The sequence below is a fragment of the Streptomyces sp. NPDC104761 genome (genome assembly GCF_055583445.1).
In genome coordinates, this window is record NZ_JBVJNZ010000013.1 from 93,423 (window position 1) to 146,108 (window position 52,686).

Sequence of the window (52,686 nt, forward strand, 5' to 3'; positions counted from 1 at the left end):
CTGCTGGCCTCCGCCCCCCCCACACCCACCCCCCCCCCCACCCCCCCCCGCCCCCCCCCCCCCCCCCCCCTCCCCCCCCCCCCCCCCCCGGGACCGGTGACCGGAGGTGACGTCACCTCAGTTCACCCCCTGCCGCCGGGCGATCTGCTTGGCCTGGCTGACCGCGTCGTTCCAGGCGTCGTCGGGCTTCTTGCCCTTCGCCTCGATGTTGGTCAGCTCCGTCATGTACGGGGCCATGACGGCCGCGTCGGCCGGCGCCTCGTAGCTGTCCGGTATGGCCTTGGCGGCCGGGCCGAAGACGTCGATGATCTTCTGCCCGCCGAAGAAGGCGTCCGGGCCCGTCATGGCCGGCATGGCGTACGCGGCCGGGGCGGCCGGGAAGATGGCGGCGTCGGTGAAGCCGCGGGCGTCGTTGGCGGGGCTGAGGATCCAGCTGATGATCTTGAAGGCTTCCTCGGGGTTGCGGCACTGCCTGGGCAGCGCCAGGTAGGAGCCGCCCTGGTTGGACGGTCCGACGGGGTTGGCGCAGACCCGCCACTTGCCCTTGGTCTGCGGCGCGGCCTGCTCGATGTCCAGGGCGTGCCAGGCGGCGCCGAGCTCGGTGAGCAGGTTCTTGCCGATGGCGGCGTTCCAGCTGTTGTCGTTGATCTTGGCGTCGATGCCCAGGGTGTAGGGGCGGACGGCCGTGGTCCACGCCGCGCGGATGTGGTCCTGGTCGCCGATGAAGTGGTTGTTCTTGTCGATGAACCGCTGGGTGCCCTGGCCGACCACGACCGTGAAGACGGCGCCGATGTTGTTGACCAGGTAGCTGCCGGGGTTCTTCTTCTGCAGCTCGGTGCCGAGCGCGAAGTAGTCGTCCCAGGTCCTGACCAGGCCGGCGACCTTGTCGGGGTCGGTGGCCACGCCGGCCTTGGCGAACAGGTCCTCGCGGTAGAAGAGCGCGGTGGGGCCGATGTCGATCGGGAAGCCGATCTGCTTGCCGTCCTCGGTCTGGGCGAGCTTCGTCTTCCAGCCCAGGTACTGGGAGGAGAGCTTCTTGAAGCCGAGGTCGTTCAGGTCGAGGAAGCGCGAGGCGTTGGGCAGGAAGGACGCCATGTCCTCACCCTTGATGCCGGTGATGTCGGGCACCGAGGAGCCGCCCGCGGCGAGGGTGGTGGTGAGCTTCTGCTTGAAGTCGCCGCCGATGGACGAGGCGGTCAGTTTGACCGTGCTGCCGAAGTGGGTCTTCGCCTCCGCGACCACCTTGTCGCTGAGCGCACCGCCCCAGTACCACAGGGTGAGGTTCTTGCCGTTCTTGGTACCGCCCGATCCGGAGCCGCCGCATGCGACGGTCAGACCGGACGCGGCCGCGGTGAGTGCGGCGGCCTGGAGGAAGCCTCTACGTGAAAGGTCCACGGGTCACTCCTGTTGTTCCTGTTCGTGGTACTGAGGGGCGTTGGTGCTGTGGAGCGTGGGGCTGGGGGCTGGGGGGCGTCGGGCTGCGGGGTGCCGGGCGATGGAACGGGTGCGGGTGCGGGTCAGAGGTGCCGGGCGGGCGGGGTGACCGGGGCGTGCTGCACCGGGGGTCCCGCGTCCGCCGGCAGCCGGTCGGCGAGGAAGCCGTAGGTCTTCTTCAGGTCGCGGTCGGTCAGCGAGCGCCACCAGCGGTCGACGCCGTACCAGCCGGGGGCCGCGAGGGCGCCGCCGTGGTGCTGTACGGAGAGACCGGCCGCGAGGACGGCGAACCGCAGCCGCTCGGCCAGCGGCCAGCCGCCGAGGGAGGCCGCGACGAAGCTCGCCCCGAACACGTCCCCGGCGCCCGTGGCGTCCAGGACGTCGACGGCGAGGGCCGGGACCTCGGCGTACTCGCCGGTGGTCTGGTCGACGGCGACCGCACCGTCCCCGCCCCGGGTGACGACCGCCACCGGAACCAGCTCCGCGAGCGTGCCGAGGGCCGCGACCGCGCTGTCGGTGCGGGTGTAGGCCATCGCCTCGGTCTCGTTGGGGAGGAAGGCGTGGCACAGGGCTAGCTGGTCGAGGAGGTCGCGGGACCACTCCTGGGTGGGGTCCCAGCCGACGTCGGCGTAGACGTGGGTGCCGTTCGCCGCCGCCTTGGCGATCCACGCGCGCGGCTCGGCCTCGATGTGCACGAGCGCGGTGCGCGCCTCGGGCGGGTCGCCCATCAGGGCGTCCTGCGAGTACGGGGGTTCCTGGCCGTGGGTGACGAGGGCCCGGTCGTGTCCGGCGGCGAGCGAGACGGTGACGGGGGTGGGCCAGCCGTCCGCGGTGCGGGAGAGCGAGAGGTCGATGTCCTCCTGGTCGCACAGGACGTCCCGGCAGTACTCGCCGTAGAAGTCGTCACCGAAGACCGTGGCCAGCGAGGTGCGCAGGCCGAAGCGGGACGCGGCCACCGCCAGGTTCGCGATGCCGCCGGGCCCGCAGCCCATGCCTGCCGTCCAGATCTCCTCGCCCGGTGTCGGCGGCTTTCCCAGCCCCGTGAGGACGAGGTCGTAGAAGAGCAGTCCGGTCAGCAGCACATCGGGCCTGTCGTCGTCCACGTGCGTGCCTCTCGTCAAAACTCGTCATTTTCGATGACGGGAATCGTGCGCCGCTCGGAGAGATTGGTCAATACCCGAGCAGAACTGAGCATGGATTTGATTGAAGATGACGAGTAGTGTTCGCCGCGTGCTGGCAGAACGACGACACCAACTCATCCTGCGGGCCCTGCGCGCCGGCGGCCCCGCCTCTGTGACCGACCTCTCCGAGCAGCTGAGCGTGAGTCCGGCCACCATCCGGCGCGACCTGGTCAAGCTGGAGGAGGACGGGCTGCTCACGCGTGTCCACGGGGGCGCCGTCGTCGACGAGGGCGACCAGCCCTTCGCCGAGGTCGCCGAGGTGCGGGTGGCCGAGAAGGACGCGATAGCCGCACGCGCGGCGGCACTGGTCGAGGACGGCCAGTCGGTGCTGCTGGACATCGGCACCACCGCCTTCCGGCTCGCCCGCCAACTGCACGGCCGCCGCCTCACCGTCATCACCAGCAACCTGGTGGTCTACGAGGAGCTCGCCGACGACGAGGGCATCGAGCTGGTGCTGCTCGGCGGCATGCTGCGCCGTGAGTACCGCTCCCTGGTCGGGTTCCTCACCGAGGACAACCTGCGCCAGCTGCACGCCGACTGGCTGTTCCTCGGCACCAGCGGGGTGCGGCCGGGCGGGCAGGTGATGGACACGACGGTCGTGGAGGTGCCGGTCAAGCGCGCCATGATCGGGGCGAGCGACAAGGTCGTGCTGCTCGCCGACGCCGCCAAGTTCCCGGGCACGGGCATGGCGAAGGTCTGCGGTCCCGGGGACCTGGACATGGTGGTGACCAACGCGCCGGTGGACCCGGCGACCCGAGCCGCCCTGGAGGAGGCCGGTGTCGAGGTGGTCCTGGCAGGAAAGGCTGAAGCGTGAAACTGACGATTCTGGGCGGCGGCGGGTTCCGCGTGCCGCTCGTGTACGGCGCACTGCTCACGGACCGGGCCGAGGGGCGGGTCACCGAGGTCGTGCTGCACGATCTCGACGCCGGCCGGCTCTCCGCGGTCGCCCGGGTCCTGGCCGAACAGGCGGCGGGCGTCCCCGAAGCCCCCGCCGTGACCGCCACGACCGACCTGGACGAGGCCCTCACCGGCGCCGACTTCGTCTTCTCGGCGATCCGGGTCGGCGGCCTGGAGGGCAGGGCGAACGACGAGCGGGTGGCCCTCGCCGAGGGCGTCCTCGGCCAGGAGACGGTCGGCGCCGGCGGCATCGCCTACGGCCTGCGGACCGTGCCCGTCGCCGTCGACATCGCCCGGCGGGTCGCCCGGCTCGCCCCCGAGGCCTGGGTCATCAACTTCACCAACCCCGCGGGCCTGGTCACCGAGGCCATGTCCCGGCACCTCGGAGACCGCGTCATCGGCATCTGCGACTCCCCGGTGGGGCTCGGACGCCGGATCGCCCGCGTGCTCGGCGGGAATCCGAAGGAGGCCTGGATCGACTACGTGGGCCTCAACCACCTCGGCTGGGTGCGCGGCCTGCACATCGCCGGACGCGACGAGCTCCCGCGCCTGCTCGCCGACCCCGACCTGCTCGGCTCCTTCGAGGAGGGCAAGCTCTTCGGCGTCGACTGGCTGCAGTCCCTCGGCGCCATCCCCAACGAGTACCTGCACTACTACTACTTCAACCGCGAGGCCGTCCGCGCCTACCAGCAGGCCGAGAGGACCCGCGGCGCCTTCCTGCGCGACCAGCAGGCGCACTTCTACGAGGCGGTCGCCGAGCCGGGCGCGAAGGCCCTGGACGTCTGGGACCGCACCCGCGCCGAGCGCGAGGCCACCTACATGGCGGAGAACCGGGAGACGGCCGGCGCCGGCGAGCGCGACGCCGACGACCTCTCCGGCGGCTACGAGAAGGTCGCCCTCGCCCTGATGCGGGCCATCGCCCGCGACGAGCGCACCACCCTGATCCTCAACGTCCGCAACCGCTCCACCCTCTCGGTCCTCGACGGCGAGGCCGTCATCGAGGTGCCCTGCCTGGTCGACGCCAACGGCGCCCACCCGGTCGCCGTCGCCCCGCTCCCCGACCACGCCACCGGCCTCGTCTGCGCGGTCAAGGCCGTCGAGCGCGAGGTGCTCGCCGCCGCCGAGTCCGGCTCCCGTACGACGGCCGTGAAGGCGTTCGCGCTGCACCCGCTGGTCGACTCGGTGAACGTCGCCCGACGGCTGGTGGAGGGGTACACCGCGGTCCACCCGGGCCTCGCGTATCTTAAGTGACCAGCCGCTCGGAAAGCGCTTTCCAAACCTCTTCTGGAGACTTCCCATGCACGACGAACGCCGCCGGATCGAGGAGCGCGTAGAGCGCCTCCACAACCAGCGCATCAAGCCCGCGGTCTACGCGGCCACCGTCCCCTTCGAGGTGTCCGCCTGGCAGGCCCCCGGGGAGCCGGTGCCCTTCGAGGAGGCCGCGGCCGCCGCGTACGAACCGTTCGCCATGGGCACCCCGTGGGGGCCGCCCTGGGGCACCACCTGGTTCCGGATGCACGGGCAGGTGCCCGCCGCGTTCGCGGGCCGCCGCGTCGAGGCCGTCATCGACCTCGGCTTCGTCGGCGACTGGCCGGGCAACCAGGCCGAGGCCCTGGTCCACCTCGCCGACGGGACCCCGCTGAAGGCGGTCAACCCGCTCAACCAGTACGTGCGGATCGCGAACCCGGCGACCGGCGGCGAGGTGATCGACTACCTGGTCGAGGCCGCCTCCAACCCCGACATCCTCGCCAACGACTTCGCCGGGCCCACGCCTCTGGGCGACGTCCTGACGGCCGGCGACAAGCCGCTCTACACCTTCAGGCGCGCCGACATCGCCGTCCTCGACGAGGAGGTCTGGCACCTCGACCTCGACGTCCAGGTGCTGAAGGAGCTGATGCTGGAGCTCGGCGAGCACGACCCGCGCCGGCACGAGATCGCGCACGCCCTCGACCACGCGATGGACCTGCTCGACCTGGACGACGTCTCCGGCTCGGCCGCCGCCGTCCGCGAGGCCCTGAAGCCCGCCCTGTCCAAGCCCGCGCACGCCAGCGCCCACCGCATCTCCGGCGTCGGCCACGCCCACATCGACTCGGCGTGGCTGTGGCCGATCCGCGAGACCAAGCGCAAGACCTCCCGCACCTTCTCCAACGTCACCTCCCTCGCCGAGGAGTACGACGAGTTCGTCTTCGCCTGCTCGCAGGCCCAGCAGTACGAATGGGTGCGCGACAACTACCCGCAGGTCTGGGCCCGGATCCAGGAGTCGGTCAAGAAGGGCCAGTGGGCGCCGGTCGGAGGCATGTGGGTCGAGTCCGACGGCAACCTGCCGGGCGGCGAGGCGGTCGCCCGCCAGTTCGTCCACGGCAAGCGGTTCTTCATGGAGCACTTCGGGGTCGAGACCAAGGGGGTCTGGCTGCCGGACTCCTTCGGCTACAACGCGGCCTACCCGCAGATCGCCAAGCTCGCCGGCAACGAGTGGTTCCTCACCCAGAAGATCTCCTGGAACCAGACCAACAAGTTCCCCCACCACACCTTCTGGTGGGAGGGCATCGACGGCACCCGCATCTTCACCCACTTCCCGCCCGTCGACACCTACAACGCCCGCTTCAGCGGCGAGGAGATGTCCCGCGCGGTCCGCAACTACGCCGAGAAGGGCGGCGCCACGCGCTCGCTGGCCCCGTTCGGCTGGGGCGACGGCGGTGGCGGCCCCACCCGCGAGATCATGGAGCGGGCCCGCCGCCTGAAGGACCTGGAGGGCTCCCCGCGCGTCGAGGTCGAGCATCCCGACGCCTTCTTCGCCAAGGCCCGCGCCGAGTACGAGGACGCCCCGGTCTGGGTCGGCGAGCTCTACCTGGAGCTGCACCGCGCCACCTACACCTCGCAGGCCCGCACCAAGCAGGGCAACCGGCGCAGCGAGCACAAGCTCCGCGAGGCCGAGCTGTGGGCGACCACGGCCGCGCTGCACGCGCCCGGCTACCGCTACCCGCACGAGAAGCTCGACCGGCTCTGGAAGACGGTCCTGCTCCACCAGTTCCACGACATCCTGCCCGGCTCCTCGATCGCCTGGGTGCACCGCGAGGCCGAGGCCGAGTACGCCCGCGTCGCCGAAGAGCTGGAGGCGCTCACCGCCGAGGCGGTCACCGCCCTGGGCAGCGGCACCGCCCGCGTCTTCAACACCAGCCCCTACGCCCGCGCCGAGGTCGTCCGGGACGCCACGGGCACCCCCGTGTACGTCGAGGTCCCCGCGGGCGGCAGCGCGCCGCTCACGGCCGCCGCCGAGGCCCCGCAGCCGGTGACGGTCGAGGGCCGGGTCCTCGACAACGGACTCGTCCGGGTGGAGATCGCCGAGGACGGCACCCTGTCGTCCGTGTACGACCACCGGGCGCACCGCGAGGTCCTCGCCGGCCAGGGCAACCTCCTGCGCCTGCACACCGACCTCCCCAACTACTGGGACGCCTGGGACGTCGACAAGCACTACAAGAACCGCTACACGGACCTCCTGGACCCCTCGGAGATCACGGTCGTCGCCGCGGACCCGCTGCTCGGCTCGGTCCGGGTCACGCGCCCCTTCGGCAACGGCTCGACGATCACCCAGACGGTCACCGTCCGGGCCGGCAGCCCCCGGATCGACTTCGAGACGGACATCGACTGGCACGAGGCCGAGAAGTTCCTCAAGGCCGGCTTCCCGGTGGACATCCGTGCCGCGCACTCCTCCGCCGAGATCCAGTTCGGCCACGTCCAGCGGCCCACGCACACCAACACCAGCTGGGAGGCGGCCCGCTTCGAGGTCTCCGGCCACCGCTGGGTGCACGTCGCGGAGCCCGGCTACGGCGTCGCCGTCCTCAACGACTCGACGTACGGCCACGACGTCTCCCGCACGGTCCGCGAGGACGGCGGGACGACCACCACGGTCCGCCTCTCCCTGGTGCGCGCCCCGCGCGTCCCGGACCCGGGCGCCGACCAGGGCCGCCACCGCATCACCTATTCCCTGCTGCCCGGCGCCACCATCGGGGACGCCGTCGCCGAGGGCTACGCCCTCAACCTCCCGCTGCGGGTGGCCGACGCGGCGGGCGAGCCGCGGCCGGTCGTCTCGGTGGACGGCGAGGGCGTCACCGTCGAGGCGGTCAAGCTCGCCGACGACGCCTCCGGCGATGTCGTGGTCCGCCTCTACGAGTCCCGCGGCGGCCGGGCCGCGGGCGTCCTGCGCACCGGCTTCCCGCTGGCCGGCGCCCAGGTGACCGACCTCCTCGAGCGCCCTCTGGAGGACGCCGACGTGGACGGCGACACCGTCTCCGTCGCGCTGCGCCCCTTCCAGATCCTCACCCTCCGCCTCCGCAGGAGCTGACCGGATGGCCATCCAACCCTGGTTCACCGACGCCAAGTTGGGCATCTTCGTGCACTGGGGCATCTACGCCGTCGACGGGGTCCAGGAGTCCTGGTCCTTCTACGACGACATCGTGCCGCACGAGCAGTACATGTCCCAGCTGGGCCGCTTCACCGGCGCCAGGTACGACCCGAAGGCGTGGGCGGACCTGTTCGCCCGCGCCGGCGCCAGGTACGCCGTACTCACCAGCCGTCACCACGACGGCGTGGCCCTCTGGGACACCGCCTACGGCGACCTCAACCTCGGCCGGGACTACGTCGGCCCCTACGCCGAGGCCCTGCGCGAGCACGGCCTCAAGGTCGGTCTCTACTACTCGCACTCCGACTGGAACCACCCCGACTACGCCTCCACCCGCAAGCCGGGCCGCCCGCCGGAGCTGGAGGACAACCGGTACTCGGAGGTGGCGGCCGAGGACGAGGACCTGGCGGCCTGGGAACGCTTCATCGCCTACCGCGACGGCCAGATACGGGAGCTGGCCTCCCGGTTCCGGCCGGACCTGATGTGGTTCGACGGGGAGTGGGACCGCAGCGAGGAGCAGTGGCGGATCCCCGAACTCGCCGCGCTGATCCGGTCGTACGTCCCGCACGTCGTCTTCAACGCGCGGATGCTCGGCGAGGGCGACTACGCGACCCCCGAGCAGGGCGCCCCCGTCGTGCCGCCGGACGGGCCGTGGGAGCTGTGCCTGACGATCAACGACTCGTGGGGGTACCAGCACCACGACCACAACCACAAGTCCCTCGCCCAGCTGATCCGCTACTTCACCGAGACCATCGGGGGCGGCGGCAACCTGCTGCTCGACGTCGGCCCGATGGAGGACGGCACCATCCCGCAGCCGCAGGCCGAGCGTCTGGAGGGGCTGGGGGAGTGGATCCGCAGGCACGCGGAGGCGGTGTACGGGACCGGGCGCGGCCTGCCGGCCGGCCACCACTACGGCCCGAGCACCCTCTCCGCCGACCGGCGCACCCTCTACCTCACCCTGTTCGACGTCCCGCGCGCCGAGATCGGCGTCCGGGGCCTTGCGACCGAGGTGCACAGGGTCACCGTCCTCGGTACCGGCACCGAACTCGGCCACCGGGTGACCGGCGGCCTGCACGAGGCGGTCGGCGTGCTGTGGATCGACCCGCCGGCCGCGGCCGACCTCGACCCGTACGCCACCGTGCTCGCCGTCGAACTGGACGGGGAACTGGAGCTGTACCGCGGGTCCGGACGGTTCTGACCCGATTCGGGCCCTACGCCGGTATTTCTTATATGAAGAATTAAGAGAACGGTAAGTGGGCCGGTCAGGGCGGCTTTTCGGGTCGCCCTGACCCTGTCGGTTCTCCTCGTGGACACCTTGAGTTCGCCTGACACCCCTGGGATGCGGGACGGCAGGGACGACAGAAAGGCATCACCGTGCGAGACCCGCGAATGTCAGCGATCGCCAAGGGGCTGAAGCGCCGGGGCCGGCTCATGGCGCAGGCGGTGAGCCCGCCGCGCAGGACCCTGGACGCCATCCCCACCCAGCCCCTGGTCAAGCCGGACACCGAGGCCGCCTACGTGGCCCCCCGTGCGCCGCGCCTGGTGGAGAAGCCGGTCTTCGTGCTGTCCTCGGTGCGCTCCGGCTCCACGCTGCTGCGGGTCCTGCTCAACAGCCACAGCCGTATCCGCGCCCCGCACGAGATGCACCTGCGCACGGTCCACGTCCGCATGTCGCGGGACTTCACGGCCGACGCCATGGCGGAACTCGCCCTGGACAAGGACGAGCTCGAGCACGTCCTGTGGGACCGGGTGCTGCACCTCGAACTCAGCCGGAGCGGCAAGGACGTCATCGTCGACAAGACCCCGCCGAACACCCTCATCTGGCCCCGGCTGCACCGATGTTGGCCCGACGCCCGGTTCGTCCTGCTGCTGCGCCACCCCGGCGCGGTCGTCCAGTCCCTGATCAGCCGCCGCGCCGAACCCGATCTCGACCAGATCCACGGCGAGGTCCTCGCCTACGCCGAGAAGCTGGAGGAGGCCCGGCAGCAGCTCCCCGACGCCCATGTGATCACGTACGAGGACCTGACCGCCGAGCCGGAACGGGTCACCCGCGGCCTGTGCGAGTACCTCGGCGTCCCTTGGGAGAGCGCCATGCTCGACTACGGCGCCCAGGACCACGGCGCCTTCCGGCCCAAGCTCGGCGACTGGAGCAACGAGATCAGGTCCGGCCGGATCCAGGCCGCCCGCCAGGCCGACCCAGCCGCCGAGCTCCCGCCCAGGCTCGCGGAGATGGCGAGGGCGTGGGGATACCCGGTCTAGGGCATCCCCACGCCACCGCCTGCGGTGCTCAGCCGGTGAAGCCGGCCGTGATCGAGGTGAACTGCCAGTCGCTCTGGCTGATCCCGGAGCAGTTGCTCACCACGCCGCCGCCGGCGCAGCCGCGGTCCCGGTTCGCCGCCCAGAAGGCGAGCCGGGCGATGTGGTGCGAGTTCCCCCAGTCGCGGATCTGCGTCCAGATCGCCGGGGTGGTGTTCTCCTGCTGGTCGGACAGCCCGTTCATGCCGGAGATCCCGATGTGCGCGTAGGCCGTCGCGTCGTCCCAGCCGAACGTGGACTTCAGCTTGGTCTTCAGTCCCTCGGCCGCGGCCACCGTGTTGCCGTACATGTCGGAGCCGCCGCCGAAGTCGAACGGCATGATCGTGAAGACGTCGATGTCGGCGCCGATCGACTGGGCCTGCTCGATGAGCCGGTTGCCGTAGTACGTCGGACCGGTGGTGGACGTCCCGAAGGTGACGATCGTCTTCAGGCCGGCGTTGTTCGCCTTCACCGTCTTCAGGGCGGTCAGGATCTTCGCCTGCACGGCCTCGTTCTCGAACTCGTCCGTGTTCTCGATGTCCATGTCGACGGACTTGAGACCGTAGGCGTCGATCACCTTCTGGATCGCCCCGGCCAGCGCGCTCGCGGACGAGCAGTTGGCGCCGAGCTTGCTGCCCTGCCAGCCGCCGAACGACGGGGTGACGTCACCACCGGCCGCGCGGATCTGGTTGATCGCGGTCTGGTCGGCGCCGCCGGTGAGTGCCCGGCTGCCGTCCCAGGCCGGGGTGCAGCCGCCCGAGTCGAGCACGAAGGCCATGGTGAAGTTCTTGATGCCGGTCGCGTTCATCACGGTCGTCGGGTTCGGCGGATCGCCCCAGCCCTCGTAGAGGTAGGGCGCGGCCTGCTTGAAGCCGGTCCCGCCGCCGCTGCCCGCGCTCGTCGTCACCGACACCGAGTTGGAGGCCGCCGACACGTTCCCGGCCGCGTCCCGCGCCTTGACGGTGAACGTGTACGCCGTACTGGCGGACAGGCCGCTCACCGTGGCGGAGGTTCCGGAGACGCTCGTCGCCAGGGTCGACCCGCGGTAGACGTCGTACGCCGCCACCCCGACGTTGTCCGTCGCGGCCGACCACGACAGGGACACGCTCGACGAGGTCTTCCCGGTGGAGGTGAGGTTCGTGGGCGCGGTGGGCGCCTGGGTGTCCGAGCTGCCGCCGGGCCCGTCGAGGCTGATGTCGTCGGCGTAGTACGTCCCCTGGGCGTACCACCCGTGGACGTAGATCTGGGCGCTGGTCTGCGAGGCCCCGGTGGTGAAGGAGACCGTCAGCTGGCTGTACTGGGACGCCGAGGTGGTCCAGGTCGACGCCCCGCCGGTCACGCCGAGGTAGACGTACGAGCCGCGGACCCAGCCGCTGAGCGAGTACGTCGTGTTGGGCTGCACGGCGACGGTCTGCGTGCACTGGGCGTTGTCACTGGCGCTCGCGGCGCCCGCGAGCGCCTTCGAGCCGCCGTGCACGGGCGAGGACACGACGGAGCCGAGGTTCCCGGAGCAGGACCACGGCGACAGACTCCCCGACTCGAAGCCGGGGTTGGACAGGACGTTGGCCGCCTGCGCGGTACCGGGCAGCGCGATGGCCCCGGCGAGCGCGAGAGCGGCCGACCCGAGCAGGGCGAGTATCCGACGTCTGTGACGTCTGAGCGAGTTGCGCACGCGATCTCCCTGAGGGAATGGGGGTGTTCGGGAGTTGCACGAAAGTGCAAGGAGGTGCGCAACAAATTTGGTCTGGACCAATCCCCCTGTCAAGGAGACGGACGGGAATTGGTCCATACCGGTGAGGTGAGCGCCCCCTTGGGGGCGCGGGGAACTGCGCGAGCAACCACGACGAGCCCGCAGTCGGCCGACAACCTAAAGCGGCAACACCGCAGCCGCAGCGTCGACCGACTCCACTTCCACGGGCAACGCCGGCGCCAACACCACGTCGGCCTCTTCCCGCTGCACGGGAACCGACGGGAGGACAGGCTTCGGCCCGGACACCATCGCGTAGTCCTGCCCCAGGAACGGCGGCTCGATCACCCCGGGGTCCTCGCCCAGCGCCAACTGCACGGCAGCCCAGGGCGCGTTGACCCCGCAGAGCGACAGCTGGTGCAGCCCGCCCGCCGGCCGCGTGTTGACGTCGAGCAGCACCGGCTGGTCGCCGTACATCCGGAACTGGATGTTGGACAGGTAGTGCAGCCCGAAGCCCTCGGCGATGATCCGCGCCGGCTTCAGCCACTGCTCGTCGAGGGTGAATCCGCGCCGGCGCCCCTTCTTGGTGCGGCCCACGGCCAGCCGGACCCGGTTGTCGGGCCCGGTGAGGCAGTCGACGGACACCTCCGGCTCCTCCAGGCGCGGCATCACCAGCCAGTCCACCGGTTCGTCCGCACGCCGCAGCGCGTCCACGACCAGGTCGAGCTGGACGTACGGGCCGGGAAACCCGTTGAGGTGAAAGAGCGAGAAGGGGGCGCGCGTGATCACCCGGAAACCCACGCCACCCGCACCGGCGGCCGGCTTGAAGCACGCCTTGTGCCCGCCGGCCTCCAACTCCTCGACCGCGGCGACCAGTTCGTCCGCCGTGCGGACCCGTGACCAGGGCGGCACCGGGACGCCCACCGAGCTCACCGCCTCGTACGCGGTCGCCTTGTCCTCGAAGACGGCGGTCGCCTGCGGCGTCGGCGCCAGCAGGGCCGTGCCGATCGCCTCGAAGTCGGCCCGGTGGGCGACGATCGCCGACTGGTGCAGCCGGGGCACGAAGACATCGATGCCACGGCGCTGGCACTGGTCGAGGGCGTACTCGACGTAGCCGGCCGGGGAGAGGCCCTCCGGCTCCAGGTCGGCGGTGTCGGCGGCGGCCAGCACGGGGGAGTCGGCGTCACCGTGCGTCGCATGGATGTCGACCGCCCGGTCGCTGGGATTTCTCCGCAGCTGATCCATGAAGAACACGTTCTCCGCGTACGTGCGGTTGAGCCAGACGCGTACGCGAGAGCGCATTAAAGCCGCCTTTCGGGGTTTTCGGGCAGGGCTCAGCGAGCCCGTGCCCGGGCAGGGTGGTTGGAGGGACACCAAACCGCCCTGGGCGAAGGGAAGTTCGTGGCGGTGGTGTTGGGGGGATCATACGGCTTTCGAGGGGCCCCGCGTGCAACGCGAGTGTTACGGATTTCCCCGTACTGTCCACGCGCGTTTTCCTGCACCGTCCGCGCCGGTTTCCTTGACGGCCCCGACCGCCGCCTCGATCCCCGCCCCGCCCTCGGCGGGGTGCCCTTGTTCCCGGCCCCGGAAGTGTGTTGTGGTGGGTGCCGACGACATGATCGGAAGGGGTACGGGGTGGAGTCCACGGCCGGTGCCGGGCAGCTGCTGGCCATCAGTGACCTGCACATCTCCTACCCGGAGAACCGCGAGCTCGTCGAGAAGATGCGGCCGGAGTCGGACGAGGACTGGCTGATCGTGGCCGGTGACGTCGCGGAGACCGTCGCGGACATCCGCTGGGTCCTCGAGACCTTCGCCGGCCGCTTCCGCAAGGTGCTGTGGGCGCCCGGCAACCACGACCTGTGGACCCATCCGAAGGACCCGGTCACGCTGCGCGGAGTCGCCCGCTACGAGCACCTCGTCGGCCTCTGCCGGGAGCTGGGCGTGGTCACCCCCGAGGACCCGTACCCGGTCTGGGAGGGCCCCGGCGGCCCGGCCGTCGTGGCACCGCTGTTCCTGCTGTACGACTACTCCTTCCTGCCGGCCGGCTGCACCACCAAGGAGGAGGGCCTCGCCTACGCGCACGGCACCGGCATCGTCTGCAACGACGAGTACCTGCTGCACCCCGACCCCTATCCGTCCCGCGAGGACTGGTGCCGGGCCCGGGTCGAGGAGACCGAACGCCGGCTCGCCGAACTGCCGGAGGACCTGCCGACCGTGCTGGCCGGGCACTATCCGCTGGACCGGCACCCCACCGACGTGCTCTGGTACCCGGAGTTCGCCATGTGGTGCGGCACCACCCGCACCGCCGACTGGCACCGCCGGTTCCGTGTCACCACCATGGTCTACGGTCATCTGCACATCCCCCGGACCACCTGGCTCGACGGGGTCCGCTTCGAAGAGGTCTCCGTGGGATACCCCCGTGAGTGGCGCAAGCGTTCCGGAGACCCGGGCCGGCTGCGCCGCATTCTGCCGATGGAGGTCGGAACCGGTGATCGAGGAGCTGCTCCCGGAGTCGGTGGTGGCCGTGGAGATGCTCGGTGACGAGGCGATCCGCGAGGCCCCGCTCTACCCCGAGGAGGCGGCGCTGGTCGCCCGGGCCGTGCCCAAGCGCCGCCGCGAGTTCGCCGCGGTGCGCGCCTGCGCCCGCGACGCCATGGAGAAGCTGGGAGTCCCGCCGCAGCCCGTCGTGAGCGGCGAGCGGGGCGCCCCGCGCTGGCCGGACGGGCTGGTCGGGAGCATGACCCACTGCGAGGGGTACTGCGCCGCCGCGCTGGTCCGCGCCACCGACCTCGCCTCCCTCGGCATCGACGCCGAACCGCACGCGGCGCTCCCCGAGGGCGTCGCCGAGGCCGTGCTGCTGCCCGCCGAGCGGCAGCGGCTCGCCGTACTCGCGGCCGAGCGGCCCGGCGTGCACTGGGACCGGCTGCTGTTCAGCGCCAAGGAATCCGTCTACAAGGCGTGGTTCCCCCTCACCGGGAAGTGGCTGGACTTCACGGAGGCCGACATAGCGCTCGTCCCCGAGCCCGGTGAAAGGCCGCACGGCGTCCTGCGCGCCCGCCTCCTGGTCCCCGGTCCGGAGGTCGGCGGGCGGCGGCTGGAGGTCTTCGAGGGCCGCTGGAGCGTGGGGCACGGCATGCTGACCTCGGCCGTGGTCGTGCCGTACCCCTGACGCGCCGTCGGCTCAGGTGGGTGGGCACCAGTCGTGCAGCAGCCGAAAGAACGCCTCCTCGTTTCCGGCCAGTCCGGCACCGGCCAGTGCCTGTTCGGCCTCGGCGAGCACGGCGGGCGGCACCACGAAGGGGCGCGGGGCGTCGGGCGGTCCGTCGAAGGCCGCGCGCACGGTGTGCAGCAGCCTCAGATAGGCCTGCACGGCGGCGCGTTCACGGTCGGTCAGTACGGCGGTGTGCATCGGTCGGCTCTCCCCGTCGGTCGTCGCGGTCACGCGCCCGGACGGCGCGGGCACACCGGGTGTGCGGTGCGCACCCCCCAGCTTGCCGGTCGCCACTGACAACGCCCCCGCACCCGGCCCCGGTTCGCCCGCTTAGCGGAGGCGAAACCTCACCGAAACCCCATGGGGAAATGCCTTTCTACCCTGGAAGGAGAAGGATCCGGCCGGGCCGCAGTGCCCGGGACAGCGGGGGAGGCCGAGCCGTGTCGGAAGTGATGCCCAGCCGTCCGCAGCGCACCGCGCACCTGCGCCCGGTGGGCGACGCGGAACTCGTGGCGCACCACCGGGTCGTGCACGGATACCGGCGCGCCTACCGCATCGCCGGCGACGGTCCCGCCCTGGTCCTCATCCACGGCATCGGGGACTCCTCGGCGACCTGGGCCCGGCTCATCCCCGACCTCGCCCGCACCCACACCGTGATCGCCCCCGACCTGCTCGGCCACGGCGAGTCGGACAAGCCCCGGGCCGACTACTCGGTCGCCGCCTACGCCAACGGGGTGCGGGACCTGCTGACCACCCTGGGCATCGAGTCCGCGACCCTCGTCGGGCACTCGCTCGGTGGGGGAGTCGCGATGCAGTTCGCCTACCAGTTCCCCGAGCGCACCGAGCGGCTCATCCTGGTCAGCGCGGGCGGGGTGGGCCGCGAGGTCAACCCGGTGCTCCGCCTCGTCTCACTGCCCGGTGCCCATCTGGCCCTGTCCGCGCTGCGGCTGCCCGGTATGCGCCTCCAAGTGGGCCTGGCCGTGCGCCTGCTGAAGCTCCTGGACACCGGCCTCGGCCAGGACGCCCCGGAACTGCTCACCCTGGTCGACGCGCTCCCCGACGAGACCTCCCGTAACGCCTTCATCCGCACCCTGCGCGCGGTCGTCGACTGGCGCGGCCAGGTCGTCACCATGCTGGACCGCTGCTATCTCACCGAGGGCATGCCGACCATGCTGCTGTGGGGCGACCGCGACAGCGTGGTACCGGTACGGCACGCCCACCGCGCCCGCGAGGCGATGCCCGGCGCCCGGCTGGAGATCTTCGAGGGCGCCGGGCACTTCCCGTTCCACGCCGACCCGGCCCGGTTCGTCGCCCTGGTCCAGGAGTTCACGGCCGCCACCGCCCCGGCGGACTGGAGCCGTGACCACTGGCGCACCCTGCTCCTCGACGGCCGCCCCGGCACCGGCCACGGCCCGGCCGCCCGGCGAGACCTGCGCGAGGCGAGCGAACGCAGCGCCACCTGAGCGCGCGCCGCGGGTCACTTCCCCAGGTACCCCAGCGACGCCTCGATGCGGCCCGCCACGTCGTGACGCCGTACCGGCCCGCGCAGCGCCGAACCCGCGAGCCGGCTGCGGCACTTGCTGGCCAGCAGCAGCCCGAAGGTCTCCGCGTCCCGTTCCTCGGCGCGGTCGAAGCGGGTGCGGGCGGCCACCCGCTGGACGGCGGCCTGGAGCGCGGCCTGTTCCGTCTCGGTGCCCGCGTCGGAGCCGGTGCCGAGAAGCCGCGCGGCCACCCCGGCCCCCGCCACGTCATGGCCGCAGTGCTCGGCGTGCATGTGCCACAGCTCATGGCCGAGGATCACCAACTGGTGGTCGGGAACGGTGCGTTCCTCGACCACGACCAGGTCGCGGTCGGCCAGGTCCAGCCACAGCCCGCTGGCCGTGCCGGGCGGGAAGACGGCCGTACGGAACTGGACGGGGCGGCCGCGGCGGCGGCCCAGCGCGTCGCACAGCGCCCGGTACAGCTCCTGCGGGGGCGCGGGCGTGGGCAGGGTGAGTCCCCCGACCAGCTCACCGCTCAGCCGGCGCATGTCCCTGCCGATGCCCACGTTCCTCCCTCGGGTCACGACTCTCGGCTCACGACGTACGGCTCACGACTGTCGGCTCACGACTCGGGCCGCTTGACGCTCTCCAGGAGCATGTCCAGCCACTCCGCGACCTTGTCCCGGTGCTGGTCGGTGGGGAGCTGGGCGGCCCGCCAGGCGATGCCGCGCACTCCGTGGTCCTGCAGCAGCCGCTCCAGCGGATCCTCGGCCGTCTCGGCCGCGGCCCGCTCACGGTCGGCCAGCTTCTGCAACAGCTCCTGCTCGACCCGCTGCAGGGCGCCGGCGAGGGCCTCGGGATCCTCGGCCGTGAGGAACCCCGCGTGCACGCGGAAGTAGCGCTGCAGGGCGTCGCAGTGCTCCATGGTCGGCCGCCGGTCACCGTTGATGAGGGCGCCCGCCTGCTGCCGGGACATGCCCGCGCCGTCGGCGATCTCCTGCTGGGTGTGCTTGCGGCCGTTCGGCTTGAGCCGGGTGCGGCGCAGCAGGTCCAGGCGTTGCAGGAAGCGGGCCTGGACGTCGGGCTCGCCCGCCGGGCGGCCGGCCAGCAGGGCCCGGACCACGGACTCGGGGACACCGCAGGCGTGCGAGAGCCGTCCGACATGGAAGACCTCGGCGTGCGCGACGCCGAGCCGGTCGGCGAGCGCGGAGACGCGGGAGACGACGGCCGGCAGCTGGGCGGTCGCCGTGGCGCCCGGATCCTCGTAGCCATCCGTCACCGACTGAACTCCTACGTCTCTCAGGGGAATCAGGGGCTTCTCACAAGCTGCACCGTTGATGACCCGGCGCCCGCACGATCCCCCGGAGATTAGCGGGTCGTTCGAACTCACATCCAGGTCTCGCCACAACTGTGGCCAATTTCGGACGTCAACCGACATGAAATGCCACGATAGTTGACATGACTCTGGGTGGGGCAGCAGGATCACATCGCCGCGAGAAGGCCGCATAGGCAAGAGGGGTGACCTCCCGATGGCATATCAGGCAGGTGGGCGGCGGCCGGCGCCGCGGCCCGTCCCCGAAAGCCCTGAGGCCCAGGCGTACCTCCAGGACTACGCGCTACTGCTGGACGCCGTCCCCTTCCCGTCCCTCGTGGTGGACCACCGCTGGGACGTGGTGCTGGCCAACGGCGCGTTCGAGACACTTTTCCGGGCGGTCGCCCCGCATCCCACCGCGATGCCCGGCGACAACTTCCTGCGTTTCGTCCTGTTCCACCCGGATGCCGGAACGATTCTCGGCGCCCACGAGGCGGGCTGGTGCCTGCCGCTGCTTGCGCAGTTCAAGTCCGCCCTGGAGCGGTACGGCCACGACCACGAACTCCAGGCGATCCGCCGGGAGATCGCCCAGGACCCCATCATGGAGGCCGCCTTCCGGCAGGGCCTGCCGCACTGGCTGCGCGCGGTCGGCGAGGACGGCGCGCAGCTCGACGGAGCCGTCCGGCAGCTCCTGCACCCGGACCCGCTGCTGGGCGCAACCGAGTGCCGCGTCGTCGGCGAAATCCCCAAGACCCTCCAGGACATGGGCTACGCGCGTTACACCCTGGTACTGCGCGCCGTCCCCCGCCCCGCCGCCCCGCGCCGCTCCCGGCGGCCCGGCGGGCTCGGTGCCCATCTCACCGTCGTCCCGGCCCCCGAAGGCTGACCCGGCACCGTCGGCGTTCAGGTCGCCGACGGCGCCGGGCCGGACGATGCCGCCGGGCCGGACGATGCCGCCGGGCCGGAGGACGCCGCCGGGCCGGAGGACGCCGCCGGGCCCCCGCCTCGACTCCGTCTCATCCGCCCGCCACCACCAGGACCAGCGGCACGCCCCGGCACGGCACCAGCCGCAGCCCGCCGAACGTGCCCGGCCGGCCGCTCTCCAGGACCGCCGCGAAGTCCGGCCCCCTGTCCAGTGAACCGGCCAGCTGGGCCGGGTCCGCCGAAGCCGCCACCCGGCCGCGGGCGTTGACCAGCCGCGCGGGTCCGGGCAGCTCGCGCAGCAGCGGCAGCGCGGCCGCCTCGAAGTGCCGCAGGTACACGTCGGCCGCGGCCACGCCCAGGAACCGGCCGCCCACCTCCACCGGCGCCGACAGCGTGAGGCTGTACTCGTCCGAACAGAGGTAGTCGACGTACGGCCCGGCCACCGCCCGCCGCCCGGTCTCCCGGGGCAGCGCGAACCAGTCCCAGTGCGTGTAGTCGGAGTAGGCCGAGGTGCGCGGGTCCAGGTCGAGGAGGAGCGGCCGTACGTCCCCTGAGGCGTCGCTCTGCCACCACTCCAGCCACGCCGGGACGTCGGCCAGCACCCCGGGCGCGGCCACGAACCCGACACCGGAGACCAGCTCCTGGCGGGCGAGGCGCAGATGGAGCCCGGGGCGGAGCGCGGCCAGGTCCGCGGTGACCGGCCGGCGGCCCTCGGCGACCACCCGGGCCAGCAGCGCGGCCGTGTCGGCGCGGGTGGCCGCGACGGCGTCGAACACCGTCTCCAGGGCGTGGCCGACCCGCGCGGCCACGTACTCCTCGGCGGCGTCGAGCGTGGCCGCCGCCGGACCGGAGGGGACGGTGGAGCGGCTCATGGTGCCCTCCGGCGGACGGGGGAGCGGGCGCGGCGCGGCTACAGGGCCAGCCGCAGGGCGATCAGCCGTGCCGTCGAGTCCCGTACGCACCGCTCGGCCAGCTCCCTGGCCGATGTGTGCGCCCCATCCTGCACGGCCGAGATTACGGACCGGTGACGGTCCGCCACCTCTTCACGATATTCGTCGTCCCCGAGCACAAGGCAGAACAGTGCCCCGATCTCCGTCTGCAGCGCCACCTGTTCGCGGGTGAGCCGGGCCGACTGGGCGGCGGCGGCCAGCTCCACGTGGAAGCGGCCGTACACCCGGCTGCGCGCTGCCGCGTCCGGCGCCCCGCGCAGCTCCTCGGTGGTCCGGCGGAGCTGGTCGAGGTCGTGGTCCTCGGTGCGCTGCGCGGCGAGCTCGGCGGCGGTGCCGGACAGGGCCGCCCAGTGGTCGCCGAGGTCGCGCAGCTCCTCGGGGCTCCAGCCGCGCAGCCGCGCCGTGAGCCGCTCCCGGTCGGGCACCTCGGGGGAGGACACGAAGCTGCCGCCGCCCCGCCCCCGGCGGGTGACCACCAGACCCTGCTGGCGCAGCGCCATGAGCGCCTCCCGCAGGGTCACCGTGGACACCCCGAGCTGTCCGGCCAGTTCGGTCTCGCCGGGCAGCTGCTCCCCGTCGCAGAGCAGGCCGAGCTCGATGGCGTCGCCGATCCGGCGGACCACGGCGTCCACCCGGGCCCCGCCGTCCACGGGGGCGAAAACGGCCTTTCGGGCGCCGCCCGCCGTCTGCTGCTGTCTCACGGCCCACCACCCTATGCGTTGACCCAACCTTTACCTTGAAAGGGTCTTGAGATATGAACTATGACTTCATATCTTTCCGATCACCAGGTGCAACGCACGAGAACGGCAGAGAGGTTCCCGCCCATGGAGGCCAGCGCGATCCGGTTGCGGGATCTGCGGAAGTCGTTCGGCGAGACCAGCGCCGTCGCCGGGGTCGACCTGGAGATCCGGGACGGCGAGTTCTTCTCCATGCTCGGCCCCTCCGGCTCCGGCAAGACCACCGTGCTGCGCCTGATCGCCGGCTTCGAGACCCCCACCTCGGGCACGATCGAACTCGCCGGGCAGGACGTCACCCGCCGCGCCCCCTTCGAGCGCGACGTGCACACCGTCTTCCAGGACTACGCCCTGTTCCCGCACATGAGCGTCGAGCAGAACGTCGCCTACTCCCTCAGGATCCGGGGGGTTCCCAGGGCCGAACGCCTGGTCCGCGCCCGCAAGGCACTCGCCGAGGTCCGCCTCGACGGCTACGGCACCCGCCGCCCCTCCCAGCTCTCCGGCGGCCAGCGCCAGCGCGTCGCCCTCGCCCGCGCCCTGGTGGGACGGCCCCGCGTCCTGCTCCTGGACGAACCCCTCGGCGCCCTCGACCTCAAGCTGCGCGAGCAGATGCAGATCGAACTCAAGGCCCTGCAACGCGAGGTCGGCATCACCTTCGTCTTCGTCACCCACGACCAGGAGGAGGCCCTGACGATGAGCGACCGCGTCGCCGTCTTCCACCAGGGCCGCATCGAACAGGTCGGCACCCCAGCCGAGATCTACGAACGCCCCGAGACCCCCTTCGTCGCCTCCTTCGTCGGCACCTCCAACCTGCTCACCGGGGAGACGGCGCTGCGCGTGCTCGGCGAGCAGGGCACCCACAGCGTCCGCCCGGAGAAGATCCGGGTCCTCGACGAAAACGCCGCCGAACCGGGCACGGAAGGGCACGTCACCGCCCTCGGCACCGTCGCCGAAGTCGTCTACCTCGGCGACGCCACCCGCTTCCTGGTCGACCTGGACGGCGGCGGCCGGCTCACCGCGCTCCAGCAGAACCTCGACACCTCCGCCGAGGACGTCACCGCCTACCGCGGCACCCGCGTCCGGCTCCGCTGGCAGCGCCGGCACACCGTCCACGTCCCCGACTGACCCGCCGTCCTCACGTCCGGATCCGCCGACCCTCACCTCTGGAGTACGCCGTGCGCCTCCCCCGTCCCCTCACCGCGGCCGTCCTCGCCGCGCTGCTGCTGGCCGCCACCGCCTGCGGCTCCTCCGGCTCCGGCTCCTCGACCGGACTCAACCCGCCCGACCTCAAACCCCTCGCGAAACTCGGCAAGTCCGAGGGCGAGGTCAACCTGATCGCCTGGGCCGGCTACGTCGAGGACGGCTCCGACGACCCCAAGGTGGACTGGGTCACCGACTTCGAGAAGCAGACCGGCTGCCAGGTCAACTCCAAGGTCGCCGCCAGCTCCGACGAGATGGTCAAGCTGATGAAGACCGGCCAGTACGACGCCGTCTCCGCCTCCGGCGACGCCTCCCTGCGCCTGATCGCCTCCGGCGACGCGGCCCCCGTCAACACCAAGCTCGTACCGAACTACAAGGACGTCTTCAGCGGCCTGAAGAACGGCGCCTGGAACTCCGTCAAGGGCCAGATGTACGGCATCCCGCACGGCCGCGGCGCCAACCTGCTGATGTACAACACCCAGAAGGTCAGCCCCGCGCCCACGTCCTGGTCCGCCGTCTTCGACGACGCCGGGAAGTACAAGGGCCACGTCACCGCCTACGACTCGCCGATCTACATCGCCGACGCGGCCCTGTACCTCAAGGCCACCAAGCCGGAGCTGAAGATCAAGGACCCCTACGCGCTCGACCAGAAGCAGTTCGACGCGGCCGTCGCCCTGCTCAAGCAGCAGAACGCGGACATCGGGGAGTACTGGAGCGACTACCTCAAGGAGATCTCCGCCTTCAAGAGCGGCGACTCCGTCATCGGCACCAGCTGGCAGGTCATCGCCAACCTGGCCGCCGGCGAGGGCGCCAAGGTCAAGGCCTTCGTGCCCAAGGAGGGCTCCACCGGCTGGTCCGACACCTGGATGGTCTCCGCCAAGGCCAAACACCCCAACTGCGCCTACCAGTGGCTGAACTGGATCGTCTCCCCGAAGGTCAACGCCGAGGTCGCCGAGTACTTCGGCGAGGCCCCCGCCAACGCCAAGGCCTGCGCCCTGACCAGCGACAAGAACTTCTGCACGACCTACCACGCGGCCGACGAGAGCTACTGGAAGAACATCGCCTTCTGGAACACGCCCATCGAGCAGTGCCTGGACGGCCGCACCGACGTCACGTGCGTGCCGTACGCCAAGTGGGTGCAGGCCTGGACCGAGATCAAGGGCTGACCCATGGCCCTGCTCACCCGGACCGCGGGGGCGCTGCACCGGCGCCCCCGGCTCCGCCTCGCCCTGCTGCTGACCGCCCCGCTGCTGTGGCTGGCCGTGCTCTACCTCGGCTCACTGGCCGTGCTGTTCGTCTCCGCGTTCTGGACGACGGACTCCTTCACCTCCGAGGTGGTGAAGGTCTGGTCGACCGACAACTTCCACGAGCTGTTCACCACGCCGGTCTACCGGCAGGTGATCCTGCGCAGCGTCGGCGTCGCCCTCGCGGTGACCGCCCTGTGCGCGGTGCTCGCCTTCCCGGTCGCCTTCTACACCGCCCGGGTCGCCAGGCCGAGCCGGCGCCCGCTGCTCGTGGTCGCCATCCTCACGCCGCTGTGGGCGAGTTACCTGGTCAAGGTGTACGCCTGGCGGCTGATCCTCTCCGAGGGGGGCCTCGCCGACTGGCTGCTCAAGCCCCTCGGACTGAGCGGGCCGGGCTTCGGACTGCCGGCCACCGTGCTGACCCTGACCTACCTGTGGCTGCCGTACATGATCCTGCCGATCCACACGGCGCTGGAGCAACTGCCCGACAACCTCCTCGACGCGTCGGCCGACCTGGGCGCCCGCGCCGGGCGGACCTTCCGTTCGGTGGTGCTGCCGATGGTGCTGCCGTCCGTCGCCGCCGGATCCGTCTTCACCTTCTCGCTCAGCCTCGGCGACTACATCACCGTGCAGATCGTCGGCGGCAAGACCCAGCTCATCGGCAACCTCGTCTACGCCAACATCGAACTCAACCTGCCCATGGCCGCCGCCCTCGCCACCGTACCCGTCGCCGTCATCGTGCTCTATCTGCTCGCGATGCGTCGTACGGGCGCGCTGAGCAGCCTGTAGAGGAGCCCGCCGTGCAACTCTCCCGTTCCGCGCGCATCGCGCTGCGCCTCGCCGCCGGGTTCGGCTTCGCCGTGATCTACGTCCCGCTGCTCCTCGTCCTCGTCAACTCCCTGAACCCCGACCGCAGCGCCGGCTGGCCCCCGCCCGGCCTGACCACCCACTGGTGGTCGGCCGCCTGGCGCAGCTCGGGCGCCCGCGAGGCGTTGTGGACCTCGGTGAAGGCCGGGCTCGGCGCCACCGCGATCGCCCTGGTGCTCGGCACGCTGATCGCCTTCGCCGTCGCCCGGTACCGCTTCTTCGGCCGCAACGCGCTGTCCTTCGTGGTCGTGCTGCCGATCGCGCTGCCCGGCATCGTCACCGGCATCGCCCTCAACTCGGCGTTCAGCACGGTCCTGGAGCCGCTCGGCGTCGGACTCGGCCTGTTCACCGTGGTGGTCGGACACGCCACCTTCTGCGTGGTGATCGTCTTCAACAACGTCGTCGCCCGGCTGCGCCGTACCTCCGGCAGCTACGAGGAGGCGGCGGCCGACCTGGGCGCCGACACCTTCCGGGCCTTCGTGGACGTCACCTTCCCGCTGGTGCGTTCGGCGCTGCTCGCGGGCGGGCTGCTCGCCTTCGCGCTCTCCTTCGACGAGATCGTGGTCACCACCTTCACCGCAGGACCTGGCGTCCAGACCCTGCCCCTGTGGATCTTCGACAACATGACCCGCCCGCAGCAGGCTCCGGTGGTGAACGTGGTGGCGGCGGTCCTCGTCCTCCTGTCCGTCGTCCCGATCTACGTCGCGCAACGCCTTTCGGCGGACACGGCGACCGGCAGCCGGGTCTGAGGTGGGCGACGGTCGAGCCCGTCACCCCCTCTACGCCGAGCACACCACTTCCGCGTGACCTGCGAAGGCGCCGAGATCTCCCTGCACGCTCGCAAGGACCAGCACCCGGCGACCCGCCGGAAAGCCGAGACCCACACGCCGAAACTCCGAGCGCACCCAGACTGCCTGTTCCCCGTTGACCGCAATGACCGCCACGTCGAGGCCGAGTCTGCCCATCCTCTGCGCGGGAGCGTCCGGCGTTCAGGCCGTGGCACGGAAGACGTACGCCGTCATCGGGGCGGTGACCGGACCCGGGCCCAGACGGGTCGTCATCTCCTCGATGACGGTGGCCCGGACGGCCGGTCCGTCGCCGCGCTCCTCAATGGCCGCGCGCACCGGTGTCCCGGTGAGGTACCCGGTGGCAAGGTCGGCGGTCGACGCGGCCCGGCCCTGAAGCGTCAGCTCCTGCTCGTCCTCGACAGCGAACCCGGCGGCCGCCAGATCAGCGGCCACGACAGCGGGGTCGGCGTAGCCGTGCGGAACCATCCGGAAGAACCGTGGCGGGTCGACCGGAAAGGCCCGCTCCAGCCCGGCCTGCAGCGCGACTTCGAAGGCGTGCGTCCCGAGCGGGCCCCAGGTGTTGAAGAGGAACCGGCCGCCCGGGGCCAGCACCCGGCGGACCTCGGTGAAGGCCTCGATGCGGTCGGGAAGGAACATCACGCCGAACTGGCAGACCACCAGGTCGAAGCCTCCGTCCGGGAACGGCAGCCGCTGCGCGTCGGCCTGCCGCCACACCGCGCCAGGGGCCCGGGTCGCCCCGAGAGCGACCATGGCCTCGTTCAGATCGGTGGCCGTCACCTCGGCCGAGGGTGCCGCCGCGAGCAGTTCTGCTGTCAACACGCCAGTTCCCGCGGCCAGTTCGAGGATTCGCCGCGGGTGGAGTGCCGCCGCCCGGGCGGTCAGGTCCTTGGCGAAGGGCCGGAAGACCACCGGCACCAGGTACTGCTCATAGGCCGCCGGCATGGATGCGGACCATCGCCGGTCGGCACTGCTTCCTGTCACCGTCATGACGGTAGCGCCGCGTCAGGAAACGGCTTCCTTGCCGCGCCGCCCGGCGGCTGCTCGAGACCGAGGCCGGCGGCCGTCGCGCGGACGGTCTTGGCTGTGGTGAGTTGCCGGACGACGGCGTGGTCGTCACACCTTCCTCTAGAGTTGCGAAGCCCCTCCGTCGACGGGGAACTCCGTTCCCGTCGAGAAGGTCGCGCCGAACGCCAAGTAGGCCACCGCGGCGGCCACCTCCTCGGGCATCCCGAGCCGCTGCATGGGGTTGGTGCTCCGGTAGGTGTCCTTCATCGTCTCGGCGACGTCGGCGGGCAGGGAGCGGTCCAGGATGCCGGTGTCGACCGGGCCGGGGCTCACGGCGTTGACGCGCACCTTGCGCGGCAGCAGCTCGCGGGCCAGGGTGCGCGTCATCGACCGCAGGGCCGCCTTGCTCGCCGAGTAGACACTGAGCGCGTCGAGGCCCAGGACGTTCACCACCGACGTGGTGAGGACCACGCCGCTTCCCTCGTGCAAAAGCGGCGCCAACGCCTGCACGGTGAAGTACGGGCCCTTGGTGTTGATGTCGAACAACGCGTCGTACATCTCCTCCGTCGTGGATTCGAACGGCGCGGACGCGGTGACACCGGCGTTGACGAACAGCGCGTCCACCTCGCCGAAGTGCTCTGCGACGGTGTCCGCCAGCGCCTCGATGTCCTTCAGGTTCGCGGCGTCGCTGCGGACGGCGACCGCCTTGTCCCCCAACTGCTCCAGCGCGGCGTCCAGGGTGGACGGGGTGCGGCCGGTGATCAGTACGCGCGCCCCACCGTCCGCGAACAACCGGGCCGTGGTCAGGCCGATACCGCTGCTTCCACCCGTGATCACGATCTTCTTGCCGTCATAAGTGCTCATGCCCTCAACCCAAATGTCCACCCGTACTCCCTGTCCAAGACCTGTTCCGTATGCCGTCATGTCCCGGGCGTATGACGACGTGCGACGTACCCTGGGCGAATGGACCTCGATCTGCGGCTCGTGCGCTATTTCACGGTCGTGGCGGAGTACGGAAACTTCGGCCGGGCCGCCACGAAGCTGCACTTGGCGCAGCCGTCGCTGAGCCGCCAGATCCAGCGACTGGAGGCTCAGCTCGGGGTCCGGCTCTTCGACCGTTCGCCGCAGGGCAGCAGCCTCTCCGACGCCGGCCGGGCATTCCTGCCCAGGGCACGGACACTGCTCCAGGAGGCCGAGCAAGCCGCTCGCACGGCCAGAGCGGCCGCCCGGCCCCCGACCGTCACCATCGGCTACGCCGAAGGGCTGGTCATCACCGCCTGTGTGCAGGAACTGCGCCGGCGGCACCCTGACGGCCAGGTCCGCACCCGGCACCTCGACTGGCGGGACACGCGTGCCCTTGCCGAGGGGCGCGTCGACGCACTCGTCGCCTACAGGCCGCTGCCCTTCCCCACGGACGGCTTCCGGGTGGCCGAGCTCCGTGAGGAGCCGCGGGTTCTCGTCGCGGCGGCCGGACATCGGCTGGCGAACGAGGAAACGGTCAGCCTGCGGACTCTGGCGGGCGAGGGACTGGTGCCCTGCGTCAGCACTCCGGTCGTCTGGAGCACGCCCAAGCCGGTCGGCGACCGCCCGGCACCACCCCCGCCCGCGATCGACGACAGCTACGAGGACAAGCTGGAACTCGTCGCCACCGGCCACTGCGTCGCGATCTTCCCTGCCGGCGACCGACGCGCCACCGCGCGCGAGGACGTCGCCCTGGTGCCGGTCACCGGCATCGATCCCTGCGAGGTCGTCCTCGTCACGCGCGCCGGCGACCCCAACCCGCTGCTCGGACCGCTGGAGGACGTTGCACGTGCACTGCTCGGCACCACCTCCCGGCGGGAGGACCGGGTGCGCGGGTGAAGCGCCGTCGTCACGCCGCGCCGCGTCCGCTCCCACCGTGCTCGGCCGATGCCGAGACGCTGCCGCCACCTTACGCAAACAGCTTGCGTAACTTGCGCTACCCTTGCGTGCATGACGCGACGACTTGCGGAAGTAGCCAAGAAGGTCGGGGTCAGCGAGGCCACGGTCAGCCGGGTGCTCAACGGCAAGCCGGGGGTCTCCGAGGCGACCCGGCAGGCGGTGCTCTCGGCCCTCGACGTGCTCGGGTACGAGCGCCCCACCCAACTGCGCGGTGAACGCGCCCGGCTCGTCGGTCTGGTCCTGCCCGAGCTGCAGAACCCCATCTTCCCGGCGTTCGCCGAAGTGATCGGAGGCGCTTTGGCCCAGCTGGGCCTCACGCCCGTGCTCTGCACCCAGACCAAGGGCGGGGTCTCCGAGGCGGACTACGTGGAGCTGCTGCTGCAACAGCAGGTCTCCGGCGTGGTGTTCGCCGGCGGGCTCTACGCCCAGGCGGAGGCGCCGCACGACCACTACCGGCTGCTCGCCGACCGCAACATCCCGGTGGTGCTGGTCAACGCGGCCATCGAGCACCTCGGCTTCCCGAGCGTGTCCTGCGACGACGCGGTGGCGGTGGAGCAGGCCTGGCGGCACCTCGCCTCCCTGGGACACGAGCGCATCGGCCTGGTCCTCGGTCCCGGCGACCACGTCCCCTCGGCCCGCAAACTGACCGCCGCGCGGGCGATCGGCGACGTGCCGGACGAGTTCGTGGCCCGCGCGATCTTCTCCATCGAGGGCGGCCACGCGGCCGCGTCCCGGCTCATCGACCGGGGCGTCACCGGCATCATCTGCGCCAGCGACCCGCTCGCCCTGGGTGCGGTGCGCGCGGCCCGCCGCAAGGGGCACGAGGTGCCCTCCCGGGTCTCGGTGGTCGGCTACGACGACTCGGCGTTCATGAACTGCACCGAGCCCCCGCTCACCACCGTCCGGCAGCCCATCGAGGCCATGGGCAGGGCCGCCGTCGAACTCCTGAACGCGCAGATCGGCGGGACGGTGGTGCCGGCGGAGGAACTGCTGTTCGAGCCCGAGCTGGTCGTCAGGGGTTCGACCGCGCAAGCGCCGAAAGCCTGAGGCTCAACAGATCCCATCCTCTGTCGAATAATTACAGATTCTGCGTGACATCTTGCGCGGCGGTGCTGCCGGTGCTTGAGTGTGCGGCGCCCACCGATCCCGGTGCGGCGCCCAACTGCTCCTGTTCTGGGGGGTCCACCGATGTCCAGCACCGGGTTCCGCCGTGCTCTCGTCGCGTTCGGCGTCTGTTCCTCACTCGCGCTCTCCGCCACGGCCTGCGGGTCGAGCGGCGACGACGCGGGCAGCGGCAAGACGCGCATCACCGTCAACTGCGAGCCGCCGAAGAGCGCCAAGGTCGACCGTTCGTTCTTCGATCAGGACACGGCCGACTTCGAGAAGAAGAACCCGGACATCGACGTCGTCATGCACGACGCGTTCCCCTGCCAGGACCCGAAGACCTTCGACGCCAAGCTGGCCGGCGGCCAGATGGAGGACGTGTTCTACACGTACTTCACCGACGCCAAGCACGTGGTGGACATCAACCAGGCGGCCGACCTCACGCCGTACCTCAAGGACCTGAAGAGCTACGACACCATCCAGAAGCAGCTGCGGGACATCTACACCGTCGACGGCAAGGTCTACGGCATCCCGCGCACCGGCTACTCGATGGGCCTGATCTACAACCGCAAGCTCTTCCAGCAGGCCGGTCTCGACCCCGACAAGCCGCCGACGACCTGGGAAGAGGTCCGCGCGGACGCCAAGAAGATCGCCGCGCTCGGCAACGGCGTGGTCGGGTACGCCGACTACAGTGCGCAGAACCAGGGCGGCTGGCACTTCACGGCGGAGATGTACTCGCAGGGCGGTGACGTGGTCTCGGCCGACGGCAAGTCGGCGACCGTCGACACCCCCCAGGGGCACGCGGTGCTGCAGAACCTGCACGACATGCGCTGGACCGACAACTCGATGGGCAGCAAGCAGCTCCTCATCATCAACGACGTCCAGCAGATGATGGGTTCGGGCAAGCTCGGCATGTACCTCTCGGCGCCGGACAACATCCCGATCCTGGTGAAGGAGAAGGGCGGCAACTACAAGGACCTCGCCCTCGGCCCGATGCCCGGCGGCCAGGGCACCCTCATCGGCGGCGACGGCTACATGTTCAACAAGAAGGACACCCCCGCCCAGATCCGCGCCGGCCTCAAGTGGCTCGACTCCATGTTCCTCACCCCCGGTGACGGCTTCCTCGGCGACTACGCCCGCGCCAAGAAGAACAACGCACCCGTCGGCCTGCCCGAGCCGCGCCTGTTCACCGGCGCCGCCGACGCCAAGGACCAGGCGGTCAAGAAGGCCAACGCCAACGTGCCGGTGGAGAACTACCAGGCGTTCCTGGACGGCAACCAGTCCCTGCAGATGAAGATCGAGCCGCCGGACGCCCAGCAGATCTACTCCGTCCTCGACGGCACCGTCTCCGCCGTCCTCACCAAGAAGGACGCCGACATCGACCAGCTCCTCAAGGACGCCAACGACAAGATCAACGGCATCCTGGCCCGAGGCTGACCGCGATGACCAAGACGGCCGAGCACCGACCCGCCCCGGCGGCGGTCGGCGCCCGACAGACTCCGGCGCCGCCCCCGGCAGGGGACCGGAGGCGGCGCCGGATCACCGACCAGGTCCGCGCCTACGGCTTCCTGCTCGGCGGACTGATCTGCTTCGCGCTGTTCTCCTGGTACCCGGCGATCCGCGCCGTGGTGATCTCCTTCCAGAAGTACACGCCGGGCTCGTCCGCCGAGTGGGTAGGCACCGCCAACTTCACCCGGGTCCTGCACGACCCCGAGTTCTCGGCGGCCTGGCGCAACACCCTCACCTTCACGCTGCTGGCCCTGCTCATCGGCTTCGCGATCCCCTTCGTCCTCGCCCTGGTCCTCAACGAACTGCGGCACGCGAAGGCGTTCTTCCGGGTCGTGGTCTACCTCCCGGTGATGATCCCGCCGGTGGTCAGCGCCCTGCTGTGGAAGTGGTTCTACGACCCCGGGGCGGGCCTCGCCAACGAGACGCTGCGCTTCCTGCACCTGCCCACCTCGAACTGGACCAACGGCACCGGCACCGCGCTCGTCTCCCTGGTGATCGTGGCCACCTGGGCCAACATGGGCGGCACCGTCCTGATCTACCTGGCCGCCCTCCAGTCCATCCCCGGTGAGCTGTACGAGGCCGCGGAACTGGACGGCGCGAACCTCCTGCAGCGCGTCCGGCACGTGACGATCCCGCAGACCCGGTTCGTCATCCTCATGCTGATGCTGCTCCAGATCATCGCCACCATGCAGGTGTTCACCGAGCCGTTCGTCATCACGGGCGGCGGTCCGGAGAACGCCACGGTCACCGTGCTCTACCTGATCTACAAGTACGCCTTTCTCTACAACGACTTCGGCGGCGCCTGCGCGCTCAGCGTGATGCTCCTGGTGCTGCTCGGCATCTTCTCGGCCGTGTACCTGCGGCTGACCCGGTCCGGGGAGGACGGATGAGCAGCGCGACCCGCACCCTGATCTCCCCGGCGACCCTGGCCCGCCCGCGCGGGAGAGCGGCCTACTGGACGGTCTTCACGGGGATCGTCGTCCTGTTCGCGCTCGCCTTCCTGTTCCCCGTGTACTGGATGGTGACCGGCGCGATGAAGTCGCCGGACGAGATCGCCCGGACCCCGCCCACCGTCATCCCCACGCACTGGCACCTGTCCGGCTACACCGACGCCTGGGACCTGATGCAGCTCCCGGAGCACCTGTGGAACACGGTGGTGCAGGCGGCCGGTGCCTGGGCCTTCCAGCTGGTGTTCTGCACGGCCGCCGCCTACGCCCTGTCGAAGCTGAAGCCGGCCTTCGGCAACGTGATCCTCGGCGGCATCCTGGCCACCCTGATGGTGCCGGCCCAGGCCCTGGTCGTACCCAAGTACCTGACCGTCGCCGACCTGCCGTTCCTTCACACCAGCCTGCTGAACGACCCGCTCGGCATCTGGCTGCCGGCCGTCGCCAACGCATTCAACCTCTACCTCCTCAAGCGGTTCTTCGACCAGCTGCCCCGCGACGTGCTGGAGGCCGCCGAGATCGACGGCGCCGGAAAGCTGCGCATCCTCTGGTCCGTGGTCCTGCCCATGTCCCGTCCGGTCCTCGGGGTCGTCTCGATCTTCGCCCTGGTGGCGGTCTGGCAGGACTTCCTGTGGCCGCTGATGGTCTTCTCCGACACGGACAAGCAGCCCATCAGCGTGGCCCTGGTCCAGCTGTCGCAGAACATCCAGCTCACCGTGCTCATTGCCGCGATGGTGATCGCCAGCATCCCGATGGTCGCGCTGTTCCTCGTCTTCCAGCGGCACATCATCGCCGGGATCAGCGCGGGCAGCACCAAGGGCTGACGGCCCTTCCTCCGACAGAAAGGTTCGCCCAGTGGGACAGCCCAGCCATGCCCCGAAGGACCAGGACTGGTGGCGTTCGGCCGTCATCTACCAGGTGTACGTGCGCAGCTTCGCCGACAGCGACGGCGACGGCACCGGCGACCTCGCGGGCGTCCGCGCGAAGCTGCCGTACCTCGCCGAACTCGGCGTGGACGCGCTGTGGTTCAGCCCCTGGTACCCGTCCCCCATGAAGGACGGCGGCTACGACGTCGCCGACTACCGGGCCATCGATCCGGCGTTCGGCACCCTCGCCGAGGCCGAGAAGCTCATTTCGGAAGCGCGGGAGCTGGGCATCCGGACGATCGTCGACATCGTCCCCAACCACGTCTCCGACCGGCACCCGTGGTTCCAGGCGGCGCTGGCCGCCGGGCCGGGCAGCCCGGAGCGCGAGCTGTTCCACTTCCGCCCCGGCCGCGGCCCGAACGGCGACCTGCCGCCCAACGACTGGCCGTCGCAGTTCGTCGGCTCCACCGAACCGGTGTGGACCCGGCTGCCCGACGGCGAGTGGTACCTGCACCTGTTCACCCCGGAGCAGCCCGACCTCAACTGGGCGCACCCGGCCGTCCACCAGGAGCACGAGGACATCCTGCGCTTCTGGTTCGAGCGGGGCGTCGCGGGCGTCCGCATCGACTCGGCCGCGTTGCTCGCCAAGGACCCGGACCTGCCCGACCTGGCCTCGCACCCGCACCCGCACCCCTTCGTCGACCGCGACGAACTCCACGACATCTACCGTGCCTGGCGCGCGGTCGCGGACGCCTACGACGGGGTCTTCGTCGGCGAGGTCTGGCTCCCCGACGCCGAACGCTTCGCCCGCTACCTGCGTCCCGACGAACTCCACACCGCCTTCAACTTCTCCTTCCTGTCCTGCCCCTGGGACGCGGCCCGGCTGCGGACGTCGATCAACACCACCCTCGCCGAGCACGCCCCGGTCGGCGCCCCCGCCACCTGGGTGCTGTGCAACCACGACGTGACCCGTACGGCCACCCGCTACGGCCGCGAGGACACCGCCTTCGACTTCGCGGCGAAGGCCTTCGGCGTCCCGACCGACCTGGAGCTGGGGACGCGCAGGGCCCGTGCGGCCGCGCTGCTCTCCCTGGCCCTGCCCGGCGCGGTCTACATCTATCAGGGCGAGGAGCTGGGGCTGCCGGAGGCCGACATCCCGGTCGACCGCATCCAGGACCCGATGTACTTCCGGTCCGGCGGCACCGACCCGGGCCGGGACGGCTGCCGGGTGCCGCTGCCCTGGGCGGCCGGGGCGCCGCACGCGGGCTTCGGCTCGGGTCAGGAGCCGTGGCTGCCGCAGCCGGCCGGCTGGGCGTCGTACGCGGTCGACCGGCAGCAGGACGACCCCGGCTCCATGCTCGCCCTGTACCGGCGCGCCGTCGCCCTGCGCCCGCGCTTCGGTGCGGGCCCGCTGACCTGGCTGCCGGCCCCCGAGGGCGTCCTCGCCTTCAGCCGCGCCGACGGTGTGACGTGCGTGGTCAACCTGGGCGCCACCCCCGCCGAACTCCCCGCCCACTCCGAACTCCTGCTCAGCAGCGGCCCGTTGGACGACGCCGGCCGGCTGCCGCAGGACACGGCGGCCTGGCTGACGAACTGAGCCGCCGGTAACGCTCGCGCTATCCCCGTCCCCCCACCCCCGAAGGGATCAGCACATGCAGCGCAGCACAGCCATCTCTGTCAGGAGCATGCCAGCTGTGGCGGCGGTCGTGGCGCTCGCCGCGGGCATGCTCGTCGCCCTCGCACCCGCCGCCCACGCCGCCGCGGGCGCGAGCCTCCCCTTCACCTCGGTGGAGGCGGAGGCGGCGACCACCACGGGTACGAAGATCGGCCCCGACTACACCCAGGGCACCCTCGCCTCCGAGGCCTCGGGCCGTCAGGCCGTGCGTCTCACCTCCGGACAGCGGGTCGAGTTCACCGCCCCCCAGGCGTCCAACGCCGTGAACCTCTCCTACAGCGTCCCCGACGGCCAGACCGGCAGCCTGAACGTGTACGTCAACGGGGTCAGGATCGCCAGGACCCTGGCCGTCACCTCCAAGTACTCCTACGTCGACACCAGCTGGATCGCAGGAGCCAAGCAGCACCACTTCTTCGACAACGCCCGGCTGTTGCTCGGCCAGAACATCCAGGCCGGCGACAAGGTGGCCTTCGAGTCCACCGGCACCCAGGTCACCGTCGACGTGGCCGACTTCGAGCAGGTCGCGGCGGCCGCCTCGCAGCCCGCCGGGTCGGTCTCCGTCGTCTCCAAGGGCGCCGACCCGAGCGGCAACGGCGACTCCACCCAGGCCTTCCGGGACGCCGTCTCCGCCGCCCAGGGCGGCACGGTGTGGATCCCGCCGGGCGACTACAGGCTGACGTCCTCGCTGAGCGGCGTGCAGAACGTGACCCTCCTCGGCGCCGGCAGCTGGTACTCGGTCGTGCACACCTCCCGGTTCATCGACCAGTCCAGCTCCTCAGGGAACGTCCACATCACCAATTTCGCGGTCATCGGAGAGGTGACCGAACGCGTCGACTCCAACCCGGACAACTTCGTCAACGGCTCCCTCGGACCCGGCAGTTCGGTCTCCGGGATGTGGATCCAGCACCTCAAGTGCGGGTTCTGGCTGACCGGCAACAACGACAACCTCGTCGTCGAGAACAACCGCATCCTCGACACCACCGCCGACGGCCTCAACCTCAACGGCAACGCCCACGGCGTCCAGGTCCGCAACAACTTCCTGCGCAACCAGGGCGACGACTCCCTCGCCATGTGGTCCCTGAACTCGCCCGACTCCAACTCCAGCTTCACCAACAACACCGTCTCCCAGCCGAACCTGGCCAACGGCATCGCGATCTACGGCGGCACCGACCTCTCGGTGAAGAACAACCTGATCTCCGACACCAACGCCCTGGGCAGCGGTATCGCCATCTCCAACCAGAAGTTCCTCGACCCGTTCTCACCGCTGTCCGGCACCATCACGGTCGACGGCAACACGCTGGTGCGCACCGGCGCGATCAACCCCAACTGGAACCACCCGATGGGCGCGCTGCGCGTCGACTCCTACGACAGCGCCATCAACGCCACGGTGAACATCACCAACACCACGATCACCAACAGCCCGTACAGCGCCTTCGAGTTCGTCTCAGGCGGCGGGCAGGGGTACCCGGTCCGCAACGTCAACGTGACCGGCGCGACCGTGCAGAACACCGGCACGGTCGTGGTCCAGGCCGAGGCGCAGGGCGCCGCCACCTTCCGCAACGTCACCGCCACCGGCGTCGGCGCGGCCGGCATCTACAACTGCCCCTACCCGGCCGGCTCCGGCTCCTTCACGCTCACCGACGGCGGCGGCAACTCCGGCTGGGCCGGCACCTGGTCGGACTGCTCCACCTGGCCGGCCCCCGGGCAGGGCAACCCCGACCCGGACCCGAACCGCAACCTCGCCAAGGGCCGCCCGGCGACCGCCACCGGCTCGCAGGACGTCTACACCCCGGGCAAGGCGGTCGACGGCGACGCGAACAGCTACTGGGAGTCGACCAACAACGCCTTCCCGCAGTCGCTGACCGTCGACCTCGGCTCCTCCTACGCCGCCCGCCGCCTGGTGCTGAAGCTCCCCCCGTCCTCGGCCTGGAGCGCCCGGACCGAGACCGTCACCGTCCTCGGCAGCACCGACGGGTCGAACTTCTCGACCGTGGTGGGCTCCACGGGCTACCGCTTCGACCCGGCCACCGGCAACACCGTCACCGTGCCCCTGCCCGGCTCCACCAACCTGCGCTACCTGCGGCTCACCGTCACCGCCAACAGCGGCTGGCCGGCGAGCCAGTTCAGTGAGGTGGAGGCGTATCTGACCTCCTGACCGGGTCACCCCCCGGGAACCCCGCGCTTCGGCGGGCGGCCGTGGCGGCGAGCGAGGCGGACCTGCGGATCACAGATCCAGCACCAGGCGCGCCCCTCGGCACCGCGAGACACAGATGAGCATGGTCTCCCCGGCCGCCCGTTCCTCCTCGGTGAGCACCGAGTCCCGGTGGTCCGGTTCGCCTTCGAGGACGTCCGTCTCACACGTCCCGCAGGTGCCCTCGGTGCACGAGTAGAGCACCTCGACCCCGGCGGCCCGGACCGTGTCGAGCACCGAGACACCGGGCGCGACGGTGAGGGTACGGCCGCTCTGCGCGAGGACGACCTCGAACTCCCGGTCCCCGTCCGCCTCCTGGGCCTTCGGCTGGAACCGTTCGACCCGCAGGGCGCCGGCCGGACAGCGCGCCTCCACCGCGTCCAGCAACGGCCCCGGACCGCAGCAGTACACGAGGGTGCCGTCCGGGACGTCGTCGAGTACCGCGGCCAGGTCCAGCAGCCCGGCCTCGTCCTGCGGTACGACGGTGACCCGCTGGTCCCCGTACCGCGCCAACTCACCGGTGAACGCCATGGACCGCCGGGTCCGGCCGCCGTACAGCAGCGTCCACTCGGCGCCCGCGGCCTCGGCGGCGGCGAGCATGGGCAGGATCGGGGTGATGCCGATGCCGCCCGCGACGAACCGGTAGCGCGGCGCGGGTTCGAGCCGGAAACGGTTCCGCGGCCCGCGTACCCGCACCTTGTCACCGACGCCCAACTGCTCGTGGACGTGCGCGGATCCGCCCCGCCCGGCCGGCTCCCTGAGCACCGCGATCCGCCAGCCGGAGCGGTCCGCGGGATCCCCGCAGAGCGAGAACTGCCGCTCGAGGCCGGGACCGAGCACGACATCGACGTGCGCCCCCGGCTCCCAGCCCGGGAGTTCCTCGCCGAGGGGGTGCCCAAGCGTGAGGGCGACCACGCCGTCGGCCGCCGACTCCCATTCCTGCACGACGAGTTCGGCTTCGTAGAGGCTCATGCGGTGCGCTCCGGGAGCTGGTGGCCTTCGGGGTGGCCGAGCATCCACTCCCACATCTCGACCGGGTCCTGGGCGCTGTGCTCGGCGCCGCAGTGGCAGGTGCCGTGCAGGACGTCGGTGCCCGGCAGCCAGTCGATGCGGTAGATCTCCCCGGTCGGTGTGCTCACAGGACCTTCTCCACGGGCTTGTCGCCCTCCTCGACCAGCCGGGCGAGGATACGGCGGGCGGCCAGGCCGCCGGTGTCGATGTTGATGCTCAGCTCCTGGTAGCCGGCCCGCTCCGAACCCAGTGTCCGTTGCAGGAGGTTGAGGGCGTCCACGTCCTGCATGACCACCGTGTGGTTGTTGCTCCGCAGGAACTCGGTGACCTCGGCGTCGTCGGTCGCCCAGTCCCGGGAGACCATCCAGAAGTCGTACACCTTGCCGTCCGAGGACGGGGTGATCGCATAGGTGATCTCGGTGTGGAAGCCGTTCGGGTCGCTGCCGTCCGCCTCCGGCACCACCCCGGCCGGCGCGATCCGGCTGTGCAGCAGATACAGGCACGGCGCGTGGTACTCGATGTCCTGCCAGCGCGTGATCCGGCCCTCGATGCCGGTGGAACGGGCGTAGAACGGGGGGCACTCGGCGTCGTCCATGTGCCGGCTGACCCGTACGATCCCGGCGCCCTCGTCGACCTCGGTGGTGATGGGCGTCTCGGCGACCTCGGGGGTGCCTATGTAACCGCCGTGCAGATACGTCTCGTGGGAGAGGTCGAGGAGGTTGTCGACGAGGAGACCGTAGTCGGCGTCGATGGGCTCCATGCCGCGCACGGTCAGCCAGCCGGGGGAGTCGAGGTGCCGGGCGCGCGGGACGGCGCCCGCGTCGGCGAGCGCGGGGTCGCCGATCCAGACCCACACCAGCGAGTCCTGCTCGACCACCGGGTAGGAGGCGACCCGTGCGGTGCGCGGGACGCGCTTCTGCCCCGGCACGTACACGCACGCGCCGGTCCGGTCGTAGGTGAACCCGTGGTACCCGCACACGATCCGGTCGCCGTCGAGCCCGCTCTCCGACAGCGGGTAACGGCGGTGCACACAGCGGTCGGCGAGGGCGACGGGCGTGCCGTCCTCCTCGGCCCGGTAGAACACGAGGGGCTCCCCGAGGATCGTCCGTCCGAGCAGCTCACGCCCGACCTCGTGACTGTAGGCGGCGACGTACCACTGGTTCCTGGCGAACGCGGTCATGTGCGGCATGGCAGTTCCCGTCCCTGTCGGCGGGGCTCCGTCGCCCCGCGTGCCGTGGTTGGAATCAGGGTCGTGAGGCTTGCGTCGGCTTGGCAAGGCAGCTTCCTCCAGGCGGAAGGACTTCTGCAAAGGGGCTGTTCAGAGCCGTGTTCCGTCAGTCCCTGGCCACCAGAACGGCTTTCCTCGGCTGCCGGGCGCGGCCGTGACGGTGCTGCGGTCGCATCGGGGTCCTGGCCTCGCGCGAAGTCGGTAGATCGTGGCCATCCGTTGGGAGGGATACGCCGGTTCGGCGGAGGCCGGGGCCTGTGGTGCGCCGGCGCGCCGGCCTCCGGTGCCGGGATCACGCGCCGGGCGGCTTGCTTCCTGTCGAGGACGCGTGCTCGATGGCGTCCAGCAGCCGGTGCCGCCTGCGGGCATAGGTGAAGTCGGGGACGGTGTGTGTCCCCTCCCGCAGGTCGCGGGCCAGGTTCGTGTACAGCGCCGCGACGTTCCTGGGCGGTCCGACAAGGCCCGGGGGAATGTCGGCGGAGTACCCGGCAGGTACCTCGATCGGCGATACCGACGTGTCGGTGCCGAAGCCGCCGTGCAGTGTGAGGTCGGCGACCTGGAGGTTCCCCCAGTCCGCTGTCAACACCAGGTCCCCGTCGGTGCCGTTGATCTCCCAGCGGAAGTTTTCGCCGCGAGAAGCGCCGCCGCGGTAGAACACGGAGGCGGCTGCGCCGCTGTCCAGGGTGCCGATGACGGAGATCTGGTCTGCGGCGGTCACCGGGACGACGGAGTTGCCGTCGTCGGTCACCGTGACCTCCGTGCGGCCGAGGACGAGATTCGCCGACAGGTGGGCGAACTCCCCGAGGATGACGTTCAGCGCGTCGATGGTGTGGAGTGCCGCGGCGGTCAGGGGGGTGGCGCCCTGGGTGCGGTCGTACCAGTACGCGTGGGCGCGGGTGGTCTGTCCGCCCCAGACCATGCCCGAGCCCACCAGAGTGGTGCCGAGGATGCGGCCGATCCGGCCGTCCTCGATCAGCTTGCGCGCGTAACGCAGTTCGGGGTGGTAACGACCCTGCAGCCCTGCGGCGGTGCGCACACCGGCGGCCTCGGCGCGCAGGGTCAGCTCGGACGCCTCCGCCGTGTTCAGGGCGATTGGCCACTCGGCGTAGACCGTCTTGCCGGCGTCGATCGCCGCGGAGATCAGCTCCCGGTGGTGCGGGACCTTGACGGCCACGACCACGACATCGACGCCCGGGTGGGCGAGGAGGCCGGAGTGGTGGTCGAAGGCGGCCTCGACTTCGAACGCCTTGGCCGCCGCTCGGGCGGACTCCAGGCGGGAGGTGCTTATGGCGCGCAGTTCGAAGTCCGGATGTGCTTTGAGGGCGGGCACGTGGCTGAGGGAGGCCCAACCTGCCTGGCCGGCACCGATGATGCCGACACCGATGGGGTTCTTCATGTCATGGCTCCTATGTGGTCGTGGGGTCACTTCTTCGGCGCGGCGGCCGGGGGAGTCGAGGTGGGGACGGTGCCGTGCCGCCCGAAGCCGGGTGTCGAGGGCCGTACGGCGTGCGGCGTGGGTCGTGGGGGTTACGAGGGTCCGGACTCCGTGGCCGGGAAGGTCCGGTGTGGCAGAGTCAAACCTATGTGGAACGAAGAGTCAAAAAAATCTCCGGAATCCGAAGGTGGCGAGGGTCACGGGAGAAAATGGACCGTTCGTTCCTGATAGGTGTAGGGTCCCGCCTATGGCACGCGTCAGGGAGTTCGACACCGACAGGGCGGTGGAGGCGGCGATGAACGCCTTCCGCCGCAAGGGCTTCGAGGGCACGTCGGTGCAGGACCTGGTCGACGCGACCGGGGTGGGCCGCGGTTCGCTGTACGCGGCCTTCGGCAGCAAGGAAGGCCTCTACCTCGCGGCCATGGACCGCTACCGGGAGCGCCATGCCCTGCCCTTGGTCGAGGTGTTGCGTCAGGGCGCCCCGGGGCGTGAACTGCTGCGAGAGGCCCTGGTCGCGGCGGTGGACGAGATCGCTCGCGACGGCAGCCGCCGGGCCTGCCTGATCGTCGGTGCCGCCATGGAGCGGATCGCGCACGACCCGCAGGTCGCCGCCCATGTGCGGTCGACGACGGAGTTGCTGGAGGACGCGCTGGCCGAGGTCGTCGCGGAGGCGCAGGCGGCCGGGCAGCTCTCCGGCAGGCGCGACGCGCGTGACCTCGCCCGGTACCTGGCCGTGACTTTGCACGGTCTGCGGGTCATGGGTGCCATCGCCCCCGACCGGGACGCGCTGATGGCCGTCGTCGACGTCGCCCTGGATGCCCTCGACTGAACGCAGGAATGATCAGTCAAAAAATTTTTCGGTCTCCCGTGGGTACGCGCTTCCCGCCGCTTGGGCTGTGGGCCCGAGAGCGCCCTGGTCGTCCAGCAGTTACACACGGATCGGGTCCTGCTCCGAGAAGGTGCGCGGCTCCGGCATCGTGACGTCCCCTTGCTCCCGGTATCCCGTCCGCCGGGGCCGGTCGCACCAGGGGCGACCGGCCCACTTGCCTCACCGGTGGTGTGCGCCGGCCGCGGACGGTGTCAGACGGTCGTGCCGGCGCCGTACGGGGCGTACAGGTCCAGCAGCCGTTTCCGGGCCGCGCGCAGACGGTGCGCGAGCACCTGGCCCACCCACAGGCTGACCGCGTTGCCCAGCGCCGGATCCTCCCGGCACAGGGCCAGGACGGTCGCGGCGTCGAACTCGTAGGCGCGTACCGGTGTGGTGGCCTCGGCACCCAGGTGCCACACCGGGGGCGCGAACAGCCAGGACCAGCCGATGAGCTCGTTGTGTCCGAGGCTCTCTATGACGGCCGCACGGCGGCCCGGGACGTGCAGGTCGAGTTCGACGCGGCCGGTGCGGATGATCCAGAACCGGTCGGCGTGACCGCCCTCCTCGAAGAGCCGCGTGCCCTGCGGGAAGGCGACCTCCCGGGCGAGGCGCATCAGCTGCCGCTGCCGGTCGGCGGGCAGGACGCGCGGCATGCTGAGGGTCGACGGGGTGTTCATGGCCTGCCTCCCGGGGCGGGACGTGGGTACGGGCTGCCACTGCCAGCGTGCGGTGCCGGGGCCGGGCCCGCCATGGGCCGAGCGGTCCCTCAGGTTCGGGACCTTCGGTACGGCCATGGGCCGGAAGGCCGTCCCCGCACTGCCGAACCCGGTCCCCGTCTCACCCGTCCGGCTGTGCCGCCAGCCACGCGCGGTAGGCCGTCACGGCCGTCGGCAGGGTCGGGAAGATCCGGTCGTGGCCGACCGCGTCGGCGAGGCCGTACGCCTCCAGGCTGTCCAGGAGGTCCTTCTTCACCCGGGCGAGTGCGAAGACGACACCGCGCGCGGTCAGTTCGCGGCGCAGGGCGTCCACCGCGTCGAGGGCGGTGATGTCGACCTCCACGTTGGCCTCGGTGTTCAGGACGAACCAGCGGACCGGTGTGGTCTGCTCGTCGACGGCCGCCAGGGCCCGGCGGTGGAAGTTCTCGGCGTTGGCGAAGAACAGGGGCGAGTCGTAGCGGTAGACCAGGAGGCCGGGGACCGTGCGGGCGGTGGGGTAGTCGTCGACGTCGTGCATGCCGGCCACGCCGGGTACCAGGCCCTCGACCGCGTCGTGCGGGCGGGCCACCCGGGTCAGCAGCTCGGCCACCGACAGGCCGACGGCGACCAGCACGCCGTACAGGATGTCCAGGGCGAGCACCCCCGCCAGGCAGCCGAGCGCGAGGAGCAGTTCGCGGCGGCGGAAGGCGGCCAGCCGGCGGAAGCCGGCCAGGTCGGTCATGCGGGTCGCCGCGTAGACGACCAGGGCACCGAGCACCGCCGCGGGCGTCCGGGCGAGCAGGGGGCTGAGGAAGAGCAGGACCGCGAGCACGAGGGCACCGGCGACCAGGGAGTACGCCTGGCTGCGGGCGCCCGCCGAGGTGGCCAGGGCGGTGCGGCTGGCGCTGCTGCTCACCGGGAAGCCGTGCACGACGCTCGCGCCTAGGTTGGCCGCGCCGAGCGCCAGGAACTCCTGGTCGGCGTCGAGCCCGGGCCCCTCGTCCGGACCGCGGCCGGCGAACGCGCGGGCGGTGAGGACGAAGTCCGTGTACGCCACCAGGAGGACGCCGAGCGCAGGGAGCACCAGGCGTGGCAGCTCGGCCGGGTCGGGCACGGCGAGGCCGGGCAGACCCGCCGGGACGGTGCCGATGACCCTGATGCCGTAACGGTCGTCGAGGTCGAAGGCCACCACGGCCGCCGTGCCCAGCACCACCGCGAGCAGCGGGCCGGGGAGCACCCGGAAGTACCGCGTGACGACGAGGAGGAAGAGCAGTGTCGTCGCCGAGAAAACGACGGTCGCCGTACGGGCTTCGCCCAGGTGGGTGAAGAACGACCAGAGCTGGGGGAAGAACTCGGTCCCTGTCCCCGGTACGCCGGTGAGTTTGGGCAGCTGGTCCACGACCATGATCAGGGCGACACCGGCCAGGTAGCCGATCAGGACCGGGCGGGAGAGCAGGTCCGCCAGCAACCCCAGGCGGACGGCCCGCGCGACCAGGCAGAGCAGGCCGACCGTGGCGGCGAGGCCGGCCGCCAGGACGGCGTACCGGCCGGGGTCACCGGTGGCGAGCGGGGCGACCACGGTGGCCGTCATCAGGGCGGTCGTGGACTCCGGGCCCACCGACAGCAGCCGCGAGGAGCCGAACGCCGTGTACAGGGCCAGCGCGGGCAGGATCGCCCACAGACCGGCGACCGGGGGCAGCCCGGCCACCCCGGCGTAGGCCATGACCTGTGGCACCAGGTAGGCGGCGACGGTCACCCCGGCCAGCAGGTCGCCCTTCAGCCAGGCGCGCCGGTAGCCGAGCAGCGAGACGAGTCCGGGCACGAGCCGGTGCCACGCCGGGCGTCCGCCACTGCCGTGGGTCATGCGCCGCCTTCCGTCCGGTGGTCCCGCAGTCCGTGATCCGTCGGTACCTGCCTTCGGCATCCGGCGCCCGGGGCCGCCCCGGTGCCGTCGGCCGTACCGCCGGCCCCCGCATGGGCCGGGCGGCCCCGGTCCGGGACCTGTGGCCCCTGCCCGCCTGACCTCCCGGACCCGACGCTTGAACCGGATCCGCCGAAGGAGCCCGGCGCGATCCCTCGGACCAGGAGACCAGGAGACCAGGAGACCCTCAGGAGACCGTGAGGTGATGATCATGCTTCGCACCGCCACCGCGGCACTCGCCGGCCCGGCCGGGGGCCGCCCGGCGGCGCCGTTCGGGGACCCGCTCGCTCAGAGGCTTGCCGCGTGATCGGGAACGTAGGTCTGCAGATCCCTGGGCGGCCGCTCGTAGCCGGTCGACGGTGGGCGCTTCGGGAGTTCCAGCACCGGCGGCGGCACGTCGTGGTACGGCACGGTCGACAGCAGGTGGGCCATCATGTTCAGCCGGGCCCGGCGCTTGTCGTCGCTCTCCACGACGTACCAGGGTGCGTCCGAGACGTCCGTGTGGACCAGCATCTCGTCCTTCGCCCGGGAGTACGCCTCCCAGTGGGTGATCGACTCCAGGTCCATCGGCGAGAGCTTCCAGCGCCGCAGTGGATCGTCGAGGCGCTTGCGGAACCGGTCCTGCTGCTCGGTGTCGCTCACCGAGAACCAGTACTTGCGCAGCAGGATCCCGGACTCCACCAGCATCCGCTCGAAGATCGGGCAGTGCCGCAGGAAGAGCTGGTACTCCTCCTTCGTACAGAAACCCATCACGCGTTCGACGCCGGCCCGGTTGTACCAGGACCGGTCGAACAGCACGATCTCCCCGGCCGCCGGGAGATGCTCCACGTACCGCTGGAAGTACCACTGGGTGCGCTCGCGCTCGGTGGGCTTCGGCAGCGCCGCGATCCGGGCGATCCGCGGATTGAGGTGCTCGGTCACCCGTTTGATCGTCCCGCCTTTGCCGGCCGCGTCCCGTCCCTCGAAGATCACTACAAGACGTGCACCCGTGGCCCGCACCCACTCCTGCAGTTTCACCAACTCGGTCTGCAGCCGGAGCAGTTCCGCCTCGTAAACCTTGCGCGGCAGCTCCGCCGCCTGCTTGCCGGCCATGCCGCCTCCACCGCCCGATGACCTACCCATGGAGCCACTCCGATGCCCAAGGTCGAACACCAGGACGCCACCGTACTGTCCGACGAGGAAGTGCGCACCCTGGACGCGCACTGGCGTGCCGCCAACTACCTGGCGGCGGGCCAGATCTACCTGATGTCCAACCCGCTGCTCACCGAGCCGCTGCGTCCCGAGCACATCAAGCCCCGGCTGCTCGGCCACTGGGGCACCTCACCGGGCCTGAACCTCGTGTACACCCACCTCAACCGGGTGATCCGGGCGCGCGGCCTGGACGCGCTGTGCGTGTGGGGGCCGGGGCACGGGGGCCCGTCCGTGCTGGCCAACTCCTGGCTGGAGGGCAGCTACAGCGAGACCTACCCCGACGTCCCGCGGGATGGGGAGGGGATGGGCCGGCTCTTCCGGCAGTTCTCCTTCCCCGGCGGGGTGCCCAGTCACGTGGCTCCCGAGACGCCGGGCTCCATCCACGAGGGCGGCGAGCTCGGCTACTCCCTCTCCCACGCCTACGGCGCCGCTTTCGACAACCCGGACCTGCTGGTCGCCTGTGTGATCGGGGACGGCGAGGCGGAGACGGGGCCGCTGGCCGCCTCCTGGCACTCCAACAAGTTCCTCGACCCGGTCCGTGACGGCGCCGTCCTGCCGATCCTGCACCTGAACGGCTACAAGATCGCCAACCCGACGGTCCTGGCCCGCCTTCCCGAGTCCGAGCTCGACTCGCTGCTGCGCGGCTACGGCCATGAGCCGATCCACGTCACGGGCGACGACCCGCACGCGGTCCACCGGGCGATGGCGGCGGCGATGGACGACGCGCTGGACCGGATCGCCGTGATGCAGCGCTCGGCGCGCGAGGAGGGGATCACCGAGCGGGTGCACTGGCCGGTGATCGTGCTGCGGACGCCGAAGGGCTGGACCGGTCCGGCGGAGGTGGACGGCGTCCCCGTCGAGGGCACCTGGCGGGCCCACCAGGTCCCGCTCGCCGGTGTCCGCGAGAACCCCGAGCACCTGCGGCAGCTGGAAGCATGGCTGCGCTCCTACCGACCCGAGGAACTCTTCGGCCCCGACGGACGGCCGGTCGCCGACGTGCTGGCCTGCGTCCCCGAGGGGGCGCGGCGCCTGGGCGCCTCGCCGCACGCCAACGGCGGGCTGCTCGTCCGCGACCTGCCCCTGGCCGACCTCGACGAGTTCGCCGTCCCCGTCGACAAGCCCGGTACGGCCCTGCACGAACCCACGCGGGTCCTCGGCGATCTCCTGGCCCAGGTCATGAAGGACACCGGGGGGCGAAGGGACTTCCGCCTCGTCGGCCCGGACGAGACCGCCTCCAACCGGCTCCAGGCCGTCTACGGCGCCAGCGGGAAGGCCTGGCAGGCCGCGCTGCTGCCGGTGGACGAGCACCTGGACCGGCACGGCCGGGTGCTGGAGATCCTCTCCGAACACACCTGCCAGGGCTGGCTGGAGGGCTATCTCCTCACCGGCCGGCACGGGATGTTCTCCTGCTACGAGGCGTTCGTGCACATCGTCGACTCGATGGTCAACCAGCACATCAAGTGGCTGAAGACATCGCGGGAGCTGGCGTGGCGGGCACCGATCGCCTCGCTCAACTACCTGCTCACGTCCCACGTCTGGCGCCAGGACCACAACGGTTTCTCGCACCAGGACCCCGGCTTCGTCGACCACGTCCTAAACAAGAGCCCCGAGGTCGTCCGCGTCTACCTGCCGCCGGACACCAACACCCTGCTCTCGGTCGCGGACCACGCGCTGCGCAGCCGGGACTACGTCAACGTCATCGTGGCCGGCAAGCAGCCCTGCTTCGACTGGCTCTCCATGGACGAGGCCCGCGTGCACTGCGCGCGCGGCGCCGGGATCTGGGAGTGGGCCGGCACCGAGGACGGCACCCGCGAACCCGACGTGGTGCTGGCCTGCGCCGGTGACGTGCCCACCCAGGAGGTGCTCGCCGCCGCCCAGCTGCTGCGCCGCCACCTCCCGCAGCTGGCCGTCCGCGTGGTCAACGTCGTCGACATGACCCGGCTGCTCCCCAAGGAGGAACACCCGCACGGGATGACCGACTTCGAGTACGACGGCCTGTTCACCGCCGACAAGCCGGTGATCTTCGCGTACCACGGGTATCCCTGGCTGATCCACCGCCTCGCCTACCGCCGCACCGGCCACCGGCACCTGCACGTGCGCGGTTACAAGGAGTCGGGGACCACGACCACGCCGTTCGACATGGTCGTCCGCAACGACCTGGACCGCTACCGGCTGGTCATGGACGTCATCGACCGGGTGCCCGGCCTCGGGGTCCGGGCCGCCGCCGTACGCCAGCAGATGGCCGAGGCCCGCACCCGCCACCAGGCCTGGATCCGCGAGCACGGCACCGACCTGCCCGAGGTCGCCGACTGGACCTGGAACGGCTGAACGTCCGCGTCCCCCGTTCCGGTCAGGCGACCGGAACGGAGGCGTCCCCGTCGGCGAGGGCCTCCGGGAGGCCGGGGTACAGCTCGAACGCGTCGCCCAGCCCCGTGCGGCGCAGCAGCCGGCGGAAGTCGTCGTCCGGCGTGACCAGGCGCAGTCTGCCGACGCGGTACCGGACCCGGTTGCGGGCCCGGCACAGGAGACCGAGGCCGGCGCAGTCGACGAACGAGACGGGACTCAGGTCGAGCACCAGATCGGGCGCCGCACCGGACGTCAGGTCGTCCAGGGCCACGGAGAGGACCGGAACCGCCAGGAGGTCGAGGTCGCCGTGCAGGGTCACGACGGTGATGCCCCCGTCGGTACGGGTCGTGCGGTACGTCGCGGACCTCGTGTGGTTGTCGGCCATGAGACGAGCGAAGTCCAGCCGGCGGGTCGCGCGGAAGGGCCGTTCGGCCCCTTCGGCGCCCCGGACGGCCCGTCCTGCGGTGCACCGGACGGCCTGGACCCCGTTCCGTGATCCCCGCCGCGGCTCCCGCGGTACTCCCCGTGAGCCCAGGCGGCGCGGAGCGACACCGCGGGGGACCGGTGCCGCTCCTGAGGCCAGTCTTCCCCAGCCCGTGCCCAGTGGCGGGTGCCGGTGGTCACCGGTTCGGGACCGGTCGGCCCTTACGCCCCGGGCGGCCCACCCGTTACGGGGGTTCCGTTCCGGTGCTGTCCGCCGCGCCGCGCTGACGCCCGCCGGACTTGCCCGATCCAGGTGCCCGGCGAGGTCGGCCCGCACTACCGTGGGCCTTTACCGGACCTGCCGGTGTACGAGTCGACGGGGTCGGGAGGAGCGCGGTGGAGAGCCATGAGGCGGCCCAGGTGCGGCTGCCGCAGCTCAGGCTGGACGAGCTGCTGGGGGAGCTGCAGGCGCGGCTGGACGCGGCGCGTGGGACCCGGGACCGGGTGCACAGCCTGCTGGAGGCGGTGCTCTCGGTCGGCCGGGAACTGGACCTGGAGCAGGCTCTGCGCAGCATCGTGGAGGCGGCGGCGGTGCTGGTGGACGCCGAGTACGCGGCCCTGGGAGTCATCGGGCCGGACGGCAGGCGGCTGTCGGCGTTCCACACGGTCGGGGTGACCGAGGAGGAGATAGCCCGGATCGGCCCGTTCCCGGAGGGCCACGGGATCCTCGGCGAACTGATCCGCGACCCCGAGCCGCTGCGCCTGGCCAAGCTCTCCGAGCATCCGGCCTCGTACGGCTTCCCGCCGAACCACCCGCCGATGAACTCCTTCCTCGGGGTCCCGATCCGGGTCCGCGACCAGGTCTTCGGCAACCTCTATCTGACCGAGAAGCGGGGCGGCGGCCAGTTCGACGAGGAGGACGTGGCGGTGACGTCGACGCTGGCGGTGGCGGCCGGCGTGGCGATCGACAACGCCCGGCTGTACGAGGAGTCGCGGCTGCGCGAGCGCTGGCTGCGGGCGAGCGCGGAGATCACGAACAGTCTGATGTCGGGCAGTCCGAGCGCCGAGGCTCTCGGACTGATCGCCGAGCAGGCCAGGGAGATCACCGGTTCGGCGCTGGCCGCGGTCGCGATCCCGATGACGGACACCGACTCGCTCACGGTGGAGATCGCCGTCGGTATGGACGCGGACGCCCACCGGGGGCTGGTGCTGTCGCTGGACAGGACGCTCATGGGTCTGGCGTTCGCCCGGGGTGCCCTGGTGACCAGTACGGACGTGGTCCATGACGAGCGGGTCTCGCCGGAGCCGCCGCGGTTTGCCGGGCTGGGGCCGGCGGTGGCCAGTCCGATCGGGACGGGTGAGGCGGGGGTGCGGGGTGTCGTGCTGCTGGCGCGTGAGGCGGGCCGGCCGCCGTTCACGGCGAAGGAGACCGAGCCCTTGCAGGTGTTCGCGGCGCAGGCGGCTCTCGCGATGGAGCTGGCGGAGCGGCGGCGGGACGCGGAGGAGATCGCGGTGCTCAAGGACCGCGACCGGATCGCGCGGGATCTGCACGACCTGGCGATCCAGCGGTTGTTCGCCACCGGGATGACCCTGCAGAGCGCGGGGCGTTTCATCGAGCACTCGGAGGCTGCGGAGCGGGTGCTGCGGGCGGTGGACGACCTGGACGAGACCATCAAGATCATCAGGTCGACGATCTTCGGGTTGCGGGCCCGGGAGGGCGGTGCGGGCAGCGGGCTGCGGGCGCGTGCGGTGCGGGTGGCCGGTGAGGCGGCCGCGGCGCTCGGGTTCGCGCCGAGCGTGCGGATGGAGGGGCTGCTCGACACCGACGTGCCCCAGGAGATCGCCGACCACGCGGTCGCGGTCCTGTCCGAGGCCCTGACCAACATCGCCCGGCACGCGCAGGCCGACCGCACGGAGGTCGTCCTGGCGACCGACGGGCGGGAGCTGGTCCTCTCCGTCCGGGACAACGGGGTGGGCATCCCGCCCGAGGGCCGTCGCAGCGGGTTGCGGAACATGGCGGAACGGGCGGCGGAACTCGGCGGCCGGCTGGAGTGGGACTGCCCCCAGGGGCCTGCGGGCGGGGGAACGACGCTGGTGTGGCGGGTGCCGGTCGTGAGGGAGCCGGGGCAGCCGTAGCAGCGGGCGGGCCCCCGCCGTACCCCGTCGGCCGTGCGGTGGCCCGGTCACTGCGCGGCGGCTGCCGCCTCCTGGGCGATCTGCTCGAACCGGGCGCCCATCGCCTCGGACAGCGCCTGCGCGGCCGACAGCGGACGCACCATCACCGTGAACTCGTCGATCTTCCCGTCCTCGTCGAAGTGCAGGAAGTCGCAGCCCTGGAGCCGCTTGCCGGCGACCGTGGCGGTGAACACGAAGGCGTGGTCGCGGCCGTCCGGGTTCGCTATCTCCCGTACGTAGGCGAAGTCCTCGAACACCTGCGACACCGCGCGCAGGATCGCGGCCGTGATCGGCTTGCCCGGGTACGGCTTGAAGGCGACCGGGCTGGTGAAGACGACGTCGTCGGCGAGCAGGGCGGCCACGGCGGCCATGTCGCCGCTCTCGACGGCCTTGCGGAAGGGGTGCACGGGGTGCGCGGAATGCATGGGTCCACCTCACCTAGTCAAAAAGTTGATTAGGTGCATGCTAGCGTGCTGCCATGGCTCTGCGGAATGCGCTGATGGCCGCCCTCCTGGAGGGAGAGGCCTCCGGGTACGACCTCGCGAAGGGATTCGACGCGACGGTCGCCAACTTCTGGACGGCGACGCCCCAGCAGCTCTACCGCGAACTGGAGCGCATGGAGGCGGACGGGCTGGTCGCCGCCCGCGTCGTCGAGCAGGAACGCAGGCCCAACAAGCGGCTGTTCTCCCTGACGGACGCCGGCCGCGAGGCGGTACGCGCCTACACGTCCGAGCCCCCCGGCCGGCCCGCGGTGGTCCGGGACGAGCTGCTGGTCAAGGTGCAGTGCGCGGACGCCGGTGACATCGAGGCGGTCCGGACCGCCGTCGCCGAGCGCATGGAGTGGGCCACTGCCAAACTCGCCCGCTACGAGCGGATCCGGCAGCGTCTCCTCGCCGGCCGGTCCGAGGAGGCGTACTTCGCCGAGACGGAGCGCATCGGCCCGTACCTCACCCTGCTGCGCGGGATGTCCTTCGAGCGGGACAACCTCCAGTGGGGGGACCTGGCCCTGCGGAGGCTGGCGCAGCGGGCCGAGCGACTTAGACAACAAAGTGAATAGGTGAGGTCGGCGGGGCGCCCGACCCCGGGGGCGCCCCGCAGCCGGGCCCGGATCAACAGACGGCGATCTCCGGCAGCCAGGCCGGGCCCCTGATGAAGACGTTGGTCACTCAGGACCCGTCGGCCGGCTCCGTCTCCTTACCGACCTCCTCCCTCACGTACCGCCGAGATTCACATCCGCGCCACCGGACCCTTCCCTGACGTTCGATGCCCTTGGAACACTCGCATCCGCGCACAATCCGCCCTGTTCCGGCCAACCCGTGCGTCAGGATGAGAGGTCGCTCACCCATGTCCGAAGTCAACCGGCGCCGATTCCTTCAACTGGCCGGCGCCACCACGGCGTTCACCGCGCTGTCCAGCAGCATCCAGCGCGCCGCCGCACTGCCCGCGAACCACCGCACCGGGTCGATCGAGGACGTCGAGCACATCGTCGTCCTGATGCAGGAGAACCGGTCGTTCGACCACTACTTCGGCACCCTCAGCGGCGTCCGCGGCTTCGGTGACCCCCGCCCGGTCACCCAGAACAACAAGTCCGTGTGGAAGCAGTCGAACGGCACGAAGGACGTCCTGCCCTTCCACCCGGACGCCGACGACCTGGGCCTCGCCTTCATCCAGGACCTCCCGCACGGCTGGAACGACACGCACACCGCCGTCGACGCCGGCAAGTACGACAAGTGGGTGCCGGCCAAGGGCACCACGACGATGGCGTACCTGAACCGCGACGACATACCGTTCCACTACGCGCTCGCCGACGCCTTCACCATCTGCGACGCCTACCACTGCTCGTTCATGGGCTCCACCGACCCGAACCGCTACTACTTGTGGACGGGTTACACCGGCAACGACGGCCAGGGCGGCGGCCCGGTCCTCGGCAACGACGAGGCCGGCTACAGCTGGACCACGTACCCGGAGCGCCTGGAGAAGGCCGGCGTCTCCTGGAAGATCTACCAGGACGTCGGCGACGGCCTGGACGCGGCCGGCGGCTGGGGCTGGATCCAGGACGCCTACCGCGGCAACTACGGCGACAACTCGCTGCTCTACTTCAAGCAGTACCAGAACGCCCAGCCCGGCGACCCGCTGTACGACAAGGCCCGCACCGGCACCGACGCCACCAAGGGCGAGGGCTTCTTCGACCAGCTGAAGGCCGACGTCAAGGCGGGCAAGCTGCCGCAGATCTCCTGGGTCGTCGCCCCCGAGGCCTTCACCGAGCACCCCAACTGGCCCGCGAACTACGGCGCCTGGTACGTCTCCCAGGTCCTCGACGCGCTCACCGCCGACCCGAAGGTGTGGGCGAAGACGGCCGTGTTTATCACGTACGACGAGAACGACGGCTTCTTCGACCACCTGATCCCGCCGTTCCCGCCGGCCTCCGCCGCGCAGGGCAAGTCCACGGTCGACCCGGCCCTGGACCTCTTCGCGGGCAACGCGAGCCACCCCGCCGGCGCCTACGGCCTCGGCCAGCGCGTCCCGATGCTGGTCGTCTCCCCGTGGAGCAAGGGCGGCTTCGTCTGCTCCGAGACGCTCGACCACACCTCGATCATCCGGTTCATGGAGGCCCGTTTCGGCGTCCACGAGCCCAACATCTCGCCCTGGCGGCGTGCCGTCACCGGCGACCTGACCTCGGCGTTCGACTTCTCCCGCAAGGACACCAAGCCGGTCGCGCTGCCCGCCACGGACGGCTACCGGCCGCCGGACGGCAACCGCCACCCCGACTACGTGCCCACCCCGCCGGCCAACCCCGCGCTGCCGAAGCAGGAGCGCGGCTCCCGTCCCACCCGGCCGCTGAAGTACGCCCCGCTGGTGGACGGCGCGCTGGACGCGGCGGCCGGCAGGTTCACGCTCACCTTCGCGTCCGGCGCGCAGGCCGGTGCCGCCTTCCTGGTGACCTCCAACAACCGCTCCGACGGCCCCTGGAGCTACACCACCGAGGCGGGCAAGACCGTCTCCGACACCTGGAACTCGGTGTACTCGGGCGGCTCCTACGACCTGACCGTGCACGGCCCGAACGGCTTCCTGCGCGGCTTCCAGGGCCCTGGCAAGGTGGCGGGACCCGAGGTCACCGCCCGGCCGCACGGCGACGACATCGAGCTGACCTTCACCAACAAGGGCAGCGGCACGGTGAAGCTGGCGGTGGCCGACGGGTACGGCGGCCGGGGGCGGACGTTCACGGTGCGCGCCGGGGCCGTCGTGACGCACATCGTGCACCTCAACCACAGTGAGCGGTGGTACGACCTGACGGTGACGTCGGAGGCGGACGCGAGCTTCGTGCGGCGGTTCGCCGGGCATGTCGAGAACGGGGAGCCGGGGGTCAGCGACCCGGCGATCATCACGGTGTGAGAGCGCGACCAAGGGGTGTGGGGACTGCTGTCAGGCGGCTGTGGGTGGTTCGTGGCCGGGGGGGGGGGGGGGGGGGGGGGGGGGGGGGGGGGGGGGGGGGGGGGGGGGGGGGGGGGGGGGGGGGGGGGGGGGGGGGGGGGAGGAGGAAGGAAGAAAAAGTG

45 protein-coding genes are annotated in these 52,686 nt (G+C 71.3%); 25 read left to right on the top strand and 20 right to left on the bottom strand.

What is annotated here, in order from left to right:
- Positions 1 to 117 precede the first annotated feature (117 nt).
- Both ACZ63F_RS30920 and ACZ63F_RS30925 read right to left on the bottom strand, forming a co-directional pair.
- On the bottom strand, positions 118 to 1,395 hold the full coding sequence (locus tag ACZ63F_RS30920; protein WP_469715886.1) for an ABC transporter substrate-binding protein: 1,278 nt from the start codon (positions 1,393 to 1,395) through the stop codon (positions 118 to 120).
- 122 nt (positions 1,396 to 1,517) lie between these two features.
- Positions 1,518 to 2,537, bottom strand: coding sequence for a carbohydrate kinase family protein (locus tag ACZ63F_RS30925; RefSeq protein ID WP_469715888.1), 1,020 nt, complete (start codon positions 2,535 to 2,537; stop codon positions 1,518 to 1,520).
- 127 nt (positions 2,538 to 2,664) lie between these two features.
- Here ACZ63F_RS30925 and ACZ63F_RS30930 point away from each other — a divergent pair, with 127 nt between their 5' ends.
- From ACZ63F_RS30930 to ACZ63F_RS30950, 5 genes are all read left to right on the top strand, one after another.
- A complete protein-coding gene (locus ACZ63F_RS30930) occupies positions 2,665 to 3,429 on the top strand; it encodes a DeoR/GlpR family DNA-binding transcription regulator (protein WP_352367288.1) in 765 nt (254 codons plus the stop codon).
- On the top strand, positions 3,426 to 4,763 hold the full coding sequence (locus ACZ63F_RS30935) for a 6-phospho-beta-glucosidase (RefSeq protein ID WP_469715889.1): 1,338 nt from the start codon (positions 3,426 to 3,428) through the stop codon (positions 4,761 to 4,763). The genes ACZ63F_RS30930 and ACZ63F_RS30935 overlap by 4 nt, the downstream gene beginning before the upstream one ends.
- Before the next feature lie 46 nt (positions 4,764 to 4,809).
- Entirely contained in the window at positions 4,810 to 7,854 is a 3,045-nt protein-coding gene (locus ACZ63F_RS30940) for an alpha-mannosidase (protein WP_469715891.1), read from the top strand.
- A gap of 4 nt (positions 7,855 to 7,858) precedes the next feature.
- Positions 7,859 to 9,109: an alpha-L-fucosidase gene (locus ACZ63F_RS30945; RefSeq protein ID WP_469715893.1), complete on the top strand. Its 1,251-nt coding sequence runs from the start codon at positions 7,859 to 7,861 to the stop codon at positions 9,107 to 9,109.
- 191 nt (positions 9,110 to 9,300) lie between these two features.
- Positions 9,301 to 10,170, top strand: coding sequence for a sulfotransferase family protein (locus ACZ63F_RS30950; RefSeq protein WP_469715894.1), 870 nt, complete (start codon positions 9,301 to 9,303; stop codon positions 10,168 to 10,170).
- A gap of 28 nt (positions 10,171 to 10,198) precedes the next feature.
- On the opposite strand, the gene ACZ63F_RS30955 is transcribed toward ACZ63F_RS30950, so the two are convergent.
- Together ACZ63F_RS30955 and ACZ63F_RS30960 are read right to left on the bottom strand one after the other, a co-directional pair.
- Positions 10,199 to 11,878, bottom strand: coding sequence for a carbohydrate binding domain-containing protein (locus ACZ63F_RS30955; protein ID WP_469715895.1), 1,680 nt, complete (start codon positions 11,876 to 11,878; stop codon positions 10,199 to 10,201).
- Positions 11,879 to 12,073: 195 nt separating this feature from the next.
- A complete protein-coding gene (locus ACZ63F_RS30960) occupies positions 12,074 to 13,195 on the bottom strand; it encodes an ATP-grasp domain-containing protein (protein ID WP_469715897.1) in 1,122 nt (373 codons plus the stop codon).
- Between the two features lie 333 nt (positions 13,196 to 13,528).
- Here ACZ63F_RS30960 and ACZ63F_RS30965 point away from each other — a divergent pair, with 333 nt between their 5' ends.
- Together ACZ63F_RS30965 and ACZ63F_RS30970 are read left to right on the top strand one after the other, a co-directional pair.
- Positions 13,529 to 14,434 (top strand): metallophosphoesterase family protein, encoded by a 906-nt coding sequence (locus ACZ63F_RS30965; protein WP_469715901.1) that lies wholly within the window; start codon positions 13,529 to 13,531, stop codon positions 14,432 to 14,434.
- Positions 14,382 to 15,062: a 4'-phosphopantetheinyl transferase family protein gene (locus ACZ63F_RS30970; RefSeq protein WP_469715904.1), complete on the top strand. Its 681-nt coding sequence runs from the start codon at positions 14,382 to 14,384 to the stop codon at positions 15,060 to 15,062. Before ACZ63F_RS30965 ends, ACZ63F_RS30970 begins: the two co-directional genes overlap by 53 nt.
- Positions 15,063 to 15,074: 12 nt before the next feature.
- Here ACZ63F_RS30970 and ACZ63F_RS30975 read toward each other — a convergent pair whose 3' ends face one another.
- Positions 15,075 to 15,302, bottom strand: a complete 228-nt coding sequence (locus ACZ63F_RS30975) for a hypothetical protein (protein ID WP_382720123.1) — start codon at positions 15,300 to 15,302, stop codon at positions 15,075 to 15,077.
- A gap of 254 nt (positions 15,303 to 15,556) precedes the next feature.
- Here ACZ63F_RS30975 and ACZ63F_RS30980 point away from each other — a divergent pair, with 254 nt between their 5' ends.
- Positions 15,557 to 16,567 (top strand): alpha/beta fold hydrolase, encoded by a 1,011-nt coding sequence (locus ACZ63F_RS30980; protein ID WP_469716249.1) that lies wholly within the window; start codon positions 15,557 to 15,559, stop codon positions 16,565 to 16,567.
- Positions 16,568 to 16,581: 14 nt separating this feature from the next.
- Here ACZ63F_RS30980 and ACZ63F_RS30985 read toward each other — a convergent pair whose 3' ends face one another.
- Together ACZ63F_RS30985 and ACZ63F_RS30990 are read right to left on the bottom strand one after the other, a co-directional pair.
- A complete protein-coding gene (locus ACZ63F_RS30985; RefSeq protein WP_469716251.1) occupies positions 16,582 to 17,133 on the bottom strand; it encodes a toxin-antitoxin system, toxin component in 552 nt (183 codons plus the stop codon).
- Positions 17,134 to 17,207: 74 nt separating this feature from the next.
- Positions 17,208 to 17,864, bottom strand: a complete 657-nt coding sequence (locus ACZ63F_RS30990; RefSeq protein ID WP_469715905.1) for a helix-turn-helix domain-containing protein — start codon at positions 17,862 to 17,864, stop codon at positions 17,208 to 17,210.
- 250 nt (positions 17,865 to 18,114) lie between these two features.
- Between ACZ63F_RS30990 and ACZ63F_RS30995 the strand changes: the two genes are divergently transcribed.
- Entirely contained in the window at positions 18,115 to 18,783 is a 669-nt protein-coding gene (locus ACZ63F_RS30995) for an MmyB family transcriptional regulator (protein ID WP_469715907.1), read from the top strand.
- Between the two features lie 130 nt (positions 18,784 to 18,913).
- On the opposite strand, the gene ACZ63F_RS31000 is transcribed toward ACZ63F_RS30995, so the two are convergent.
- Positions 18,914 to 19,693: a cache domain-containing protein gene (locus tag ACZ63F_RS31000; RefSeq protein ID WP_469715910.1), complete on the bottom strand. Its 780-nt coding sequence runs from the start codon at positions 19,691 to 19,693 to the stop codon at positions 18,914 to 18,916.
- A gap of 38 nt (positions 19,694 to 19,731) precedes the next feature.
- Positions 19,732 to 20,472, bottom strand: a complete 741-nt coding sequence (locus ACZ63F_RS31005; protein ID WP_469715913.1) for a FadR/GntR family transcriptional regulator — start codon at positions 20,470 to 20,472, stop codon at positions 19,732 to 19,734.
- A gap of 123 nt (positions 20,473 to 20,595) precedes the next feature.
- Between ACZ63F_RS31005 and ACZ63F_RS31010 the strand changes: the two genes are divergently transcribed.
- Genes ACZ63F_RS31010 through ACZ63F_RS31025 form a run of 4 tightly spaced genes read left to right on the top strand, consistent with a single transcriptional unit; the run spans position 20,596 to position 24,565 of the window.
- Positions 20,596 to 21,630, top strand: a complete 1,035-nt coding sequence (locus ACZ63F_RS31010; RefSeq protein WP_469715916.1) for an ABC transporter ATP-binding protein — start codon at positions 20,596 to 20,598, stop codon at positions 21,628 to 21,630.
- 50 nt (positions 21,631 to 21,680) lie between these two features.
- Positions 21,681 to 22,871 carry an ABC transporter substrate-binding protein gene (locus tag ACZ63F_RS31015; protein WP_469715918.1) on the top strand — a complete coding sequence of 397 codons (1,191 nt, stop codon included), beginning with the start codon at positions 21,681 to 21,683 and terminating at the stop codon, positions 22,869 to 22,871.
- 3 nt (positions 22,872 to 22,874) lie between these two features.
- On the top strand, positions 22,875 to 23,738 hold the full coding sequence (locus tag ACZ63F_RS31020) for an ABC transporter permease (RefSeq protein ID WP_469715921.1): 864 nt from the start codon (positions 22,875 to 22,877) through the stop codon (positions 23,736 to 23,738).
- Between the two features lie 11 nt (positions 23,739 to 23,749).
- Positions 23,750 to 24,565 carry an ABC transporter permease gene (locus ACZ63F_RS31025; RefSeq protein WP_469715924.1) on the top strand — a complete coding sequence of 272 codons (816 nt, stop codon included), beginning with the start codon at positions 23,750 to 23,752 and terminating at the stop codon, positions 24,563 to 24,565.
- Positions 24,566 to 24,805: 240 nt separating this feature from the next.
- On the opposite strand, the gene ACZ63F_RS31030 is transcribed toward ACZ63F_RS31025, so the two are convergent.
- Both ACZ63F_RS31030 and ACZ63F_RS31035 read right to left on the bottom strand, forming a co-directional pair.
- Positions 24,806 to 25,567, bottom strand: a complete 762-nt coding sequence (locus ACZ63F_RS31030; RefSeq protein WP_469715926.1) for a class I SAM-dependent methyltransferase — start codon at positions 25,565 to 25,567, stop codon at positions 24,806 to 24,808.
- 183 nt (positions 25,568 to 25,750) lie between these two features.
- Positions 25,751 to 26,494 (bottom strand): SDR family oxidoreductase, encoded by a 744-nt coding sequence (locus ACZ63F_RS31035; protein ID WP_469715927.1) that lies wholly within the window; start codon positions 26,492 to 26,494, stop codon positions 25,751 to 25,753.
- Positions 26,495 to 26,593: 99 nt separating this feature from the next.
- Here ACZ63F_RS31035 and ACZ63F_RS31040 point away from each other — a divergent pair, with 99 nt between their 5' ends.
- From ACZ63F_RS31040 to ACZ63F_RS31070, 7 genes are all read left to right on the top strand, one after another.
- Positions 26,594 to 27,490 carry a LysR family transcriptional regulator gene (locus ACZ63F_RS31040; RefSeq protein ID WP_469715930.1) on the top strand — a complete coding sequence of 299 codons (897 nt, stop codon included), beginning with the start codon at positions 26,594 to 26,596 and terminating at the stop codon, positions 27,488 to 27,490.
- A 111-nt stretch (positions 27,491 to 27,601) separates the two neighbouring features.
- The gene (locus ACZ63F_RS31045; protein ID WP_351955825.1) at positions 27,602 to 28,597 is read left to right on the top strand and encodes a LacI family DNA-binding transcriptional regulator; all 996 of its coding nucleotides are present in this window, start codon (positions 27,602 to 27,604) and stop codon (positions 28,595 to 28,597) included.
- Between the two features lie 141 nt (positions 28,598 to 28,738).
- The gene (locus ACZ63F_RS31050) at positions 28,739 to 30,091 is read left to right on the top strand and encodes an ABC transporter substrate-binding protein (protein ID WP_352367430.1); all 1,353 of its coding nucleotides are present in this window, start codon (positions 28,739 to 28,741) and stop codon (positions 30,089 to 30,091) included.
- A gap of 5 nt (positions 30,092 to 30,096) precedes the next feature.
- Positions 30,097 to 31,053 carry a carbohydrate ABC transporter permease gene (locus tag ACZ63F_RS31055; RefSeq protein ID WP_351955827.1) on the top strand — a complete coding sequence of 319 codons (957 nt, stop codon included), beginning with the start codon at positions 30,097 to 30,099 and terminating at the stop codon, positions 31,051 to 31,053.
- Entirely contained in the window at positions 31,050 to 31,931 is an 882-nt protein-coding gene (locus ACZ63F_RS31060) for a carbohydrate ABC transporter permease (RefSeq protein WP_469715932.1), read from the top strand. Before ACZ63F_RS31055 ends, ACZ63F_RS31060 begins: the two co-directional genes overlap by 4 nt.
- A gap of 31 nt (positions 31,932 to 31,962) precedes the next feature.
- Positions 31,963 to 33,570: a glycoside hydrolase family 13 protein gene (locus tag ACZ63F_RS31065; RefSeq protein ID WP_469715934.1), complete on the top strand. Its 1,608-nt coding sequence runs from the start codon at positions 31,963 to 31,965 to the stop codon at positions 33,568 to 33,570.
- Between the two features lie 88 nt (positions 33,571 to 33,658).
- The gene (locus ACZ63F_RS31070; RefSeq protein ID WP_469715936.1) at positions 33,659 to 35,803 is read left to right on the top strand and encodes a discoidin domain-containing protein; all 2,145 of its coding nucleotides are present in this window, start codon (positions 33,659 to 33,661) and stop codon (positions 35,801 to 35,803) included.
- 69 nt (positions 35,804 to 35,872) lie between these two features.
- Here ACZ63F_RS31070 and ACZ63F_RS31075 read toward each other — a convergent pair whose 3' ends face one another.
- The 4 genes from ACZ63F_RS31075 to ACZ63F_RS31090 all read right to left on the bottom strand — a co-directional run bounded on the left by ACZ63F_RS31075 (position 35,873) and on the right by ACZ63F_RS31090 (position 39,474).
- Positions 35,873 to 36,811, bottom strand: coding sequence for a PDR/VanB family oxidoreductase (locus tag ACZ63F_RS31075; RefSeq protein ID WP_469715938.1), 939 nt, complete (start codon positions 36,809 to 36,811; stop codon positions 35,873 to 35,875).
- Positions 36,808 to 36,978: a hypothetical protein gene (locus ACZ63F_RS31080; RefSeq protein ID WP_469715941.1), complete on the bottom strand. Its 171-nt coding sequence runs from the start codon at positions 36,976 to 36,978 to the stop codon at positions 36,808 to 36,810. The genes ACZ63F_RS31075 and ACZ63F_RS31080 overlap by 4 nt, the downstream gene beginning before the upstream one ends.
- Positions 36,975 to 38,039 (bottom strand): Rieske 2Fe-2S domain-containing protein, encoded by a 1,065-nt coding sequence (locus ACZ63F_RS31085; RefSeq protein WP_469715942.1) that lies wholly within the window; start codon positions 38,037 to 38,039, stop codon positions 36,975 to 36,977. The genes ACZ63F_RS31080 and ACZ63F_RS31085 overlap by 4 nt, the downstream gene beginning before the upstream one ends.
- Before the next feature lie 331 nt (positions 38,040 to 38,370).
- Positions 38,371 to 39,474, bottom strand: a complete 1,104-nt coding sequence (locus ACZ63F_RS31090; protein ID WP_469715944.1) for a Gfo/Idh/MocA family protein — start codon at positions 39,472 to 39,474, stop codon at positions 38,371 to 38,373.
- A 286-nt stretch (positions 39,475 to 39,760) separates the two neighbouring features.
- Between ACZ63F_RS31090 and ACZ63F_RS31095 the strand changes: the two genes are divergently transcribed.
- Positions 39,761 to 40,342, top strand: a complete 582-nt coding sequence (locus ACZ63F_RS31095) for a TetR/AcrR family transcriptional regulator (protein WP_469715947.1) — start codon at positions 39,761 to 39,763, stop codon at positions 40,340 to 40,342.
- Between the two features lie 251 nt (positions 40,343 to 40,593).
- Here the strand turns inward: ACZ63F_RS31095 and ACZ63F_RS31100 are convergent, their stop codons facing one another.
- The 3 genes from ACZ63F_RS31100 to ppk2 form a co-directional block, all read right to left on the bottom strand.
- Entirely contained in the window at positions 40,594 to 41,058 is a 465-nt protein-coding gene (locus ACZ63F_RS31100; protein WP_469715948.1) for a Crp/Fnr family transcriptional regulator, read from the bottom strand.
- Between the two features lie 160 nt (positions 41,059 to 41,218).
- A complete protein-coding gene (locus tag ACZ63F_RS31105; RefSeq protein WP_469715951.1) occupies positions 41,219 to 42,940 on the bottom strand; it encodes a SulP family inorganic anion transporter in 1,722 nt (573 codons plus the stop codon).
- 345 nt (positions 42,941 to 43,285) lie between these two features.
- Positions 43,286 to 44,089, bottom strand: coding sequence for a polyphosphate kinase 2 (gene ppk2 / locus ACZ63F_RS31110; RefSeq protein ID WP_469715953.1), 804 nt, complete (start codon positions 44,087 to 44,089; stop codon positions 43,286 to 43,288).
- A gap of 42 nt (positions 44,090 to 44,131) precedes the next feature.
- Between ppk2 and ACZ63F_RS31115 the strand changes: the two genes are divergently transcribed.
- Positions 44,132 to 46,516, top strand: a complete 2,385-nt coding sequence (locus ACZ63F_RS31115; RefSeq protein ID WP_469715955.1) for a phosphoketolase family protein — start codon at positions 44,132 to 44,134, stop codon at positions 46,514 to 46,516.
- Between the two features lie 22 nt (positions 46,517 to 46,538).
- On the opposite strand, the gene ACZ63F_RS31120 is transcribed toward ACZ63F_RS31115, so the two are convergent.
- Positions 46,539 to 46,919: an STAS domain-containing protein gene (locus ACZ63F_RS31120; RefSeq protein ID WP_469715957.1), complete on the bottom strand. Its 381-nt coding sequence runs from the start codon at positions 46,917 to 46,919 to the stop codon at positions 46,539 to 46,541.
- 434 nt (positions 46,920 to 47,353) lie between these two features.
- On the opposite strand from ACZ63F_RS31120, the gene ACZ63F_RS31125 reads away from it, so the two are divergent.
- Entirely contained in the window at positions 47,354 to 49,093 is a 1,740-nt protein-coding gene (locus ACZ63F_RS31125; protein ID WP_469715959.1) for a GAF domain-containing sensor histidine kinase, read from the top strand.
- A 47-nt stretch (positions 49,094 to 49,140) separates the two neighbouring features.
- Here ACZ63F_RS31125 and ACZ63F_RS31130 read toward each other — a convergent pair whose 3' ends face one another.
- Positions 49,141 to 49,539, bottom strand: a complete 399-nt coding sequence (locus ACZ63F_RS31130) for a nuclear transport factor 2 family protein (RefSeq protein WP_469716255.1) — start codon at positions 49,537 to 49,539, stop codon at positions 49,141 to 49,143.
- Positions 49,540 to 49,610: 71 nt separating this feature from the next.
- Here ACZ63F_RS31130 and ACZ63F_RS31135 point away from each other — a divergent pair, with 71 nt between their 5' ends.
- Together ACZ63F_RS31135 and ACZ63F_RS31140 are read left to right on the top strand one after the other, a co-directional pair.
- Positions 49,611 to 50,189, top strand: a complete 579-nt coding sequence (locus ACZ63F_RS31135) for a PadR family transcriptional regulator (protein WP_469715963.1) — start codon at positions 49,611 to 49,613, stop codon at positions 50,187 to 50,189.
- Positions 50,190 to 50,476: 287 nt separating this feature from the next.
- Positions 50,477 to 52,525, top strand: coding sequence for a phosphocholine-specific phospholipase C (locus ACZ63F_RS31140; protein WP_469715967.1), 2,049 nt, complete (start codon positions 50,477 to 50,479; stop codon positions 52,523 to 52,525).
- Positions 52,526 to 52,686 lie beyond the last annotated feature (161 nt).

Excerpts from the sequence above, each read along its gene's own strand:
- ACZ63F_RS30940 (WP_469715891.1), top strand. The coding sequence starts at position 4,810 with ATGCACGACGAACGCCGCCGGATCGAGGAGCGCGTAGAGCGCCTCCAC.
- ACZ63F_RS30945 (WP_469715893.1), top strand. The coding sequence starts at position 7,859 with ATGGCCATCCAACCCTGGTTCACCGACGCCAAGTTGGGCATCTTCGTG.
- ACZ63F_RS30950 (WP_469715894.1), top strand. The coding sequence starts at position 9,301 with ATGTCAGCGATCGCCAAGGGGCTGAAGCGCCGGGGCCGGCTCATGGCG.
- ACZ63F_RS30960 (WP_469715897.1), bottom strand. The coding sequence starts at position 13,195 with ATGCGCTCTCGCGTACGCGTCTGGCTCAACCGCACGTACGCGGAGAAC.
- ACZ63F_RS30975 (WP_382720123.1), bottom strand. The coding sequence starts at position 15,302 with ATGCACACCGCCGTACTGACCGACCGTGAACGCGCCGCCGTGCAGGCC.
- ACZ63F_RS30980 (WP_469716249.1), top strand. The coding sequence starts at position 15,557 with ATGCCCAGCCGTCCGCAGCGCACCGCGCACCTGCGCCCGGTGGGCGAC.
- ACZ63F_RS30985 (WP_469716251.1), bottom strand. The coding sequence starts at position 17,133 with ATGCGCCGGCTGAGCGGTGAGCTGGTCGGGGGACTCACCCTGCCCACG.
- ACZ63F_RS30995 (WP_469715907.1), top strand. The coding sequence starts at position 18,115 with ATGGCATATCAGGCAGGTGGGCGGCGGCCGGCGCCGCGGCCCGTCCCC.
- ACZ63F_RS31000 (WP_469715910.1), bottom strand. The coding sequence starts at position 19,693 with ATGAGCCGCTCCACCGTCCCCTCCGGTCCGGCGGCGGCCACGCTCGAC.
- ACZ63F_RS31010 (WP_469715916.1), top strand. The coding sequence starts at position 20,596 with ATGGAGGCCAGCGCGATCCGGTTGCGGGATCTGCGGAAGTCGTTCGGC.
- ACZ63F_RS31020 (WP_469715921.1), top strand. The coding sequence starts at position 22,875 with ATGGCCCTGCTCACCCGGACCGCGGGGGCGCTGCACCGGCGCCCCCGG.
- ACZ63F_RS31030 (WP_469715926.1), bottom strand. The coding sequence starts at position 25,567 with ATGCCGGCGGCCTATGAGCAGTACCTGGTGCCGGTGGTCTTCCGGCCC.
- ACZ63F_RS31035 (WP_469715927.1), bottom strand. The coding sequence starts at position 26,494 with ATGAGCACTTATGACGGCAAGAAGATCGTGATCACGGGTGGAAGCAGC.
- ACZ63F_RS31040 (WP_469715930.1), top strand. The coding sequence starts at position 26,594 with ATGGACCTCGATCTGCGGCTCGTGCGCTATTTCACGGTCGTGGCGGAG.
- ACZ63F_RS31045 (WP_351955825.1), top strand. The coding sequence starts at position 27,602 with ATGACGCGACGACTTGCGGAAGTAGCCAAGAAGGTCGGGGTCAGCGAG.
- ACZ63F_RS31050 (WP_352367430.1), top strand. The coding sequence starts at position 28,739 with ATGTCCAGCACCGGGTTCCGCCGTGCTCTCGTCGCGTTCGGCGTCTGT.
- ACZ63F_RS31055 (WP_351955827.1), top strand. The coding sequence starts at position 30,097 with ATGACCAAGACGGCCGAGCACCGACCCGCCCCGGCGGCGGTCGGCGCC.
- ACZ63F_RS31060 (WP_469715932.1), top strand. The coding sequence starts at position 31,050 with ATGAGCAGCGCGACCCGCACCCTGATCTCCCCGGCGACCCTGGCCCGC.
- ACZ63F_RS31070 (WP_469715936.1), top strand. The coding sequence starts at position 33,659 with ATGCCAGCTGTGGCGGCGGTCGTGGCGCTCGCCGCGGGCATGCTCGTC.
- ACZ63F_RS31075 (WP_469715938.1), bottom strand. The coding sequence starts at position 36,811 with ATGAGCCTCTACGAAGCCGAACTCGTCGTGCAGGAATGGGAGTCGGCG.
- ACZ63F_RS31085 (WP_469715942.1), bottom strand. The coding sequence starts at position 38,039 with ATGCCGCACATGACCGCGTTCGCCAGGAACCAGTGGTACGTCGCCGCC.
- ACZ63F_RS31090 (WP_469715944.1), bottom strand. The coding sequence starts at position 39,474 with ATGAAGAACCCCATCGGTGTCGGCATCATCGGTGCCGGCCAGGCAGGT.
- ACZ63F_RS31095 (WP_469715947.1), top strand. The coding sequence starts at position 39,761 with ATGGCACGCGTCAGGGAGTTCGACACCGACAGGGCGGTGGAGGCGGCG.
- ACZ63F_RS31100 (WP_469715948.1), bottom strand. The coding sequence starts at position 41,058 with ATGAACACCCCGTCGACCCTCAGCATGCCGCGCGTCCTGCCCGCCGAC.
- ACZ63F_RS31105 (WP_469715951.1), bottom strand. The coding sequence starts at position 42,940 with ATGACCCACGGCAGTGGCGGACGCCCGGCGTGGCACCGGCTCGTGCCC.
- ppk2 (WP_469715953.1), bottom strand. The coding sequence starts at position 44,089 with ATGGCCGGCAAGCAGGCGGCGGAGCTGCCGCGCAAGGTTTACGAGGCG.
- ACZ63F_RS31115 (WP_469715955.1), top strand. The coding sequence starts at position 44,132 with ATGCCCAAGGTCGAACACCAGGACGCCACCGTACTGTCCGACGAGGAA.
- ACZ63F_RS31120 (WP_469715957.1), bottom strand. The coding sequence starts at position 46,919 with ATGGCCGACAACCACACGAGGTCCGCGACGTACCGCACGACCCGTACC.
- ACZ63F_RS31135 (WP_469715963.1), top strand. The coding sequence starts at position 49,611 with ATGGCTCTGCGGAATGCGCTGATGGCCGCCCTCCTGGAGGGAGAGGCC.
- ACZ63F_RS31140 (WP_469715967.1), top strand. The coding sequence starts at position 50,477 with ATGTCCGAAGTCAACCGGCGCCGATTCCTTCAACTGGCCGGCGCCACC.